General features: G+C 60.4%; 59 protein-coding genes and 1 pseudogene (1 of these 60 cut by a window edge). 42 read left to right on the top strand and 18 right to left on the bottom strand.

From position 1 onward, the window contains the following. The 26 genes from G3N95_RS35165 to G3N95_RS35035 form a co-directional block, all read left to right on the top strand. On the top strand, positions 1-450 hold the 3' portion of the coding sequence (locus G3N95_RS35165) for a hypothetical protein (RefSeq protein WP_205974686.1). The gene continues 396 nt to the left of window position 1, outside the view; 450 of the gene's 846 nt are visible here — the last part of the coding sequence; the start codon falls outside the window, past its left edge; the stop codon is at positions 448-450. Next, complete coding sequence (locus G3N95_RS35160) at positions 401-1,135, top strand: hypothetical protein (protein ID WP_205974685.1); 735 nt, start codon at positions 401-403, stop codon at positions 1,133-1,135. Before G3N95_RS35165 ends, G3N95_RS35160 begins: the two co-directional genes overlap by 50 nt. Beyond that, positions 1,132-1,686 carry a DUF1064 domain-containing protein gene (locus tag G3N95_RS35155; protein WP_241019128.1) on the top strand — a complete coding sequence of 185 codons (555 nt, stop codon included), beginning with the start codon at positions 1,132-1,134 and terminating at the stop codon, positions 1,684-1,686. Before G3N95_RS35160 ends, G3N95_RS35155 begins: the two co-directional genes overlap by 4 nt. A 388-nt stretch (positions 1,687-2,074) precedes the next feature. Further along, the gene (locus G3N95_RS35150) at positions 2,075-2,320 is read left to right on the top strand and encodes a phage portal protein (RefSeq protein WP_205974684.1); all 246 of its coding nucleotides are present in this window, start codon (positions 2,075-2,077) and stop codon (positions 2,318-2,320) included. 104 nt (positions 2,321-2,424) lie between these two features. Beyond that, positions 2,425-2,811 (top strand): hypothetical protein, encoded by a 387-nt coding sequence (locus G3N95_RS35145; RefSeq protein ID WP_205974683.1) that lies wholly within the window; start codon positions 2,425-2,427, stop codon positions 2,809-2,811. Between the two features lie 40 nt (positions 2,812-2,851). Next, a complete protein-coding gene (locus G3N95_RS35140; RefSeq protein WP_205974682.1) occupies positions 2,852-3,070 on the top strand; it encodes a BrnT family toxin in 219 nt (72 codons plus the stop codon). Next, complete coding sequence (locus G3N95_RS35135) at positions 3,045-3,305, top strand: BrnA antitoxin family protein (protein ID WP_205974681.1); 261 nt, start codon at positions 3,045-3,047, stop codon at positions 3,303-3,305. Before G3N95_RS35140 ends, G3N95_RS35135 begins: the two co-directional genes overlap by 26 nt. 936 nt (positions 3,306-4,241) lie before the next feature. Beyond that, a complete protein-coding gene (locus G3N95_RS35130) occupies positions 4,242-4,448 on the top strand; it encodes a hypothetical protein (protein ID WP_205974680.1) in 207 nt (68 codons plus the stop codon). A 3-nt stretch (positions 4,449-4,451) separates the two neighbouring features. Further along, entirely contained in the window at positions 4,452-6,167 is a 1,716-nt protein-coding gene (locus G3N95_RS35125) for a terminase large subunit (protein WP_205974679.1), read from the top strand. 207 nt (positions 6,168-6,374) lie between these two features. Then, positions 6,375-7,460 (top strand): phage portal protein, encoded by a 1,086-nt coding sequence (locus G3N95_RS35120; RefSeq protein WP_241019127.1) that lies wholly within the window; start codon positions 6,375-6,377, stop codon positions 7,458-7,460. After that, the gene (locus tag G3N95_RS35115; RefSeq protein ID WP_205974677.1) at positions 7,438-8,256 is read left to right on the top strand and encodes a head maturation protease, ClpP-related; all 819 of its coding nucleotides are present in this window, start codon (positions 7,438-7,440) and stop codon (positions 8,254-8,256) included. Before G3N95_RS35120 ends, G3N95_RS35115 begins: the two co-directional genes overlap by 23 nt. Before the next feature lies 1 nt (position 8,257). After that, a complete protein-coding gene (locus tag G3N95_RS35110) occupies positions 8,258-9,538 on the top strand; it encodes a phage major capsid protein (protein WP_205974676.1) in 1,281 nt (426 codons plus the stop codon). Continuing rightward, entirely contained in the window at positions 9,538-9,882 is a 345-nt protein-coding gene (locus G3N95_RS35105) for a head-tail connector protein (RefSeq protein ID WP_205974675.1), read from the top strand. Before G3N95_RS35110 ends, G3N95_RS35105 begins: the two co-directional genes overlap by 1 nt. Continuing rightward, positions 9,882-10,211 carry a phage head closure protein gene (locus tag G3N95_RS35100; protein ID WP_205974674.1) on the top strand — a complete coding sequence of 110 codons (330 nt, stop codon included), beginning with the start codon at positions 9,882-9,884 and terminating at the stop codon, positions 10,209-10,211. The genes G3N95_RS35105 and G3N95_RS35100 overlap by 1 nt, the downstream gene beginning before the upstream one ends. A 393-nt stretch (positions 10,212-10,604) precedes the next feature. Further along, a complete protein-coding gene (locus tag G3N95_RS35090) occupies positions 10,605-11,075 on the top strand; it encodes a hypothetical protein (protein ID WP_205974672.1) in 471 nt (156 codons plus the stop codon). A 79-nt stretch (positions 11,076-11,154) separates the two neighbouring features. Continuing rightward, entirely contained in the window at positions 11,155-11,481 is a 327-nt protein-coding gene (locus G3N95_RS35085; protein WP_205974671.1) for a hypothetical protein, read from the top strand. Between the two features lie 303 nt (positions 11,482-11,784). Beyond that, positions 11,785-12,219 (top strand): HK97-gp10 family putative phage morphogenesis protein, encoded by a 435-nt coding sequence (locus G3N95_RS35080; RefSeq protein WP_205974670.1) that lies wholly within the window; start codon positions 11,785-11,787, stop codon positions 12,217-12,219. Further along, entirely contained in the window at positions 12,212-14,884 is a 2,673-nt protein-coding gene (locus G3N95_RS35075; protein WP_205974669.1) for a phage tail tape measure protein, read from the top strand. The genes G3N95_RS35080 and G3N95_RS35075 overlap by 8 nt, the downstream gene beginning before the upstream one ends. 10 nt (positions 14,885-14,894) lie before the next feature. Continuing rightward, positions 14,895-15,239, top strand: coding sequence for a phage tail protein (locus tag G3N95_RS35070; protein WP_205974668.1), 345 nt, complete (start codon positions 14,895-14,897; stop codon positions 15,237-15,239). Then, positions 15,236-15,949, top strand: coding sequence for a phage minor tail protein L (locus G3N95_RS35065; protein WP_205974667.1), 714 nt, complete (start codon positions 15,236-15,238; stop codon positions 15,947-15,949). The genes G3N95_RS35070 and G3N95_RS35065 overlap by 4 nt, the downstream gene beginning before the upstream one ends. Beyond that, positions 15,946-16,674 (top strand): C40 family peptidase, encoded by a 729-nt coding sequence (locus G3N95_RS35060; protein ID WP_205974666.1) that lies wholly within the window; start codon positions 15,946-15,948, stop codon positions 16,672-16,674. Before G3N95_RS35065 ends, G3N95_RS35060 begins: the two co-directional genes overlap by 4 nt. Before the next feature lies 1 nt (position 16,675). After that, positions 16,676-19,675 carry a phage tail protein gene (locus G3N95_RS35055; protein ID WP_205974665.1) on the top strand — a complete coding sequence of 1,000 codons (3,000 nt, stop codon included), beginning with the start codon at positions 16,676-16,678 and terminating at the stop codon, positions 19,673-19,675. 232 nt (positions 19,676-19,907) lie between these two features. Further along, positions 19,908-20,405, top strand: a complete 498-nt coding sequence (locus G3N95_RS35050; protein WP_205974664.1) for a lysozyme — start codon at positions 19,908-19,910, stop codon at positions 20,403-20,405. 128 nt (positions 20,406-20,533) lie between these two features. Further along, positions 20,534-20,944: a lysis system i-spanin subunit Rz gene (locus G3N95_RS35045; protein ID WP_205974663.1), complete on the top strand. Its 411-nt coding sequence runs from the start codon at positions 20,534-20,536 to the stop codon at positions 20,942-20,944. A 100-nt stretch (positions 20,945-21,044) separates the two neighbouring features. Continuing rightward, positions 21,045-21,836, top strand: coding sequence for a DNA adenine methylase (locus G3N95_RS35040; protein ID WP_205974662.1), 792 nt, complete (start codon positions 21,045-21,047; stop codon positions 21,834-21,836). 1,392 nt (positions 21,837-23,228) lie between these two features. Next, complete coding sequence (locus G3N95_RS35035) at positions 23,229-23,846, top strand: hypothetical protein (RefSeq protein WP_205974661.1); 618 nt, start codon at positions 23,229-23,231, stop codon at positions 23,844-23,846. A gap of 990 nt (positions 23,847-24,836) precedes the next feature. On the opposite strand, the gene G3N95_RS35030 is transcribed toward G3N95_RS35035, so the two are convergent. Both G3N95_RS35030 and G3N95_RS35025 read right to left on the bottom strand, forming a co-directional pair. Continuing rightward, positions 24,837-25,397: a lipocalin family protein gene (locus G3N95_RS35030; protein WP_205974660.1), complete on the bottom strand. Its 561-nt coding sequence runs from the start codon at positions 25,395-25,397 to the stop codon at positions 24,837-24,839. Positions 25,398-25,683: 286 nt separating this feature from the next. Then, positions 25,684-26,391, bottom strand: coding sequence for an MgtC/SapB family protein (locus tag G3N95_RS35025; RefSeq protein ID WP_205974659.1), 708 nt, complete (start codon positions 26,389-26,391; stop codon positions 25,684-25,686). 913 nt (positions 26,392-27,304) lie between these two features. On the opposite strand from G3N95_RS35025, the pseudogene G3N95_RS35020 reads away from it, so the two are divergent. Continuing rightward, a pseudogene (locus G3N95_RS35020) lies at positions 27,305-27,622 on the top strand (winged helix-turn-helix domain-containing protein); the annotation flags it as partial. A 95-nt stretch (positions 27,623-27,717) separates the two neighbouring features. Here G3N95_RS35020 and G3N95_RS35015 read toward each other — a convergent pair. Beyond that, on the bottom strand, positions 27,718-28,623 hold the full coding sequence (locus G3N95_RS35015) for a dihydrodipicolinate synthase family protein (protein ID WP_205974658.1): 906 nt from the start codon (positions 28,621-28,623) through the stop codon (positions 27,718-27,720). A gap of 348 nt (positions 28,624-28,971) precedes the next feature. Between G3N95_RS35015 and G3N95_RS35010 the strand changes: the two genes are divergently transcribed. From G3N95_RS35010 to G3N95_RS34985, 6 genes are all read left to right on the top strand, one after another. Continuing rightward, positions 28,972-29,937 (top strand): 4-hydroxyproline epimerase, encoded by a 966-nt coding sequence (locus tag G3N95_RS35010; RefSeq protein ID WP_205974657.1) that lies wholly within the window; start codon positions 28,972-28,974, stop codon positions 29,935-29,937. An 8-nt stretch (positions 29,938-29,945) separates the two neighbouring features. Further along, complete coding sequence (locus G3N95_RS35005) at positions 29,946-31,073, top strand: FAD-binding oxidoreductase (RefSeq protein ID WP_205974704.1); 1,128 nt, start codon at positions 29,946-29,948, stop codon at positions 31,071-31,073. Then, positions 31,066-31,338 carry a (2Fe-2S)-binding protein gene (locus tag G3N95_RS35000; protein WP_205974656.1) on the top strand — a complete coding sequence of 91 codons (273 nt, stop codon included), beginning with the start codon at positions 31,066-31,068 and terminating at the stop codon, positions 31,336-31,338. The genes G3N95_RS35005 and G3N95_RS35000 overlap by 8 nt, the downstream gene beginning before the upstream one ends. Beyond that, on the top strand, positions 31,335-32,618 hold the full coding sequence (locus tag G3N95_RS34995; RefSeq protein ID WP_205974655.1) for an FAD-dependent oxidoreductase: 1,284 nt from the start codon (positions 31,335-31,337) through the stop codon (positions 32,616-32,618). The genes G3N95_RS35000 and G3N95_RS34995 overlap by 4 nt, the downstream gene beginning before the upstream one ends. 136 nt (positions 32,619-32,754) lie before the next feature. Then, on the top strand, positions 32,755-33,531 hold the full coding sequence (locus G3N95_RS34990) for an AraC family transcriptional regulator (RefSeq protein ID WP_205974654.1): 777 nt from the start codon (positions 32,755-32,757) through the stop codon (positions 33,529-33,531). 22 nt (positions 33,532-33,553) lie between these two features. Further along, positions 33,554-33,889 (top strand): hypothetical protein, encoded by a 336-nt coding sequence (locus tag G3N95_RS34985; RefSeq protein WP_205974653.1) that lies wholly within the window; start codon positions 33,554-33,556, stop codon positions 33,887-33,889. A gap of 29 nt (positions 33,890-33,918) precedes the next feature. On the opposite strand, the gene G3N95_RS34980 is transcribed toward G3N95_RS34985, so the two are convergent. Beyond that, positions 33,919-34,230 carry a hypothetical protein gene (locus tag G3N95_RS34980; RefSeq protein ID WP_241019126.1) on the bottom strand — a complete coding sequence of 104 codons (312 nt, stop codon included), beginning with the start codon at positions 34,228-34,230 and terminating at the stop codon, positions 33,919-33,921. A 189-nt stretch (positions 34,231-34,419) separates the two neighbouring features. Further along, entirely contained in the window at positions 34,420-34,761 is a 342-nt protein-coding gene (locus G3N95_RS34975; RefSeq protein ID WP_205974652.1) for a hypothetical protein, read from the bottom strand. 417 nt (positions 34,762-35,178) lie between these two features. On the opposite strand from G3N95_RS34975, the gene aroQ reads away from it, so the two are divergent. After that, positions 35,179-35,634, top strand: a complete 456-nt coding sequence (gene aroQ, locus G3N95_RS34970) for a type II 3-dehydroquinate dehydratase (RefSeq protein WP_205974651.1) — start codon at positions 35,179-35,181, stop codon at positions 35,632-35,634. An 820-nt stretch (positions 35,635-36,454) separates the two neighbouring features. Here the strand turns inward: aroQ and G3N95_RS34965 are convergent. The 4 genes from G3N95_RS34965 to G3N95_RS34950 all read right to left on the bottom strand — a co-directional run bounded on the left by G3N95_RS34965 (position 36,455) and on the right by G3N95_RS34950 (position 39,253). Continuing rightward, positions 36,455-37,900, bottom strand: coding sequence for an MFS transporter (locus G3N95_RS34965; RefSeq protein ID WP_205974702.1), 1,446 nt, complete (start codon positions 37,898-37,900; stop codon positions 36,455-36,457). Between the two features lie 157 nt (positions 37,901-38,057). Next, on the bottom strand, positions 38,058-38,426 hold the full coding sequence (locus G3N95_RS34960) for a DUF190 domain-containing protein (RefSeq protein ID WP_205974650.1): 369 nt from the start codon (positions 38,424-38,426) through the stop codon (positions 38,058-38,060). Positions 38,427-38,434: 8 nt separating this feature from the next. Continuing rightward, positions 38,435-38,833, bottom strand: coding sequence for a hypothetical protein (locus G3N95_RS34955; RefSeq protein WP_205974649.1), 399 nt, complete (start codon positions 38,831-38,833; stop codon positions 38,435-38,437). 93 nt (positions 38,834-38,926) lie between these two features. Next, a complete protein-coding gene (locus G3N95_RS34950) occupies positions 38,927-39,253 on the bottom strand; it encodes a DUF190 domain-containing protein (protein WP_205974648.1) in 327 nt (108 codons plus the stop codon). 207 nt (positions 39,254-39,460) lie between these two features. On the opposite strand from G3N95_RS34950, the gene G3N95_RS34945 reads away from it, so the two are divergent. After that, a complete protein-coding gene (locus tag G3N95_RS34945) occupies positions 39,461-40,243 on the top strand; it encodes a class I SAM-dependent methyltransferase (RefSeq protein ID WP_205974647.1) in 783 nt (260 codons plus the stop codon). A gap of 31 nt (positions 40,244-40,274) precedes the next feature. Here the strand turns inward: G3N95_RS34945 and G3N95_RS34940 are convergent, their stop codons facing one another. The 4 genes from G3N95_RS34940 to G3N95_RS34925 form a co-directional block, all read right to left on the bottom strand. Continuing rightward, positions 40,275-40,856 carry a TetR/AcrR family transcriptional regulator gene (locus G3N95_RS34940; RefSeq protein WP_205974646.1) on the bottom strand — a complete coding sequence of 194 codons (582 nt, stop codon included), beginning with the start codon at positions 40,854-40,856 and terminating at the stop codon, positions 40,275-40,277. A gap of 74 nt (positions 40,857-40,930) precedes the next feature. Beyond that, positions 40,931-42,616: an ATP-dependent DNA ligase gene (locus tag G3N95_RS34935; RefSeq protein ID WP_205974645.1), complete on the bottom strand. Its 1,686-nt coding sequence runs from the start codon at positions 42,614-42,616 to the stop codon at positions 40,931-40,933. Continuing rightward, positions 42,613-43,647 (bottom strand): ligase-associated DNA damage response exonuclease, encoded by a 1,035-nt coding sequence (locus tag G3N95_RS34930; RefSeq protein ID WP_205974644.1) that lies wholly within the window; start codon positions 43,645-43,647, stop codon positions 42,613-42,615. Before G3N95_RS34930 ends, G3N95_RS34935 begins: the two co-directional genes overlap by 4 nt. A gap of 201 nt (positions 43,648-43,848) precedes the next feature. Next, positions 43,849-44,253 (bottom strand): hypothetical protein, encoded by a 405-nt coding sequence (locus G3N95_RS34925; protein WP_205974643.1) that lies wholly within the window; start codon positions 44,251-44,253, stop codon positions 43,849-43,851. A 152-nt stretch (positions 44,254-44,405) separates the two neighbouring features. On the opposite strand from G3N95_RS34925, the gene katE reads away from it, so the two are divergent. Next, on the top strand, positions 44,406-46,568 hold the full coding sequence (gene katE / locus G3N95_RS34920; RefSeq protein ID WP_205974701.1) for a catalase HPII: 2,163 nt from the start codon (positions 44,406-44,408) through the stop codon (positions 46,566-46,568). Between the two features lie 82 nt (positions 46,569-46,650). On the opposite strand, the gene G3N95_RS34915 is transcribed toward katE, so the two are convergent. After that, positions 46,651-47,007 (bottom strand): DUF3564 family protein, encoded by a 357-nt coding sequence (locus G3N95_RS34915; RefSeq protein WP_205974642.1) that lies wholly within the window; start codon positions 47,005-47,007, stop codon positions 46,651-46,653. A gap of 363 nt (positions 47,008-47,370) precedes the next feature. On the opposite strand from G3N95_RS34915, the gene G3N95_RS34910 reads away from it, so the two are divergent. The 3 genes from G3N95_RS34910 to G3N95_RS34900 all read left to right on the top strand — a co-directional run bounded on the left by G3N95_RS34910 (position 47,371) and on the right by G3N95_RS34900 (position 50,418). After that, positions 47,371-48,318, top strand: coding sequence for an ABC transporter ATP-binding protein (locus G3N95_RS34910; RefSeq protein WP_205974641.1), 948 nt, complete (start codon positions 47,371-47,373; stop codon positions 48,316-48,318). Further along, positions 48,315-49,076 carry an ABC transporter permease gene (locus G3N95_RS34905; RefSeq protein ID WP_012403965.1) on the top strand — a complete coding sequence of 254 codons (762 nt, stop codon included), beginning with the start codon at positions 48,315-48,317 and terminating at the stop codon, positions 49,074-49,076. The genes G3N95_RS34910 and G3N95_RS34905 overlap by 4 nt, the downstream gene beginning before the upstream one ends. Before the next feature lie 112 nt (positions 49,077-49,188). Then, positions 49,189-50,418, top strand: coding sequence for a sensor histidine kinase (locus G3N95_RS34900; RefSeq protein ID WP_205974640.1), 1,230 nt, complete (start codon positions 49,189-49,191; stop codon positions 50,416-50,418). Positions 50,419-50,481: 63 nt separating this feature from the next. On the opposite strand, the gene G3N95_RS34895 is transcribed toward G3N95_RS34900, so the two are convergent. Together G3N95_RS34895 and G3N95_RS34890 are read right to left on the bottom strand one after the other, a co-directional pair. Further along, positions 50,482-50,607 carry a hypothetical protein gene (locus G3N95_RS34895; protein WP_012403967.1) on the bottom strand — a complete coding sequence of 42 codons (126 nt, stop codon included), beginning with the start codon at positions 50,605-50,607 and terminating at the stop codon, positions 50,482-50,484. A 22-nt stretch (positions 50,608-50,629) separates the two neighbouring features. After that, a complete protein-coding gene (locus tag G3N95_RS34890) occupies positions 50,630-52,033 on the bottom strand; it encodes an OFA family MFS transporter (RefSeq protein WP_205974639.1) in 1,404 nt (467 codons plus the stop codon). Between the two features lie 603 nt (positions 52,034-52,636). Between G3N95_RS34890 and G3N95_RS34885 the strand changes: the two genes are divergently transcribed. Beyond that, the gene (locus G3N95_RS34885; protein WP_205974638.1) at positions 52,637-52,852 is read left to right on the top strand and encodes a hypothetical protein; all 216 of its coding nucleotides are present in this window, start codon (positions 52,637-52,639) and stop codon (positions 52,850-52,852) included. Positions 52,853-52,876: 24 nt separating this feature from the next. Next, the gene (locus G3N95_RS34880) at positions 52,877-53,563 is read left to right on the top strand and encodes a GntR family transcriptional regulator (protein ID WP_205974637.1); all 687 of its coding nucleotides are present in this window, start codon (positions 52,877-52,879) and stop codon (positions 53,561-53,563) included. A gap of 74 nt (positions 53,564-53,637) precedes the next feature. Here G3N95_RS34880 and sucD read toward each other — a convergent pair whose 3' ends face one another. Both sucD and sucC read right to left on the bottom strand, forming a co-directional pair. Continuing rightward, positions 53,638-54,510 (bottom strand): succinate--CoA ligase subunit alpha, encoded by an 873-nt coding sequence (gene sucD, locus G3N95_RS34875; protein WP_205974636.1) that lies wholly within the window; start codon positions 54,508-54,510, stop codon positions 53,638-53,640. A gap of 1 nt (position 54,511) precedes the next feature. Further along, positions 54,512-55,735, bottom strand: coding sequence for an ADP-forming succinate--CoA ligase subunit beta (sucC, locus tag G3N95_RS34870; protein ID WP_205974635.1), 1,224 nt, complete (start codon positions 55,733-55,735; stop codon positions 54,512-54,514). Between the two features lie 306 nt (positions 55,736-56,041). Here sucC and G3N95_RS34865 point away from each other — a divergent pair. After that, a partial coding sequence (locus tag G3N95_RS34865; protein ID WP_205806409.1) for a CoA transferase occupies positions 56,042-56,167 on the top strand: 126 nt, incomplete at its 3' end.

Here is a 56,167-nt window from a genome sequence, read left to right as displayed (position 1 = left end):
AGAGAAGAGAAGAGAAGAGAAGAATCTAAAACCGAGGGTTCTAACCGTACGTATCGGGAGTTTGAAGAATCTGCGCGAGCGAGCGCGCCGCTGCGGGCGGCCGATTTGTCGGCGGCGATGCGCTCGCAGGGCATCGAAGCCAGTCCTGCCGATCCACGGCTCCAGGCGCTAGCAGCGCAGGGCGTAGAGCGAGAGACCGTCGAAGCGGCGGCTAGTACGGCCAGGCGGGCACGGCCCAATGAACGAATTGCGCCGGGCTACGTGATCTCGATCATCGAACGCTGGGCGGCGGAAGCGAAGCGAATTGCGGTCGCCGGGGGGTGCTCGCCCACTCGCGCCGCAGCGCGTGACGTGCAGCGCTCTGCCGCGGCCGCATCCATCGGACTTGGAGTGCCTACCCATGAACGCGAACCTCGAATCATCGATTCACATTTCGAACGCGTCGGTTGATCCCATCAACTGGCTGTTCGGCCAGCTCCACGGCATGTTCGGAAACAAGTTTCTGGACGGTTGGCGTAGCGGTCATGTGATAGATGGCAAGGATACGGGCATCGAAAACATGAAAGCCATCTGGGCAGATCGCATTCGCGCGAACGGCTTGCGGCTATCCGATGTCCGCAAAGGTATAGAAGGCGCGGAGCGACTGAGATGGCCGCCAACGTGGGGCGAATTTATCGAGCTCTGTAAGCCGTCGATCTGCGTTGATGCCGCGTTGTACGAAGCGATTCAGCAGATGCAGGCTCGGCAGAAGGGAAAAGACCGTTGGTCCAACCCCGCCATCTATTGGGCCGCAGTCGCAGTCGGTGAGTACGACGTCATGAGACTGACGTTCTCGCAACTCAAACCGCGCTTTGAAATCGCACTGAGGAAGGTGCTTGCGTCTGAGGTCTTGCCGGTGCCGGAGCGTTTTCCGACGCTGGTCGCCCCGGGCGCGAGCGAGTCGTCGCGGGAATTTGCCCGCAGGCGACTGGACGAGCTTCTGGCGATGCCACTAATCGATGCGCGGTCGAAAGGCGCAAGTATTGACTGGGCACGACGCATCATCGAGCGCGAGATGGAAACTGGAACAGTGCCCCGACATAAGCTAGATATCGCGAAAGAGGCAATTCTGAAGGCAACTGGACAACCGGCATGAACAAGAGAGGAAACCGCATGATGCGCCTGGCGGCCGGGACGGAAAAAATCGGAAACGCGAGCGTTCGAAGTTCCGTGCAGACGAGACCCGTGTCACGCCAAGCAAGACATGACCTGGCGCGCAGCGATCGGAATGTGCCTTCAGGTCGGATGGCAGAAGATCAGTCTGCCTGGTGGGCGAGCATGCGTACACGCCAGTTGATCGGCGGCGCGTCGACCAAGCGTTCGAAATACCGGAATACCAGGTGCGAGTGGGGTGGCATCAAATTCGATAGCTTGAAGGAACGCGCTCGCTGGATTGAGCTGGTCGACAAGCTGGCGCGCGGTGAAATTTCCGATCTTCAGCGACAGGTGCCGTTCGTGTTAGCCGAGGCTGCACTGGTAGATGGCAAGAGGAAGCGGGCGCGCGCATATATCGCAGATTTTGTGTACATATCGTCGTCCGGGCGGCGCGTTGTCGAGGACGTCAAGGGCTTTCGTACAACTGTCTACGAACTCAAGAAGCACCTGATGAAAACAGTTCATAACGTCGAAATCGTGGAGGTAACGTAATGAGTGGATATCTGTTGAATATCCGCAGCTCGGCTCGCTGTCAGAAAAACCTGCATCCTCCTGCTAGCCGCGTTCGGAAACCGACGAACCGAGATATTGAGGTGCGCCGGACGGAGCGCGAACGGTTCGAAATGTCGTTCGGATCAAAGCTCAACCGGGCTGTGGTACCTGCCGATGTGATCGAACTCTGCTTCGACGCATGGAAGTGTGGTCGACGAACTGCACTTACAGACGGTCTGGACTTACTACCGAAGCCGTTGGAAGAGGACGAATGACATGCAAACCTCGCGGGTCCCTATGGATTGCCGCGTGGGGAGCTAGCACGGGATGCGCGGTGCGAGAGCGCCGGTAAGCGATCGGGTCGGATGGTGTGAAGAGGAAAACTGGGATGACAGCGCAAGCCTATATTCAATACGATGACGTACCGGAGACGTTGCTCGACGACGCACGATGGCGCGTGGACGATACGGGCGTGCAATTTGTCGGTTTCGATGGATGCCCGCTAATCGGACAGGTTGTCGAAACCCCTGAGGGCGTGCAGATCGAATTTGCGTGGCCGCACAGTACCGAACTGCGTCATGCGCTAGGCGACTGGTTCACGCATCATGGAATCCATTTCACAGTGGTCGCGTGACCACCATGCGCTAATGCGGCCGCTGGCGCTCAAAACTGCTCCACGTCGCAGGTTCCTAGCGTGTATTAGCACGGCATGCAACGTGGAGATCAAGGGGTTAAGTGATGGACGAGATCGACGATGTGCTGACGCAATGGTACGAATGGAGTCAAACCTACAAGCCTGCGCTCGGCTTTGGTGGTGCCTCGGCATCATGTAGAGGTTTCAGAATCAGCAATCAATGGATGGACCACGACGATCTGTCACATCTCGTTGATTCGCAACTTCGAGAGACCGTTGGCAGAGCGGTCGATCCCATCGTGATGCGCTTGGCCATACATCATCGTATTGCCGTCATGGTAGTCGTCAGGAGTTTCGCTGCAGGGGATGCCGTCGACCAGAATCCGTATAAGCCGACCGGCCAGGATGAGGACTATGCGGAAGCGAAGGCTGTGATGCGGCCGGCTCTCATTGCAAGAGGCCTGCTTCGCGATTGCGTTCAATCGATATGACACGCCCGCCAGCAGGCGATCAGCGCACCACGGCGTCGACATGGAGGTCGCGCGTGAGATCGAATGGGCTCAGGTGATGGCCTACGTGGACGATCGCATGGACTACGGCGAAGTACGCGAGATTGGCTATGTCGTTGTCAGCGAGCGCCTTTATTGTGTGGCCTTTACGCAGCGCGGAGACACAATGCGCACCATTATCCTGCGCAAGGCAAGCAAGGGTGAGGTAAAAGATTATGTCGAGCAGACCGAAGGTCATTAAACCCTCAGATGGGGAGGATGCGGCGATCAATCGCGGAATCGCTGCTGACCCCGATACGTTCGAGGTGCCCAGCGAGGAATTCAATAAATTAAGGCGACTTGGTGCGCGAGGTCGTCCGAAGCTCGAATCGCCGAAGATACTAGTGTCGATTAGATATGACGCAGAGGTTATCGACGCCTTCGAGGCTACAGGAGACGGCTGGCAAACGAGGATCAATGAAGCATTAAAAGATTAGCTCAAAAATCATCAGCCTGCCTAAGTAAATAGTTGTAAAATCGCGGCGTATCTGATATCTTAACGTTTGTGGGGCGCACGTGCGTCCGCAAAAATTGAAGCCTGCCAGGTGAAGACCTCGCGGGCTTTTGTTTTTTGAGCTTGAGATTTCGGCGCGCTCGACGCCCCATGCATATGAGAGTCCTCAAATCTCCATTGGCCGTCTTGTCTAATCGCGTTGCGATCGCGGGTCTGTCTTGGCGTGAGGGTAAGAATAGTAGCGCTGCGCGTGGCTATGGCTACGACTGGCAACGGTTGCGCGCGGGCCATCTGGCGAAGCATCCTTATTGCGCTTACTGCTTGAGAGACCTCGACATGTGTGGCATGACGCCTGCCGAGGTCATCATTGCATGTGCGACTCGCGATATTCCCGAGCCGATCGGGTCAATCGGCGATCACATCGTTCCGCATGAGGGAGATGAATCGCTGCGGCTAGATCCAAATAACGTGCAGACATTATGCAAGCGCCATCACGATGGCGAAAAGCAAAGGCGGGAGCGGGCGGCGCGTTAAACGCGCATGGGAGGGGGCATTAAAAGGCTGGAGCCGTTGCGGTTCTAGACCGGCTGCTCCCGCACGCGGAGAATTTTTTCCCTTTTTTAATTTTCACGAATCGGATGGAGATTTGGGGCGCGAGATGAAGGCCGATAACAGCAAAGATAGTCGGTCGGCGGCAGCTAACGGTGCTCGACCGAAGAAGTCGTGCATGTCAACCGGAAAGCGACCTACATCCCGGGCTACAGCAGGGAGCAAGCCGCGCGGCGCTGCTCGGCTCGGAGACCCTGCAGAGGCGAGGCCATCAGACACCGGGGCACCGGTCGCTGCGGAGTCGCCCAAGGAGGCTCACATCGCGTCGGCGTTGTCCGACACAGTTCGGAGCACAGCGCGTGATGCTGACATGCTTCGCTTTCTGCAAGAGATCGCATTAGGAAAACTGACTGCAACGCCACTTCAGGTGCGCGCGGCGATTGCGGCTGTGCAGTACACGCACGCCAAGATGGGTGAAGGAGGGAAGAAAGCGGCGAAAGTCGCGGCGGCGAAGAAAGCGGCAGGCAAATTTGCCTCTCTACCACCGCCCAAGCTCGTAGTGAACAACGGGAAATGATAGTTGGAATGGTCCACGGCTTGTCCTGATTGGCCTGAGCGGTTGAAGACGGGTAGGACCATTATTCCGCCGCCAATCTTCCCTGAGCAGGCTGAGCAGGCCCTGCGGGTGTTCAAGCAACTCAGAATCGTGGACGCGCCTGGCAGCCCAACGTTCGGTGAGGCTTGTGCCCAGTGGGTGTTCGATCTGGTCGGGTCGATTTTCGGCGCCTACGACGCGGACAGCGGTCGTCGCCTGATCACCGAATGGTTCATCTGTATTCCCAAGAAGAACAGCAAATCGACGCTGGCAGCTGGAATCATGATGACGGCGATGATCCTCAACTGGAGAAAGTCAGCCGAATACACCATTCTGGCGCCGACAATAGAAGTTGCGAATAACAGTTTTGCTCCGAGTCGCGATATGGTGAAGCATGAGGAGGAGCTTGACGATCTGTTTCTCGTTCAGACGCACATCAAGACGATCACGCATCGTACGACCGGCGCCGCGCTAAAGATAGTGGCGGCGGATTCGAATACAGTGGGCGGTAAGAAAAGCGTCGGGACGTTAGTTGACGAAGTGTGGCTCTTTGGAAAGCAAGCAGACGCGGAGAATATGCTGCGCGAAGCGATCGGCGGACTTGCTTCCCGACCCGAAGGCTTTGTCATTTACTTGACCACACAGTCCGACGATCCGCCCGCAGGTGTGTTTTTGCAGAAGCTGCGTTACGCACGAGACGTGCGGGACGGTAGGATCGTCGACCCGTGCTTCGTGCCCGTGATCTTTGAGCATCCGCCAGATCTGGTGAGGCGGAAAGAACACCTGAAGATCGAGAACTTACGGATGGTCAACCCGAATCTCGGGTATTCGGTGGATGAGGCATTCCTTTGTCGGGAGTTTCGCAAGGCACAGCAGGCAGGCGAGGAGTCCTTTCGCGGATTTTTGGCGAAGCACGGAAATGTCGAAATTGGTCTTGCATTGCGCAGCGACCGCTGGGCAGGTGCGGAATTCTGGGAGGAAGCCGCGCTGATGATGCACCTTACGCTAGAAGATTTGATTGAGCGTTGCGAGGTGATCGATCTGGGAATCGATGGGGGTGGCCTCGATGATCTGCTGGGGCTCGCAGTTATCGGGCGTGAACGCGGTACGCGCAACTGGTTGGCATGGACCCATGCCTGGGCACATCGATCGGTTTTTGAGCGTCGCAAGGAAATCGCTGAGACGCTGCGAGACTTTCAGAATGAGGGCGACTTGACGATCGTCAATCAGATTGGCGATGACGTGGCCGATGTGGCTGAGATCGCGGCCGCGGTTCATAGAACGGGGATGCTCGACATGATCGGTGCAGATCCTGCCGGCATCGGGTGTGTGCTCGACGCTCTTGCCGAGGCTGGCATTCCCGAAGATAAAGTTATCGGCATCTCGCAGGGGTGGAAACTGTCGGGTGCCATCAAGACGACGGAGCGTCGTCTGGCGGCGACGTGCGGGCGACTGGTCGATGGGACGGATTCGGCTTCGGACGGCATGCTGATTCACGGGGGACAACGGTTGATGGCGTGGTGTGTAGGTAACGCGCGCGTCGTCCCCGTGGGCAACGCTGTCAACATCACGAAACAGGCGAGCGGAAAAGCAAAGATTGATCCTTTGATGGCGATTTTCGACGCGGTGTCGCTTATGGCGCTCAATCCTTCGGCGCCCCGCCGTTCAGTGTATGAAACCCGCGGCTTACTGTTTGTCTAGGGAGCGCGTTTGAGATTCCTCGGTACGTTGTTGCGTGGTCGCGCGGTGCAAGCGCCATCAGCCCGAGCTGAACCTACGATGCGATACATACAGGCTTCCACCGGGGGCGAGGCGTTCAGCGGGATGAGCGACCCCCGATTACTTGAGTTCATTAGGTCGGGGCAGTTGGGCATAAGCGACTTTGGCCACGCGCGAAGCTTGCGCAATATGGCAGTGCTGCGCTGCGTGACGCTCATATCTGAGGCGATCGGTACGTTGCCGTTGAATCTCGTCGGCAGCGATGAGCGCAAGCAGGTGCAGACCGACAATCCCGCGCACCGGCTTTTAAAGTACAAGCCTAACAACTGGCAAACGCCTTATGAGTTCAAGAGCCTGCTGCAGCTCCATGCTTTGCTTGACGGGCAGGGATTCGCGCGCGTTATCTGGTCGGGAAACCGTCCCGTGCGGCTTGTACCGATGCGACGCGGCTCTGTGATGGTTCGTCAGACTGATACGTGGGAGATGGAGTATGACTACACGACGCTGGCGGGCGCAATGGTCACGCTCTCCGCGCGAGATGTTCTTCATCTGCGCGACATCTCGCTAGACGGAGTCAATGGCGTCTCACGGATTGCATTGGCCGCCGGTGCATTGGACCTCGCGTCGGCCGCCGAGCGCGCCGCGTATCGTACCTTCCGTACAGGTTTGATGGCAGGAGGCGCATTGAAGTTCAAGGATGCGATTTCCGAAGAAACCTACCGGCGTGTCAGGGAGCAGCTTGATGAGTTTGGCGGAGCGGAAAACGCCGGACGCTGGCTGATTGCAGAGGAGGGGGCCGAACCTGTCAAATTCGCAAGTACAGCAACCGATGCGCAGCAGATCGAGAATCGAAACCATCAAATCGAAGAAGTTGCCCGTCAGTTTGGGGTTCCACGGCCCCTACTCATGATGGATGACACCAGTTGGGGTAGCGGGATTGAACAACTGGCCATCTTTTTTGTGCAATACGCCCTGTCTCATTGGTTCACGGCGTGGGAGCAAGCGGCGGCGCGTGTGCTCTTGCCGGAAAGTTCCCTGGGCCGGATGCAATTCAAGTTCAACGAGGGGGCTTTGCTGCGCGGCACGCTGAACGATCAGGCGAATTTCTTTGCGAGGGCGCTTGGGGCAGGCGGGCACTCGCCGTGGATGTCGCAGAACGAGGTGCGTGCGCTTACCGATCTGCCGAAATCGGATGACCCGCTCACTGACCAGTTGCGTAATCCGATGACCCAGAAACGCGAAGGAGAGCGCTTTGAGCCTCTGCAACCTGCCTGAAATGCCGGTCAACCAACACCTCGCCAAGGCGCAGTTCAATTTGCGCCCTGACGCACTTGCACGCTGGCAACCCGAAGTATACGGACAGACAGGTGATGACACCGCAACTATCTCGATCTATGACCCGATCGGTGAGGGTTTGGACGGCTCAGGTGTGACCGCCGGTCGGATCAGTGCGGCGTTGCGCAGTATCGGAACTCGCGATGTGATCGTGAACGTCAATTCGCCCGGTGGTGACTTCTTTGAGGGCGTCGCAATCTACAACCTGCTTCGCGAGCACAAAGCTCGGGTCACGGTCAGGGTTATGGGGCTCGCTGCATCGGCCGCATCACTTATCGTCATGTCTGGCGATGACATCCTGATGGGCGACGGGGCATTTCTGATGATTCACAACGCCTGGGCGGTAGCAGTTGGCAATCGACATGATCTAGCTGATGCCTCTGCCAGTCTGGCGCCCATTGATGCTGCCATGGCGAAGCTGTACGCGCAACGCTCCGGCATGGACAAAGACGATGCCGCCCGGCTGATGGATCAGGAGACGTGGTTTAGCGGCTCGCAGGCGCTCGAGCGAGGGCTGGCAACCGGCCTACTCGATGACGGGGGACCAAATGCTAGTGCGGGCAGCGATGGATCTCGGAGAAAGTGCATCGCGCTTGTCGAATCGTCGCTGGCGCAAGCGGGTTATTCATTGAAGCAGCGTCACGCCACGATTCGTGGCCTGTTTCATGACCAGGCCAGCGCTGACAAGGAGATTGCCGTTTCTCTCCAACACCTCATCAAGTTAATTCAAGGATGACATGAATACTTCTGTGCTTATTGCTGCAATCACTGCGGCACTGACACCAAAAAGCGGCTTCGTGCCGCGCGGCATTGTCTCCGTATGTGCTGACCTATCAACGCCCGACGTAAAGGCTCTGGTCGACAATCTCCAGCAGGCTTTCGCCTCCTTCAAGGAGGAGCACACGAGGCAGCTTGAGGCGGTGAAGGCTGGTGTTCCGGCCAGTGACATCTCGGCGAAGGTCGAAAAGATCGACGAGCATGTGGCTGAACTGCAGAAGGCAGTCGATGATGCCAATGTGAAGATGGCCGCTATGCAGATGGGAGCCGGAGCCAATGCTGTGCGCGATGCTCAGTACACAGAGGCGTTTAATGTGCATGTAAAGCGTGGCGAGGTTAGTGCTTCGCTTAACAAAGGGGCGGCTCCCGAGGGGGGCTATCTCACGCCGATCGAGTGGGACCGCACGATCACGGACAAGCTCGTGCTCATCTCGCCGATGCGTCAAATTTGCCGTGTCCAGCAGGTCTCGAACGCGGGATTTTCCAAGCTGTTCAATATGCGCGGGACAGCCAGTGGATGGGTTGGTGAAACCGAGAGTCGCAAGGACACTAACACCGCGCAATTCCAGTCATTGGCTTTTAACTCGGGCGAGATCTATGCGAATCCTGCCGCCACTCAGCAAATTCTGGACGACAGTCTGATCGATCTTCAGACCTGGCTGGCAGACGAGGTGTACACCGAACTGGCGAAACAGGAGGGACGTGCGTTTATCGCCGGAGACGGTGCGAACAAGCCAACCGGCATCCTTCAGTATGTCGAAGGGCGGCCCGACCAAGCGAAGCACCCGTTTGGTCCTATCCGTGCAGTGGCGTCGGGTGCGGCCGGTGCGATCACTTCCGACAGCATTATTGACCTCATCTACGATCTGCCATCTGCGTTTACAGGCAACGCGCGATTCACTATGAATCGAAATACCCAGCGGGCAGTGCGCAAGCTCAAGGATGGGCATGGCAATTATTTGTGGCAGCCATCATACGTTGCCGGCCAACCCGCAACGATCGCGGGATATCCGTTGACCGAGATGCCGGATATGCCCGACATCAAAGATGGTGAGACGCCGATTCTGTTTGGCGATTTCGTTCAGTCGTACCTGATTATCGACCGCGTCGGCATCCGGCTGCTGCGCGATCCTTACACGAACAAGCCATACGTCATGTTCTACACCACGAAGCGCGTTGGTGGCGGTTTGCTCAACCCCGAGCCCATGCGTGCGATGAAGGTCGGTAAAGAAAAGACTTAATGGCAGAACTTGTCGACGCCCAGCTTGTTTCAGGCTATCTGCGCATCGACGCCGGAGCGGAAGACGCTGTCGTGCAAATGCTCTTAGATAGTGCAGTCCAGCACACGACGGACTATTTGAATCGTCGCGTTTTCGCAAACGAGACGGATCTGGCGGCGGCCGTTAAAAGCGGTACGGCAGGCGAACACCCCATGATTGTCAACGCGGCAATTCGAGCTGCGATCCTCAAATTGACGGCCGAACTCTTCGCTAACCGGGAGAACTCGGCATTGGGCGTTGTATCGGAAATACCTTTCAGCGTTCGTAACCTGCTGCGTCCGCACAGGATTACTGCTGGGCTGTAATGCGAGCGGGAGATCTCAACCGACGCGTGCGTATCGAAGCACGCGCCGGACGCCGTGATGCCCGGACAGGACAGCCATCCGATGTATGGAAGGAACTGGTCACTGTCTGGGGAAACGTCAGAATGATAAAAGGGAAAGAATCGCTCCTTGCCGCCGCGGAAATAAGCAGGGCAGCAGCGAGCATTCGTATCCGCTACAGGACGGATGTGGAAGCGGGTATGAGAGCCGTTGTCGACGGCGTTACGTTTCGCGTCGAGGCGGTGCTCCCTAACGTGAGCACGCGCGATTACACCGATCTGGTTTGCGGGACGATCGCCAGTGCTTCCTGAGGAGGTAGTGTACGCAGCCCTTCAGCAGACGGGATGCGTTCACATATTCCCTGACGTAGCGCCGGAAGGGACGACTCCCCCTTGGCTTGCCTATCAGATGGTTGGGGGGCAGACGACGGCATATGTCAGCAACCGACCGGGGCTGAAAAATGCGCGTATCCAAATTAGTGTGTGGGCCGTCAGTCGGTTTGAAGCTGGCACGCTTATGCATCGGGCGATTGCTGTTCTATGTGACCCGCCGACGGGGATCACGTTGATTGGTGCACCCATTTCCACGTATGAACACAAAACTGCACTTTATGGAGCCACGGCCGACTTCTCGGTCTGGTATTCGTCAGGCTGAACGATGCACGGACATGATCAATCCGATGCAAGGCTTTACAGGGAGGTTCAATGAAGTCGACAGCTATTTCCGCGCAAGGCACAAAATTATATGTATCGGACGAGAAATTCGTCATCGACGGAAGCCTTGCTAAAGCGATCGCGGGAAAGGCCGAGGTCAATAATCTGAGGAGCTTCAAAGGTTTTGATGGACAGGCGACCGAAGTCGATATTACAAATTTGTCCAGTGAGGCAAAAGAGTATCGATTAGGCCTGCCGGACAATGGAAACCTTGTAATCGACCTTGATCGGGATTTTGACGATGAGGGACAGGGGGAGTTGCATGTTGCCAGAGAAGAGTCAGAGATGCGGCACTTCCTCTTGGTCTTTCCAAATAAAGTGGTGGCGGCGAAATTTGATGGATTTGTGAAGAACAGTCCACTCGAAGGCGGGGTCGACCAGGTAATCAAATCGACCGGCGTAACGATCCGCATCACAGGGCCTGTCGAATTTTTGGAGTTCGAGGAAAGTGAAAATACTTAACAGAGAAACGAAGAGAGTCATTTTAGCAGCGCGACACCTGAAAACTGAGGCGGTCGCGGTGCCCGAATGGGGAGTGGACATGCACGTGTGGGTCTCCGAGATGTCGGGTCTCGCGCGCGACGCGTTCTACGCGAAGAATGCTACCGAAAGTCCTCCGATCAGTGTTTCTCAGTCGGATCTCCTGCTTGCCACCGTCGTCGACGAGGGGGGGGACCTGATTCTCGACGAGACCGACGTTGAAGCACTGCGCGCGCAGAGCAGCGCGGTTCTTGATCGTCTTGTCGCGGTTGCAGTGCGACTAAACGGCATGCACGCCGAGTCGCTGGAGGACGCCGAAAAAAACTCAGAAACCGCCCGGAGCGGCGGTTCTGGCTCCAACTGTCCTGCGACCTCGGCATTCCGGTGAGAGAGCTCCAGAAGCGAATCACGAGTGCGGAGTTCGTTGAATATTGGGCGTCGTACCGACTCGACGGTCGCGGCCCACACTACGACGATCTTCGGGCGGGTGTCATCGCTTCGATGATTGCGAATGTGCATCGCGACACGGCCCGTCGCCCTGAGCCATTCGATATGCTTGACTTTATCCCTTGGAGCGATCGGCATGGCGATATGCCGACAACCGACGCGGCCCGAGAAGATTCTCCTGTCTTGCTCGGGGATGCCGACGCGCAGACGAAGCTGCTAATTTCCAACCTATTTCCGACGGCCCATGGTTAAGGCGTTTCAGGTGGAAAACCCGACATCGTTGACCGATGCAATCCGCGCACTGGAGGATGTCGCGACTGAATCCGTATTGCGTCGCGCGACCGTGGCAGGCGCACGTGTGATTCTGCAAGAAGCAAAACTTCGCGTGCCTGTGGGCGGCCATAGTTGGGAGCGGGATGGGCACAAGCATTATCCTGGATTTCTTAGAGACAACCTGCTTATTGCCTATGACCACGAGAATTCCGTTAAGGCGCGACTGGCGACCTACCTTGTGACATGGAGCAGGGATGCATACTACGGACGGTTCCTTGAGCACGGCACATCGCAGGCAGCCGCCCGACCGTTTCTCCGGCCAGCGTACGACGCGACCCTCAGTTCTGCTGCCGCTACGGTAAAGCGTACGATCGAAGACCAGATCCGGGAGGTAACGGGTGGCTAACGAAACGGTCGTCAGGATCTCAGCTGACGCCACGGGGTACACATCAGCGCTGGAGAGGGCGAAGCGCAGCGCCAATGACTTCATCTCCTCTCAGGAAGCAGCGTCTGCCCGTACCGTCGCGGCTCAGAAGGCTATCGAGGAAGCGACTTCGAACGCGAGCCGTGCCAGCGTAAGACAAATTAATGCCTTCATGCAGTCGCTGGCGAAAAAGGCGGAGACGGCTGGGAAGACGCGTGCCGAGCTGTTGGCTATGCAGGCGGCGACGCTTGGCGTTTCAGCGTCAGCGCAGCAATACGTCAAGCAAATCGCAGATGCGGGTAGGCACACGGAGGAGTTCAATCTTAAAACGGCCGGCGCGCGACGCGAACTCCTCGTTTTGGCCCACGAGGCGTCTCAAGGCAATTGGAAAAACTTCGGTGGCTCACTTTTGGTACTGGGCGAAAGGACCGACGCACTCGGACTGGCGTTTAGTGGCGCCGGGCTCGCAGCGTCGGCGTTACTTGCTGGAGTTGCCGCGATAGCCGCGGCAGCGAGCAAGGGGGCGGAAGACGTTAAGCAGTTTAATGCTGCCTTGGACGCGACTGGCAATTATGCCGGTCTGACCCGCCAGTCATTTGAGCTAATGGCCGAGAGCCTCGCCTCGTCGACGCACGCACAGCTGGGCCGAGTGAATGATGTCCTACTGGAACTGGCAAAAAGTGGTCGTTACAGCTCTGAAGAAATGAAGGGCCTGGGCAATGTCATTGCTAGAACGGCGGAGGTGTCCGGTCGGACACTTCAAGAGATCAGTAAGGATTATTTGACGCTAGCGAAGAATCCTTCAAGGTGGGCAGCAGAGCATAACGAATCCATGCATTTCATGGATGTCGCGACTTACGAACACATTCATGTGCTTCAACAGGCAGGACGGGAGCATGAAGCATTGCAAGCCGTAATCGACGCTGCTGCGAAACAGGTTGAGCGCAGCTCAGAACGGCATGTGACGACCGCATCAAAGGCTTGGAGGCAGCTCTCGGCAGAGGTAGAAAAATTCTGGGCAAAACTTAAACAAGGTCTCAGTGAGGGGCCGTCTTTGCAAGATCGCGTCGATACGCTTGTTGCTGAGAAGCACGATCTCCGAGGACTTTCATTTACCTCGGGACGTATGGCTGAGATAGATCGGCAGATTGACAGACTGCGTCGACAGCAGGAAGCCGAAGAGCAAGCTGCCAAAAGGGAGGCGGATATAGCGAGGAAGCAACAAGAGGGACTCGAAGCGCGCCTGCGGGTCGACAAGCTGCGAGAGAATGTTAAAACGAACAGTGAGAGGCGATCCGAAGCGCTTACCCAGCTCAATAAAGACCGGGCTGCGATCTTGGCGGGCGGCGGACATCTGTCTGATCAGGAATTCAACCGACTGGCCTCGAATATCAACGAAAGGTATCAAGATAGACGCCACGTCGAAAGCGTGAAGCTGAGTGTGGCCGAACGCTATCTTGCACGCTTTCGCGAACAGCATGCGGAGATGTTGGCGCAACTTGCGTCTGGCGAAAAATCGACAGGCGCTGAGCGCGCACTTGCAAAATTTAACGAGCAGATTGCCGATTTAAAGCGACGCTCGGGCAAGCGCGACGAGGCCGGAATGCTGGCGCGCGAGCGCGAGATTCGCACGCAGCTGCAATTGAACGTGGGCTTGGAAAAGGAAATTCGATTTCGGGAAAAGCTAAGGATGCTTGATAGCTACTCTGCGGCGCTACGAGAGCGCGTCGAGGAGTACCAGACGCGAACGAGGGCAGCATACGACGATAGGATCTCGTACGGCGAAGATGAGCAGGCTTCAAAGCGGCTTGCCGAGGTCCGTGCGATCAAGGCAGAGTACCAGCGGTGGCAGGATGAACTGCGAAAAGGCTCGTCCAAGGACGTTCTGGATAGTCAGGAATACCAGAAGGCAGCTGCGCAGATCAATGCGGCCCTCGAAAAGTCGCTCGCCGACCATGAGGCATATTACTCGGCCTTGAAAGCGAAGCAAGCTGATTGGAAGAATGGAGTCAAATCGGCGATCGCAGGCTATCTCGAAAGCGTTAAAGATATGGCGGGGCAGACCAGACAAGCTGTGACACAGGTTTTCCATGGCATGGAGAGTGCGCTCGAAAAATTCGTGACGAACGGCAAGGTCGATTTCAGGGAGTTCGCCGCAAGCGTGCTCGCCGATCTTGCTCGAATTGCATTCCACTTTGCGTCGGCACAGATATTGAAATCAATTCTGACGGCCCCCGGCATGCCTTCGCTGTTTAGCAGCGGAAGTCTGCTACCGCATTTCGCATCCGGAGGAGCAATCTATGGTTCGGGTTCGGCGACAAGCGACAGCATTCCTGCCATGCTGTCCAACGGCGAGTTCGTAGTGAATGCCGCGTCGACGAGGAAACATCGGGAGTTACTCGAAGCGATCAATTCCGACCGTCTGACTGCATTTTCTGATGGAGGGATGGCTGGCGGCGCTGCACATGCAGGCGGCGCAATTTCCAGCAATGTGCATCTGGAGGTGCACCAGAACGGAAGTGGCCTGGATAAGCGCGATCTGCACGATCTTCAGACCTTCGTTAAGGCATTTGTTGATCAACGACTCACGCAGCGCATGCGTGGTCAAGGCGGGGGCGGCTACAACCAGTCGCTCGGTTTGATCTGATGAGCAGTCCATGACAAAAATTTTTAGCTGGCAGCCCTGCGTTGAGGCACAAGGGCAGACACGCTACGCTGTACGTAAGGCTCGCTTTGGCGATGGGTATAGCCAGGTGGTTCCCCAGGGGCTGAACAACATAGCGCAAACGTGGCAGCTAAGCTTTCGCGGTACGGGGCGCGAGATCATGGCAATCCAAACATTCCTTGACGCCACCCGCGGGAGTGAGCCGTTTTACTGGCGCGCGCCTCTGCGCTCGTCGAGTCTGTTTCGGGTCGATTCGCAGCGCGGCGTGAGCGTGCGCGCACACGGGGGCGAGCTGTACACCCTGGAGGTGACGTTTGAAGAGGTCTTCGCACCATGAGTGCATCAAATCCGCTTGACGCCGAGGTTCAGCGCCTCGAACCCGATGCGTTGGTCGAGCTATTCGAACTCGATCTGGGCCCGCTCGGGGGGGACGTGCTGTACTACCATGCGCATCAGCACGCCGGGGTTATTCGATGGCAGGCTCAGACCTACAACGCGTGGCCCATCCGCGTGACGGGCTTTGCGCGTACGGGCGATGCCTCGCAGCCGGCGCCGACGATCACGGTCTCCAACGTGACGGGCCTGGTTTCACGTCTTTGTCGTCAGCATGCTGATTTGCTTGGCGCGCAGGTGCGGCGTAGACGCACACTCGCGCGTTATCTGGATGGTGCGCCGCAAGCTGATCCATCTGCCCAGATGCCAGTCGAGCTTTGGTGTATTGAGCAGAAGACGTGCGAGAGCGCGCAGGTGGTGGAGTTTGCGTTGAGCTCGGCGCTGGATCTGGCGGGCCATCAACTGCCCGCCCGGCAAATCCTTGCCGCCGTATGCCAGTGGAAGTACAAGGCGCCGGAGTGCGGGTACAAGGGTACCCTCTACTACACGCGCGACAATCAACAGACAGACGACTCTGCACAGGACCAGTGCGCTCATCGGCTCTCGAGTTGCCGGCTGCGGCACCCGGCATCCAAGCCCGGCCAACCGCCTGAGTTGCCCTTCGGTGGATTTCCGGGTGCGAGTGGCTCGTCAGTGGTGTTGACGCACCTATGATTGATCCGAATGCGCGATGCGCGATTGAAGCGCATGCACGGCGTGCCTATCCGCACGAGTGCTGCGGAGTCGTCGTGAACCACGTGTACTTTGCGTGTCGCAACGTGGCCGCAGATCCAACGCGTGATTTCGTCGTCGACGCGGCTGACTACGCAGCCGCCGAAGATCGCGGCACGATCGAGGCGATTGTTCATTCTCACCCAGATCGAAGCGCGCGGCCCACCATGGCCGATTTGGCCGCCTGCCAGGCGAGCGATGTGCGGCGCTGGATCATCGTGAGTGTGGTCGCAGAGCACGGCGTGCCGAGCGTCCAGGAGTGGCGCGAATTCGAGACCGCCGATGATTGCGCGCCACTTATCGGCTGCGAGTTCGCGTACGGCTCAAACGACTGTTATGGAATCGTTCGCCGCTATTACAAAGCGGCGCTGCAGATCGAGCTGCCGGACTATTTGCGGCCGGATAGGTGGTGGAAAGACGGCCTTTCAAACCTGTACGTCGATCACTATCGCGAGGCGGGCTTCTGTGACATGAGCGCGTCACAGCCCAGGCAAGTGGGCGATGTGCTGCTCATGCGCATTGCAAGCAAGGTACCAAATCACGCAGCCATCTACATTGGCAACGACGAAATATTGCATCACCTCTGGGGGCAACTCTCCCGGCGTGAAGCGCTGCCGCGTTATCGGAACCATATCACTCATGTGCTTAGACACCGCACCCTTCTCTGACATGGAGCGCACGAACGAAGTTCGGCTGTATGGCGTACTGGGCATGAAATTTGGACGGCGGCATGCGTTCGTGATCGACACGGCCCGTCAGGCGCTCAACGCCCTCGTTGCGCTCCAGCCCGGCTTCGCACAGGAGCTTTCGTCTAGTCATGAGCGGGCGCTTCGCTATGCGGTGTTCGTGGGTGAGACGAATCTGACGCTCACCGATCTCGATCGTCCAACGGGCGGGCAGCCGGTGCGGGTCGTGCCTGTGATTGCCGGCAGCAAGTCCGATGGCCTGTGGCAGACCATCGGCGGCGTGGCGCTCTTCTCGGCCGGGGCAGTCTCGATGTTTTGGTCGAACCCATACGCGTATTACATGATGGGCCTGGGCGCCTCCCTGGCCTTAGGCGGTGTCGCCCAAATGATTTCGCCGCATCTGCCTGGGAAGAATCATCCCGTTTTGCAAGCACAAAACGTGGTGAGCGAAGGCGGCCCTGTGCCGCTATTGTATGGCCGCATGCGTGTGGGTTCGATGGTGGTTAGTGCGGGCAGCTGGGCCACGGATTTGAAACCCCGTGTGTCCCGCGAGGCAACTGAAGCTCCGGGCGCGCCTTGGGACGAAAAGCCTGCAGCGGACTCGCTCATAAGCCGGACTGAAATTGAAATCGTCGACCTCATCTCCGAGGGGCCCATCGAGGGTCTTGCGAATGTCAGGCATCCGTTGCGCAGCGTATATTTTGATGGCGTGTCTTTGGAAAATACCAAAGGCGTAATGAACTTTGATGTGATCCATCAAGACCTCTGCAAAGGTGAGGCCGATCAGCGACCGCTCGAGTGGCTTGATGCAATTTCATGCGAAACGGCTGTCGGCGTGCAATTGCACAAGGACACGCCGTGGATCCTGGACATCGCCGAACCCGATGTCGACGAGGTGGCGATCACTTTAGACGTGCGTGGCTTGTACCGCAAGGACCGCAAGAGTGGGGAGCAGCCGTCAAAAATTGAATGTCAGCTGACGGTGGCATCCGCCGGCGGTACCGGCAAGTTGGTTTCGCTAACGTCCACGTTTGAGGGCGTGTGCCGCCAGCAGTATGAGCGCACCATCCGGGTCGATTTGACGGGCATTCGCGCTAGACGCTACCGGATCCATTTGACATGTCTGACCGACTACAGAACGAAAGACAATAAACCGGATCCCGAACGGTTTGGCACGGTCCATGTGAAATGTTACGCCAAGCGTCGCAACGTGCGGCTTCGCTATCCCATGAGCGCGATTGCGGCCTTTCGGATGAGCTCAGAGCGCATGCGGCGCGTGCCCGTGCGCACCTACGACATGAAGGGCCTATTGGTGCGCGTGCCATCCAACTACGATCCTGAGCGGCGCACATACGCGGGCGAGTGGGACGGAACTTTCAAGCGGGCGTGGAGTAATAATCCAGCCTGGGTGTTCTACGACATGCTGCTCAACAAGCGCTACGGTGCGGGCAATTGGATTGAAGCGACCACCGTCGATCGCTACTTGCTTTATGAGATTGGACGGTACTGCGACGAGTTGGTCCCAGACGGCCGTGGAGGTGAGGAGCTCCGTTTCACGTGTAACTGTTATATCACTTCGCGCACCCATGCTTTCGCGTTGCTGCAACAATTGGCGAGCGTGTTTCGCGGCATGGCGTACTGGTCGGGCGGTACAGTCATGAGCGTGGCCGATAAGCCTCAGGATCCTGCGCATGTGTATGTTCCCGCGAACGTGATCGACGGCGAGTTCCAATACATGGGTAGTTCGCTTAAGACCCGCTATACGATCGCGATGGTGAGCTGGCATGACCCGGATAACGCGTACCGGGAGTCTGTGGAAAGTGTGGAAGACGCCGAGGGCGTCACACGATACGGCGCAAACAAAGTCGAGGTGTCGGCCTTTGGTTGCACAAGCCGGGGGCAAGCTCAGCGAGTGGGCTATTGGTACCTGCTGACTTCGCGCCTCGAGACGGACACGGTGGTGTTCAGCGTAGGACTCGATGGTGCATGCGCACAACCCGGACAGGTGATTGCGATATGCGATCCGGCAAGGTCGATGCCCTCAACGGGGGGGCGAATCAAGCGCGCGCAGGCCAACGATCGTATTGTGCTCGATCGCGCCATCGAGGCGAACGCGCTTGGGACATTCAAGGTGGTGATGCCTGATGGCAAGGTCGAGGGCCGTGGCATCAAGCATGCTGAGACGAACATCATCGAGCTCGATCGCCCCCTATCTGCGCTGCCTGTTGAGGGCGCTGTTTGGTTGCATGAGTCGGCCAGTTCCGAAAGACGGCTGTTTCGCGTGGCCAGCGTGAGCGAAAGCGAAGATGGCATGCTCTTGAGGATCACGGCCACGCAGCACGACCCAGAAAAGTTTGCGCGAGTGGACGCCGCGGCCATGATCGATATCAAGCCGGAGGCTCGGCAGCCGGCCGCTCCCGTACGAAATCTCATAACGCATTCGCGCCTCGATCCACGGTGGAAGCAGCCATACTTTGATATCAGCTGGGACGCGGTGCGCGATGCGAGCGAATATACGGTGTGGTGCAAGCCCTTGAGCGCCTCGCCAGTCATGTCCAAAACGGTGCACGAGCCGCACCTACGCCTATCCGGACTTTCGCCGGGCCATTACATCATAAGCGTCGTGGTGACCTTGCTCGATGGCCGTCGCTCGCCGAGCACGGCGATCCAGACCGTGCTTCACGGCGCCGCGTATCCGGCCGGTCTACGTGTGAGCGCGGAGGCAAAGAACTTCATCATATTGCAGTGCGATACAGCTGGCGATGTAGGCGCCATTACCGAAGTGGAATATGCCGTCGGCGAAACAGGGGATTTCGGCCATGCGAGCCGCTCTCGTTTTCGTGGTCCGGCACCGTTCCGGCTCAAAGGCAAAAGCGGCTTCGCGTGGGTGCGCCTGCGCTACATGGTTGGCGTCCAAACGCAATGGAGCGAATGGTATCCGCCCGAGACAGCACAGGGTGTCCCGCTGCAGGTCAGCGGATAACAACAGGAGAATAGGACGAGGTATGGAGAGCGGATTAAAGGAGAGCCTCGCTGCCAGTGCAGTGAAGGGCGCCCCGGTCGCAGGCGGCAACTTCTGGATATGGTTAAGCAGTCGCGACATTAACTGGTGGGTGGCCGTGGCAACGCTTGTGTACATAGGAGCGAGCTTTATCTTTGCGTTAAGAAAGGACCGGCGCGAGCGATCCGGAAGATTTCGGCGACTTTAATACACGATGGCTGTGCAGAAGAAGACGCTCGCGGGCGTCGTGGGGGCCGCAACTGCGGCCCTTCTCTATTGCGTTATACCGAAGTTCGAGGGAATGGTGCGCCGTGGCTACATTGATTCGGCCGGTATCCCAACGAAGTGCGCAGGTGATACGCATGATGTCGTCGTAGGCAGACGGTACAGCGATGACGAATGTAGGGACTCGCTCGAGTCACAGTTGACCGCGCATGCTGAGCCCGTATTGAAAATTACCCCCGGACTGCGTGGACACCCTTACCAACTCGCGGCAGCGATAAGTTTTGCGTACAACATCGGCGTGGCGAACTACGCTGCGAGCACGACCGCACGGCGATTCAATGAGGGTGATTGGAGAGGCGCGTGTCGTGCAATCAATGAGTCCGACAATGGAACTCCCCAATGGGTGACGTCTAAGGGCGAGGTGCTTCCGGGGCTGGTTCGCAGGCGCGCCGAAGAGCGAGCCCTTTGCGAAAGGGGAATCAACTGATGCGTTGCTTTACATGCGCCGCAGCGGCCGTCTTGGGATTAGTTGTTGGCGCGGGAGTCGAGCGCTTATTGGAGGCGCCTCAACTGGCGTCGGAGAAGCTTGCTCATGCAAAGGACAATGAGCAGTACATGCGAACGCTGAAAACAATAGCGGATCATGATTTGGAGGCGCAACGGAAAGCAATGTCCGAGAAGGCGCTCACGCAAAGGAAACTCGAAGCCATGGACGCCGCTTTGACCAAGGAGAGACTGGCCCGTGAGAACATCGATCGTCATTATCGCAATCTTATTTCTGCAGGGAACGAGCGGTTGTACGTCCGGTTGCGAAAAGACAAACCCTCTCCCGATGATGGAGCTTCCGGCACCTCCGGCATGGGCCATGATGCCCCCACCTTCGCAGACATCGACCCAGCGACTGCTCAACGCATTTTCGAGGTGGCGGGAGTCGACGAGGCCGAGATTGAGAAACTAAGAGCGTTGCAGGGATATATATGCACCATCCGTCCACACACGTTGAACTGTGATGCTATCTTGAAATAGGCTTCGTGAAGCAGGGCGAGTGCGGCAGTCTGATCATGATGTATGATCCTCGCGCTCATGGCCAAGTCAGCACCGAATCTCCGACGACACCTTCTCCTATATGGCAAATCCTATCGTCCCATGGTTGGGCGGCAAGCGTCGTCTCGCAGATCATCTGATCCCGCGATTTCCAAAGCATGAGTGCTACGTTGAGGTGTTTGCAGGGGGAGCAGCGCTTTACTTTTTAAGGCCTCCTGCGCCGGTCGAGGTTATCAACGACATCAATGGAGAATTGATCAACCTGTATCGGGTCGTGCAACACCATCTCGAAGAGTTCGTCCGCCAGTTTAAATGGGCGCTGTCCAGCCGGCAAGTGTTCCGATGGCTTCAGGAGACCTCGCCTGTGACGCTCACTGACATTCAGCGAGCCGCCAGGTTCTACTACCTGCAGCAAAGCTGTTTCGGCGGAAAAGTGGAGGGACAGACATTCGGCACAGCAACCACTTGCCCTCCCGGCCTCAACCTGTTGAGGCTGGAGGAAAATCTTTCGGCTGCGCACTTGCGGCTTGCGAGCACCTACATCGAAAACCTCGACTGGAAGGCGTGCCTCGACAAATATGACCGTCCCCATACGCTGTTTTATATGGATCCGCCATACTGGCAGACAGAAGGTTACGGTACCCCGTTTATGATGTCACAGTACGAGGATATGGCAGCGCGATTGCGATCAATCGAGGGAAAAGCGATTGTGAGCCTGAATGACCATCCTGACATGCGACGCGTGTTTGATGGCTTCCACATTGAAACTGCCGACATTACATACACTGTCGGCGGTGGTGGCCGCGGCGGTGTGCGAAAAGAACTGGTGGTGTTTAGCTGGGACGATGCGGCTTCTCCAGTCGGGCTTTTCTAGTGATTTGGTTGCTACCGGCGGTTCTTTTCCGGTACCGCGCAACGCGGTAGAAAAGGGTGGTAACAGAGTCGGCTTTCTACGAAGAAATGTAGAGAATTTGATTATTCTCGACCACGGTTCGATTGACCACGATCCAGCCGGAATTCGAGGCACCAGAAAGCATCAGTTGATAAAAAGGTAATCGGTCCAGTGTGTTTCACAGTAGTGGACGAGATGTTCCAGCATGGTGAGAGATCCGCTTAGAAGAGAAGAGTAGCCTCCTATCGGAAAGAACCAGAAGATATTCTGAATTTCTGTATAGCGAGATACCGGCGTTGCGATAAGGCGGCGAAGAAGACGGGAGAGTTGCACTTTCCGCATTTTGTGGGCTGTCGTGGCACGTTGCAAGAAAGTCCAAGCCTAATCGCGAAGTGACAAGCGGAGCAATTAGACATGTCTCATTCTGAAATGAACGTGGTTTAGGACAGTCCGTATGCACGTGACTGACGGGTCTAGCTCTGAAGATGGGTATAGGGGCATTTGCATGCGCGATCTAAGCATTGGGCCGCTGGTCACGCTCACCGAATGATTTGCATTTCGGGATGGGCGGCGCGCGAGACGCCCGTGTCTTAGCCCATTGCATATTGCTGTTCAACTTCAGGGCGGCGAGCATATACTATGCTTTTGGCGAATGCCATGCGGAGTGCACGTACCGTACTGGGGCCGCTTCTCCTTTTGGCTTTTTCGATCACAATTGTGAAATCCGTTAGCAATCTGCCTCGGACGCGCCTGCTGTGCTACCTCGTTGTCGCACAACTCTACGCGCGCGCCGACACGGGGGCATGGTTGCGGACTGACCACCTTGTCGAATCGGCGCAGGGATGGTGTGCATACAATCGGGTTAGTCTCTCCTGGCTAGACAGATGCAACGCTGGAGTCACCGCCATAGAGGTCGCCTCAAAGCTGAACCGTTATTGCGCGCTGCAGAGCGTTACCCGATTGGCTACGCTATTTTCCTCAAACTGGCAGCTCGATTACACATCGCCGATTGTTGAAGCAATCCAACGACTGTGTGAGGCGAGGATGCTCTTGCATCAGGTTCGTTGAAAGCTCAGGCCCGCGGCATGCGACACTGTAGGTCTCTCAGGTTCTGGCACGGCCCTCGGAATGGCCAGAACCGTTTTGACCGGACGCATTTGTGTCCGGTCCTTTTTTTTCCGAAGTCGCCGCAGGCGTCAAACGCTCTTTTCTGACGATGTGTCCCGTCGTCTTCGAGCGTGGGGAGCGTGCCGAATGCAGTCGGACTGATCAGCAGTCGGAGCCATACTGCTGGGCGGAGCTCGGCCGGGGAAATGCATCAATCGCGAGTAGGTATGAGAGTTGCGCAACGCTGACAGAACTGTAGGAGCCGACATGCCGCAAACACACCCGCGCCAAGCAAGTAATTCAGCAATCGCATTTATCAATGCTCAGCTATTAAGCCTATCCGTATACGCCAGTCTGCTTTCCGACTGGATTGTTAATGGTGAAAAAGCTCCGGACCTGAGTGCGGCCGAGCCCCTGCTGGCGGTGAAGAGTGCCGCCGGTAGAGACCCTGAACGTAGTGCAGAGGGCGCACCGACCAAACACATGGCGTCGGCGGATGTGCCTGAGTGGCCTGTGTTCAGCAACGCCGCGCAGCGCCTCGCCTTTGCGACGCGCATTCCGAGTACAAACGCAATCGTGGCGGTGGCAGATCTCTTCGAAGTGCATCGGATGTCGGACTCACGCGCCCCCGAGGTGCAGTTCTTGATGCGTCTGCGCGATGCGGCGCTCAACGACAATACGTTCCGGCTCAACCCGGATGAATACCGCCCGCGTGCCGCATATGGCAACATCGTTATCGATGAGAAGCTCGATGGCACATTGCTGTTCGGCGACGGGAAGAGGACTGGCCTCATGGAGCTTGGCGATATCGTCGGCTTGCTGCGATATCTGGCAGATATGCTGCGCAGCGTGCAGGCAGTCGTCAGTTCGGGAGACGCGGGCTGAGCGATAGCGACAGAAACCAATTCCGCTCGGCGCGTAGCCTCACCAGCGAGTAATAGCCGTCAGATCACAGGCCCGCAGCTTGCTGTTGATCGCGGGAGGACATGCCGGATCGCGGAGTCTCGCTCCGCGAGTGCAGACGAATCCAGCTTGGGAGATTTCCTTGCGGTCCAAGGGCGGGTTCTCCAGTCAGTTCGCCCTTGTTCTGGACCGTTGGGTGCACATTCGCTTGCGATCCATTGCGATCTGAAAAAGACCCGCCAGCCGTGAGGATTCGAAGTGTCCAGCCTACGCGGCCGGCGGGGACCTCAATGTCAGCCACAACACCAGGAGCCGGGAGGTGGGACTTGAACGGCCCTGGCGAATCAACGATATGGCAGGCGGCAGCACGACGTTTGATCCGTGTCAACGGTCGTACTTCTCGTTACACGATCTCTCGCGTCGTCGTGCGTTCAGTCGGTCATGCCAGCACGTCACGCCTCGAAGACGGCTGCGATTTACAATAGCTTTATGAGAGCCCATTGAGGCAGGTCAAGACGGCGGAGTCAGATTTAGCCAGCATACGATCAGGGGGTGTTGCGGAGGCTATCGTGTTACCGAAAGCTCTCGGAAAAGTTGAGACGAATTCACTCCCTCCAGAGGACCGCGCTGAATCTGAGACTCGGGCGAGGGTCGCTGCGTCATATAAAAATCTGCTTCGCCAGCGTGCGCTCGTCCTTGAGCTTGCCGTCAAGGGTTCGGACACCTCGCAAGCGCAACGCCTCCGAGATGAGTTGGAGTATTCCTTCTATGCATTGAGCGAAGTCTGGGAGACGCGATTGGCCTACTGGAATGCATACTTCGCCTTCTTGCGGTCCACTAATCGGGACCCGTAAAGCGGGGTTCCTGCCTGATCTGTTTGCTGAGCTCAATCCCGTTGGTCTCCGCCCGCCGAGACCTCCCAGTCGCTCGTCTTATGCGCTATGAAGCAAGCGATACGAAGCGACTTTGACGTCAATACTGCCCACTCTGGTTCGTCACCCTGACGAGCGACCAATCGTAACCAAGTTCCTTCACGCGGGCCTCCAGACTGGCAAGCACGCTGGCGGCGGGGTGCGGCGTGCGCGTCAGCACCCACAGGTAGCGACCTGACGGCTCGCCGACAATTGACCAGTCATAGTCGTCGCCATGGTCTAGGACCCAGTAATTCCCGTAGAACGGCCCGAAGAACGAGACTTTCAGTTTCGCATTAGTTCTCGGATCTGTGATTTTCGCTTTGCCGATCGATTCCCTGAAATTACCGGCGCCGCCCGGTTTGCACCCGCGATTGACGACCTTGACCGTACCGTCGTCGTTGAGCGAGTACGTAGCTGTGACGTTGTCCATGTCCTTTTCAAACGAAGCCTCGTAGCGAAATTGTTCGTACCACCGGCCCATGTATTTGTCGAGGTTCACCGCTCGGGCGGGCTGAGGCACGGCACGGTTGCCGACCGGGCCGGGTCGAGGAATGTATACACAGGCGCCTAGAAGCAGTGCAGTTCCGGCCAGCGTAGCGGTAATAATCTTCTTTTCCATGGCTGGATTGTCCTTTCCCAAAACCAATGAATTTATCAATGTCTCGGATGATGAATCATGCCGAGTGAACGATTCGACGCTTACAGGAGGCTAATGCAAGTTCGATTCCTGCGGGTCCTTCCCAGCGTTCGGCTCAGGACGACCCAAATCGGTCCGTTGGTCCTCTCAATAGCAGAGGTCGGCGACAGCATCTCTCTACCTTTATCAGATGAGCCCCGCAACTGGACTTGATGCACTCTTGTTGCTGGCGCCTCTATTCTTCTCATACCGCCCTTCTGTTATGCCCTCACTCGGGTGCGGTTTCTGTCTCCTTTCCGGTCCAACTAATGCTGGACACGCCCTTTTCCATGCTGATCCGGCTTGCCATCAGTTCCAGTTTCGCCTGGTCTTTCGGGTGCATGCGCACAGTCGCGATGACCTCGATACGCGGCGGGTCGCCTTGGACATCCTGGCTGGTCAAGCTCTGGAAAGACAGCGGCTGAGAATACATCGAGTTCGACAACAGCGTACGGATATGGATTTCGTCCTGTTCGCGGCATATAACCGTCAACAAGTATTCGCGCACCAAGTCCGCACCTGACACTGGGGTCGAGTTGATGGCCCGGCTGACTTCGCGCAGCAGAGTATTGGTTATCAGCACGAGTCCGGTTCCCGCGATTGCCGGACCGAAGTGTCCCGAGCCGCACAGGACGCCGACGGCGGCGGCGCACCACAGGGTCGCCGCTGTATTAATGCCTTGGATCGAGCCTTTGTCGCGCATGATGACGCCGCCCCCCAAGAAGCCGACGCCGGATACGACGTAGGCTGCGATCTGCGTGACGCCAGCAGTCCCGTTGCCCGTTAGCACGCCGAGCGTGACGAACAGGCACGCGCCACTCGCGACCAGCGTGATGGTGCGCAACCCGGCGGTGCGCTGGCGCATCTGCCGCTCGATACCGATGGCGACACCGCAGGCGAAGGCGGCGAGCAGCCGCCAGATGAAGTCGGCAGTCATGTGTGTTAGGAATGTTGGAAGTCTCGCCTCCGTGAGCGGGGAGGGCCTTCGGCGGGAAACGTGAGTTGAGGCTCCGAGAGTTGGTCGAGAGCTCGCATGCGCCAGGTGTTACGCAACTGACGGATTTGCGACGGCGCAGCGGCGGCCATTACCGCTGCCGGGGCAGTTGTGCCTAAAGAATGGCGAAGTTCATTCTGACTCTCCGTGCGTCTGGCTCGACGCAATGCGTGGGAAGCCGGCGTACACGGCGGCCGGGCGCGTCATCGGCGGCGACAGCGTTCGACTCGCTTTGCGCACGTCATGGGTGCGGTGATGGCCCTACGGTGTACCTTTTACACTCGGCATTTCGGCTCCCTGTGCGACGGTCAGGCGCGAATCGCAAGCAGCCGCGAATGAGCAATCGCGGTGCAGTGCCATGTGGACGCGCGAATTCGCAGCCCGAAATGGCGCAAATCAGGGTGCACGAGAGGTGTTGCGAGGGCGGGCACCGCCTGCTTGGGGGCAGGACGGCGGCGCGGGGAAGGGCGCGAGACGTTCTGCCGGTCAGGCAGTCAAGCTGTTCGAAGGACGATCACTGTAGGTGTCCATGGTCCAGCCCAGTTGTGAAGACGACAGATTCTATTCGCGCCGCGAAACCTGAGTCAATACGATTCGCTAAGCACAACCAATATCAAGTCAACGCTGTCGAGGATTGTTCAGCTACACCTATGGCGACCGTCGTAGGCCAAAGTCACGAAGTGTCCGTGAGCCCTGCATGCGACGCCGTGTCGCTCTGGCGTGTTCAAAACCCCCCTGCAAGTGGTTGATTTCATTAGGGCAGCATTGGGCATTTTTGTACCCCCGCATGACGGGTAATATGGGCCGTAAGTGATTGATTTGACGATGATGTGCGTTGCAGACTTGTGTCTAACACTTCGACACCCGTCGCCAACTCGTCACGCTGCGCGGCGCGCCCGTTCAGCTGTCGGGCACGCAGTACCGGCTGGCGTCGCTGTTCTTTTCGAATATCGGCCGCGTGCTGTCGCGCGATCACATTTTCGCGATGGTCTGGGGCCGCGAGTTTCGCGAAGTGACGCGCACGATCGACAGCCATGTGTCGCGCCTGCGTCTGCTGCTGCAAATCGAGCCGCACAACGATTTCCGTCTGCAGCCCGTGTACAAGAGCGGTTACCGGCTGCTGCATCTGCGTTCGAATGAGAACGTTGTCGTGCCGCACGCCGAGGCGGCCTGATCGCAGCGGTATCCAGGCTCATGCAACGTGAGCGGTGTTTCGCGGCGGCCGAGGCCGCCGCTTTCTTTTCCTGCTGTCAGATAACTTCTGGCTGATCAGAGCTTCGGCAGTGCCGGCCGCGTCTCGATCGACCGGCGGATCAGCGCTTCGACGGCCTCGCGTTCGTCGCCCGCGAGCGGCAAACGCGGCGGACGCACGGGCTCCGTGCCCAGCCCGACAATCGCTTCCGCCAGCTTGATGTTCTGCACGAGTTTCGCCGACACATCGAGCGCGAGCAGCGGCGCAAACCAGCGATAGATCGCGCGCGCCTCTTCGAGCCGTCCCGCCTTGAGCAGCTTGTAGATCGCGACCGTTTCGTGCGGGAACGCGCAGACCAATCCCGCGACCCAGCCGTGCGCACCCATCAGGACCGCTTCCATCGCCAGATTGTCGACGCCGCACAGAATCGCGTACCGGTCGCCCACTTCGTTGATCAGATCCGTCACGCGACGCACATCGCCGCACGACTCCTTGATCGCGACGATCTTCTTCTCGTCGGCGATTTCGGCGAACATCTCGGGCGTCATGTCGACGCCATACGCGAGCGGATTGTTGTAGATCATCAACGGCAGCGGGCTCGCGTCGGCGACCATGCGGAAATGGTTCAGCGTCTCGCGGCGGTCCGACAGATAGCGCAGGCCCGGCAGCACCATATAACCGGCTGCGCCGCGCTTCGCACCCGCTTCGGCCTGACGGCAGCCGTCGAGCGTGCTGTTTTCGGCGATCGTCAGCAGCACGGGCACGCGGCCGCGCGCTGCCTCGACGGCCACGTCGAGCACTTCGAGCTTTTCATCGAGCGACAGCGTGGACGCCTCGCCAAGCGAGCCGCACACGATGATGCCATCGACGCCCGCTTCGATCTGCGCGTCGATATTTTTGGCGGTCGCCGCGCGATCTATGCTGAAATCCGCGTTGAACTTGGTGGTGACTGCGGGCAATACGCCTTCCCAGATATGCGCCACGACTGCTCTCCTGAACGTGTTGAGTGGGATGCAGTGTAAGCAGGGAATATTCGGGTGTCTTGCGCGAATCGCGCGTTTCGCGTGACGATTTCGGCATAGTGTCTGTGCAAGGGGAATCCCTGATTCACGATGCTTTCGGTGTTCACGAGTTGATTCATGCAGCGTGAAGTGCATGAAGTTCACGGCTCCGATGCCGCGCTCGCGCCTGATGCGGCCGGACATTGTGAATTAGGCAGCCGGCCTGAAGCCAGCGTGGAAACATAGCGCGCCCGCATCGACGCGACTATGCCGAAATCGTCACAATCCACGCGCAGCCACTTCAAGACTGTGTGACGCCGCGTTCCTACCATGAGCAGCATGAAAACCTTGAACGTGATCGATTCGCACACGGGCGGTGAACCTACCCGCCTCGTCGTGTCCGGTGGCCCCGAACTGGGCGGCGGTACGCTCTCGCAGCGGCTCGACGTGTTTCGCACGCGCTTCGACGACTGGCGCGCGGGCATCGTCACCGAGCCGCGCGGGTCCGATGTGGTCGTCGGTGCGCTGCTGTGCGAGCCGGATCGCAAGGAATGCGCGGCGGGCGTGATTTTCTTCAACAACGTCGGCTATCTGGGCATGTGCGGACACGGGACCATCGGTCTCGTCGTATCGCTCGCGCATATGGGACGGATCGGTCCGGGCCGCCATCTGATCGATACGCCAGTGGGTATCGTAGAGGCGACGCTCAACGACGACCTCAGCGTGTCGGTGCGCAACGTGCCCGCGTACCGGCATCGCAAGGACGTGACGGTCGACGTCCCGGGCTTCGGCGCGTTGAAGGGCGATATTTCGTGGGGCGGCAACTGGTTCTTCCTCGTGGCGGAGCACGGGCGCTCGCTGGAGGCATCGAACATCGCGGAACTCACGCAGTTCAGTTCGGCGATTCGCGATGCGCTGATCGCAGCGGGCATCACGGGTGCGCACGGCGCGCCGATCGACCACATCGAACTGTTCGGTCCGGGTTCGCGCGCGGGCCTCGACAGCCGCAGCTTCGTGCTGTGCCCAGGCAACGCGTACGACCGCTCGCCGTGCGGCACGGGCACGAGCGCGAAGGTCGCGTGCCTCGCCGCCGACGGCAAGCTTGCAGCCGGCAAGGTGTGGCGTCAAGAGAGCATCATCGGCAGCGTGTTCGAGGCGAGCTATGCCGAGGGCGGCACGCAGGACGGCGTTGCGACCGTGATTCCGACCATTACCGGGCACGCGCACATCATGGCCGAAAGCCGCCTGTGCTTCGACGAGCGCGACCCGTTCGCGTGGGGCATCAGAACGGTATGACGGCGGGTATGACGGCCGATGTCGTGATCGTCGGCGCGGGCATCGTCGGCGCGGCGTGCGCGGCGGAACTGGCGGCGCGCGGGCTGAGCGTGACGGTGCTGGAGGCGCGCGGGATCGGCGGCGGCGCGACGGCCGCGGGCATGGGGCATATCGTCGTGATGAACGACTCTCCCGCGGAATTCGCGTTGAGCCGCTATTCGCGCGATCTGTGGCTCGAACTGGCGCCGCAGCTTGGAACGCGCGATGCCTTTTCGCGTTGCGGCACACTCTGGGTCGCCGCCGACGCCGAAGAACTCGACGCCGCGCGCTCGATGCAGGCGGCGTTCGTCGCGCAAGGCGTAGCGGCGGAACTGCTGGACGAGCGCGCGCTGTATGAAGGCGAGCCGTCCCTTGCGCCGGGCATGGCGGGTGGTTTGCTCATCGAACACGACAGCATCGTGTACGCGCCGTCCGTTGCGCAATGGCTGCTCACGCAGTCTCCGGGCGCCGCTCGCATCGATGTGCGGCCCGATACCTACGTGGCGAGTGTCGATGCACACCGGGTCACGCTGTCGAATGGCGAGCGGATCGGCGGCGCGCATGTCGTCGTCGCGAACGGATTGCAGGCGCGCGAACTGGTGCAAGGCCTGCCCTTGCAACCGAAAAAAGGCCACCTGCTGATCACCGATCGCTATCCGGGTTTTGTTCGTCATCAACTCCTCGAACTCGGCTACATCAAGAGCGCGCATCACGCGACGGGCACATCCGTCGCGTTCAATGCGCAACCTCGGCCGACGGGGCAACTGCTGATCGGTTCGTCGCGCCAGTTCGACACGACCGATTCCTCCGTTGACATGCCCGTGCTCGCCCGCATGCTGCAACGCGCGGCGCGCTACCTGCCCGAGTTGCCGGCGCTCAATGGCATTCGCGCATGGACGGGCTTTCGCGCGGCATCGCCCGATGGCATGCCGCTGATCGGCCCCGCAGGCGACGCGGCACCTGGCGTGTGGCTCGCCGTCGGTCATGAAGGGCTTGGCGTGACGACGTCGCTCGGCACCGCGCAGTTGTTGGCCGCGCAGATCACGCGGACGGCGGCCGCCATCGCTATCGATCCTTTTCTCCCCGCACGCTTCGAATTCGGAGCCTGTCATGCCTGACGCGCTTCCGTTACGACTTCGCCTGACGATCGACGGTCAAGCCGTCGAAGTCGAACCGGGCGCGACCATCGCCGCCGCGCTCGCGATATGCGGTGCGATGTCATCCGGCACGCGCACTTCCGTGAGCGGCGAGCCGCGCGCGCCGCTGTGCGGCATGGGCGTGTGCCAGGAATGCCGCGTCACCGTCGACGGACGCGCGCATGTGCTCGCGTGTCAGACCTTGTGTCGCGACGGCCAGCACGTGCAAACGACGAGGTTGCGATGAACGATCAGCATTTCGACGTCGTGGTCGTGGGCGCGGGACCGGCGGGACTCGCTGCCGCATACGAAGCCGCGCAGGCGGGCGCGCGGGTCGCCGTGCTCGACGACAATCCGCGCGCGGGCGGCCAGGTGTGGCGCAACGGCCCGGCGCATCCGCCATCGGAGGATCTGTCTTCGCTGCTGCATCGCATCGCCGGCCGCGGCAACGTGACGCTCACGTGCGGCGCGCGTATCGTCGCGCCGCTCGATGGAGGACGGTTGCTCATCGAATCGACGGAGTATGGCGGCGCGTGCATCGGCTACGACCGCCTGATTCTCGCGACGGGCGCGCGCGAACGGCTATTGCCGTTCTCGGGATGGACGCTGCCCGGCGTGACGGGCGCGGGCGGTCTGCAGGCGCTGATCAAGGGCGGCGTGCCCGTGCGCGGCGAACGCATCGTGATCGCGGGCAGCGGTCCGTTGCTGTTCGCTTCGCTCGCGACCGCGCGGGCCGCAGGCGCGCAGGTGGTCGCCGTCGTCGAGCAGGCGAAGTTCGGCGCGGTGATGCGCTTCGGCATCTCGCTCGCGGCCACGCCTGCGAAGCTCCTGCAAGCCGCGCAATTGACGCGCGGCTTGACGGGGTTCCGCTACCTGACATCGAGTGTCGTGCGCGCGGCGCAGGGCAGCGGGCGCGTCGAACGGGCGATCGTCGAACGCGACGGCGGTCGCATCGAGACCATCGATTGCGACCGCATCGCGTGCGGCTACGGCCTCGTGCCGAATACGACGCTCGCTCGTGCACTGGGTTGCGCGACGCGCGAGGACGGCGCGATCGCCGTCGACGACGCGCAACGCACCTCCGTCGCCAACGTATTCGCGGCAGGCGAATGCACGGGCGTCGGCGGCATGGAACGCGCGCGGGTGGAAGGGCGGATCGCGGGCCTTCGCGCGATCGGCGGCCAACCCGGCGAGACGCTGCTGCGTCAACGTGCGCGCTGGCAACGTTTCGCGGCGCGCGTCGATGCGGCATTCGCGTTGCGCGGCGCCGCACTGCAACTGCCCGCCGACGACACGCTGCTGTGTCGTTGCGAAGACGTGTCGATCGGCGAGGTCCGCGCGCAGCGAAACTGGCGCGATGCGAAACTGCACACGCGCTGCGGAATGGGCGCGTGTCAGGGGCGTATCTGCGGCGGCGCGGCGCAGGCGCTGTTCGGCTGGGACGTGGCGCAGGTTCGTCCGCCGATTCATCCTGTACAGATCGGCACGCTGATACTCGCCGCGGATTCGGACGAAGACTCACGTTGACCGATTGCACGCACCTCCGAACACATCCGCTCGCGATTTTTTAACCCGCGCCGCGCCGCCCTATAATCGATCAGCCGCGCGAATGTCCGCGGCGGCCACCTCCACGTCCTCGCAGTCCATGCATGGAACCCGCACGATGAACACGTTCGCTTCTGCGCTCGACACGCTCGATCCGGGTGAGGCCTCGCTGGCCGGCATGCTGTCGCATTTCGCGCTGCTCGAACCGGTGTTCGACGCGATGCCCGACATCGTGTTCTTCGTGAAGGACGCGCAGGCGCGCTATGCACTCGTCAATCGCACGCTCGTGTCGCGCTGCGGGTTCAAGGAGAAGGAAAAGCTGCTCGGCAAGACGGCCGAGGACGTGTTTCCGAGTCGCTTCGGCCGCATCTACACGGCGCAGGACAAGGCGGTGATCCACGTCGGCAACCAGATGGTCGATCAGCTGGAATTGCATCTGTATCCGGGCCGGCAGCCCGGCTGGTGTCTGACCTGCAAGCAGCCGTTGCGCGATGCGACGGGGCGCGTCGTCGGGCTGGCGGGCATTTCGCGCGATCTGCGCGCCGACGAAAGCAGCCACCCGGCGTACAGCCGGCTCGCGACGGTCGTCCAGTATCTGCAAGAGAACTACGTGCAGCCGCTCAATCTCAAGCAGCTTGCCGCGATGGCCGATATGTCGGTGGCGCAGCTTGAACGCTACTTCCACAAGGTGTTTCATCTGACGCCGCGCCAGGTGTTGCTGAAGACGCGGCTCGATGCGGCCACGGCATTGCTCGTGTCGCACGACAAGGTCACCGACGTGGCCGCGCTGTGCGGCTACACGGATCACAGCGCGTTCACGCGGCAGTTCAAGGCGACCGTCGGCGTGACGCCGACTGAATACCGGATGCTGTTGCACGGCACGTCGCGCAGCTAATGGGCCGTTTCGCCGGATAACGATGCCTGCTCGCCGCGGAAAACTTCGCTACTACGTGTACGTGGTCGCACTCGACGATACCGTCTGGAACGTGGCGCGGTTTCGCCACGCGAATCCCGAGTATCGGTTCGAACGTCCGTGCGTGTATGTGGGGATGACCGGCCTGGATCCGGATTTGCGCTTCGACCGGCACAAGGCGGGCATCCAGTCGAATCGCTATGTGCGCGACTTTGGTTTGCGGCTGATGCCGGAACTGTACGAGGTGTTCAATCCGATGCCTTACGAGGGCGCGCGCGACATGGAAGTCGAGCTGGCGATCGGCTTGCGCGAAGCAGGGTACGCCGTATGGCAGGCGTGAGTCCGCAACGCATCGCCGCGAACGATGGCTTACTTGACGCCGAGTCCGCGCAGAATCGCGTTGCCTTCGGGCGTCAGACGAATGTGTGATTCGCCGGCATCCGTGGCGACGGTTTCGACGAGACCGGCTTCCTGCAGCGTTGGAATTTCCGGTTTGGCGAACGCGGCCATCGGCGCGTGCAGCAGGAGCAGCAGCGTCGCGATTTCATGCGGGCTCAGGAGCCGGCGCAACAGGTTCGTCTTCTTCGGCGCGGCCTTGGTGGCGGCGGCCTGCGCAGATGCGGCGGGCGAACCGGCTGCGATGCGCTTCATGAGGTCGTTTCGGTCTTTGTGGTAGTCCATCCTTGGCACCTTGGGCAGAACGCAGGTCAGTGTCAAAGACGAATCGTGACGAGCAAGACTTAAACGATTCTTAAACCTTCCGCGCAGCCGCCTTCGGCAGGCGTAAAACTTGTTACATGCAGTTACGCCGCCGAGCGGTTCAGACGGGATCGAGCTGGCTCAGGGCGTCCCAGGCCGCTTCCGGCCGCCTTATCCGGGCGCGCATTCCTTGCTGGCGCCCTCGATCCACAGGTTCGACGTATTGCGTTTGCCGGCGTAGTAGCGGAACGTGGTGCCGCCGTTGTCGGCGCGGATCTTGACGATATTGGAGTCGCCGAAGTCGAGCATCTGGCCTTGGGGAATCGGCGTGGCCTTGACGGGCGTGTCGTGTTTGGCCGCGGCCTGCGTCATGCACTGGATGACGTCGCTGACGGGGCGACTCGTCATGTTGTCCTTCATCGGATCGCCGGCATCGGGGTTGTGCGACGCCTGATATTGCGCGCAGGCGCCGAGCAAAAGCGGAACGGACAGGGTAACGGCTAGCTTCCTCATAAGTCTCCTTCTCGTTGGCGGCTGCGCGCGGGCGTCGAATGACGGGGGCCCTGGCGCGCTGCAAAGCCGCAAAAGATTCCGGAAATTATATCGGCGCAAGCGTTATGCCCGGTTTTTCGCGTGCAGATGGGGTGTTGGCGGCCTGCGTGGCCCCGCGGGTGTGCATGGTTTCGTGGGCGTGTCGACAATTCAGTTTGTACTATTTGGTTACGTTTTGATCCTAGGCTGGGTAGAGAAATTCTGGCAGATACGCTTGAGCATGACTTGAAAATAAAACTAACTAGATCGTACAAATTAAGTGAAAACCCCAAAAGACGGGTGCTGTGATGGCGTGCAGACTTCGGATGACGTCGCGCGAGGTGCGTGGGGAAGCCTTTGCCTTCGTGCGACACGGGTCACTATGTGGAGTGTTTGGTCATGAGTTTTGCTTCGGTGCTGGTCCTTAACGGGCCCAATCTGAACCTGCTTGGCACGCGAGAGCCGACCATCTACGGTGCGGAAACGCTCGACGATGTTGCGCGCCGCTGCCGCGAGGCGGGCGAGCGGCTCGATCTCGTGATCGACTTTCGGCAGTCGAACGCCGAGCATGAGCTGATCGACTGGATTCACGAAGCGCGCACGACGCAGCAGGGGATCGTGTTCAATCCTGCGGCTTATACGCATACGTCGGTGGCGATTGCGGATGCGTTGTCGGCTATCGAGAAGCCAATCATTGAAGTGCATATCTCGAACATTCATAAGCGTGAGGCGTTTCGGCATCACTCGTATGTGTCCGCTGTCGCGGAAGGGGTTATCTGTGGATGCGGGACGCAAGGGTATGTTCTTGCGATTGAGCGGATGGCTGAGGTTTTGAAGGCTTCGCTGGGCCGTTGAGGTGCTGTTGGCGCTGCCTGTTTTTTTTGTCTGCGACGCAGTGGCCATTCTGGTTTTTTTTGCTGGCGGGCGGCTTTTTTTTCGCTGGCATCCGCGATTTGCTTCTGGTTTGCTGGTGTTGCCCCTGTGCGGGGCGGCACCTACTTTTCTTTGCAGCGGCAAAGAAAAGTAGGCAAAAGAAAGCCGCTCACACCGCTAGCTTTTGTACTTGCCTGCGGGTCCCCAACGGGTCCCGCACTCCACACGGCAACACCTTGTTTTGCACCCGTTGCCAGCGCCTTGAGCAGGCGCATCACCTACTTCCATCACCCGCAGGCAGCCCGCGGCAGCGACTCGTCTGCGCCGCCCAGGTGGCAAACTGTGTGTAGCTTGTCGCACCTTACGCGTTCGCGATCCTACGACACCGATCCGGGTTTTCAGTCCGGAGTGGTGCATTTCGATCGCGACAGCCTACACACAGTTTGCCACCTGGGCGGCCGTGGATATCTGGTAACGTGGCCCGTGACGCGGGAGTGTGAAGCGGGTGATGCGTGAGTTAGCACGCTGGCAACGCGCGAAAACAAGTGCGTTGCCGCCTGGAGCGTAAGAACTGCCGGGGGCCCGCAGGCAACAAGTAGCACTGGCGGTGTTAGCCCGCTTTCTTTGCTTACTTTCTTTGCGGCGGCAAAGAAAGTAAGTGCCGCCCCGCACAGGGGCAACACCAGCAAACCAGAAGCAAACCGCGGATGCCAGCGAGAAAGAAAGGCATAACGCAGACTCCAGCGCCAGGCGTAAAAATCGCAAACGCCCGCGCCGCACAGGCGCATAAAAAAACCAGCTACTACGACGCCTTAGTCGTGACTTCCCGCTTCCCCCTGACAATCTCATCCCCGGCGTTAGCCGCCAACCGCCTGGTAACAGGAATAGAAGCAACCGAACACAACCCGACAACCACGAAGGCGGGCCAGAAATCCGACCACTGCAAAGCCGCATGCCCATGCAACGCCCGCGTGATGGAAAGCACGATCCCCGCAACCGTCACCCCGAGCCCCAGCGAAATCTGTTGCACGACACTGCCGAGACTCGTCGCACGCCCCACGTCGCGGCTTTCGATCTCCGCATAAGTCATCGAGTTGAGACTCGTGAATTGCAAAGCCGGAAAGAAGCCGCCCAGCAACACGATGACCCAGATCAGCCACGTCGGCGTGCCCGGAAAGAACCCGCCGCACGCGGCAATCGCAATGCCCGAATACGCCGCGTTGTACATCAGCACCGTGCGAAAGCCCCAGCGCCGCAACACGGTCGCGGCCATCGTGCGCATGAACATGCCGCCAAACGCCGACGCGCACGTGATCAGCCCCGACTCGAACGCGCTCATGCCAAGCCCTTCCTGCAGCACCAGCGGCAGCAGAAACGGCACGGCGCCCAGCCCGATGCGAAACAGCGAGCCACCCAGCACGCTCGCCTGAAACGTCGGCACGCGGAAGAACCGCAAGTCGAGCAAAGGACGCTCGACGCGCCGCGCATACAGCACATAAACGCCGAGCATCACCGCGCCAACCAGCGTCATCACCGTCGCTGTCGTGACCGTCACGAGTTCGCCGTCGGTGAGCGACAGCCCCAGCAGAAACAGCGAGGCACCACCCGCCGACAAAACGAAGCCCGTCCAGTCGAGCGGACCGGGATGCGGCTCGCGCGTGTTCTTGATGTACTTGTTCGTGAGCCAGATGCCGAGAATGCCGACGGGAATGTTGATGAAGAAAATCAGCCGCCAGTGCAGATACGTCGTGATGAAGCCGCCGAGCAGCGGCCCAGCCGCGGGCCCGAGCATCGCCGGCACGCTCAGGTAGTTCATCGCGCGCACGTACTCCGAGCGCTCCACCACGCGGAAAATGATGATGCGTCCAACGGGCACCATCATCGCGCCGCCCACGCCCTGAATGAAGCGCGCGACGGTGAAGGTGGCGAGCGACGTCGACGCCGCGCACAGCAGCGAGCCAACCACGAAAATGCCGATCGCCGTGCGGAACACCGAACGCGCGCCGAAACGGTCGGCCAGCCATCCGCAAACGGGAATGAACACGCCGAGCCCCAGCACGTAACTGGTGACGGCGATTTTCAGCGTGACGGGATCCCGGCCGAAGGCGCGCGCCATCTCGGGCAGCGCAGTGACGATGACATTCGCATCGACGCTCTCCATGAACATCGCGCAGGCGACGATGACAGGAGCGATAAAAGCCTTGATGGCAAGCAGCACGGGCGGCGAGCGATGTAAGTGAGCGTTGATTATTGCATAGCCCGTACGCGAAATGCCATGACGTTGTGATTACAACGGCACTTGGAACACGGCACGCCAGCTGCCATCGGCTCACGCGCGAGCCTGTCCGCACGAGTCCGATCGCGCGCAGCAGCGCCGCGAATCGCGCAGGCCCCGGCGTGCAGCGTCAGCTCGAGTGGCGCCTGAAAAGACCGTGATGCTTCGGCGGACCGGCGGCTGCATCGTCGCCGATCCAGCCGAATTCCACGGGCACGCGCGTGAAGAACACATGAACGTTCGCCGCGCGCACGATGTCGAGCAGACGGTCCGCTTCGTCATCTGTCGTGGCGAGGATGATCTGTTGCGGCTGGTCGCTGAGCGAGAGCGCATGCGCTGCATGGTGTGCGCCCGCATGGCCGACGCCCTGCGCGCAGTTGACGACAGTCGCGCCCCGTATGCCGAGCGCGCGTGCCTCGTGCAGCAGCCATTCGCACACGGTCTGATGACCGTGCTTGCGGCTGCGCTCGGTGAAGAAGGTCAATTGACAGCCGTTCATCGCATCGCTCATCGGCGCTGCGCGTGCGAAGCCGCAGCAGACGGAACCTTGCCGCCCACATGGCTCACATGATGCCGCGCATAGTCGACCGCTTCGATCAGCACGGAAGCGATTTCGCCGACCCGCTCGCGCGGTATGCGAATCTCGACCCACTCGCGCATCGCGGAGCGGCCATACGGCTGAAAGGCGAACGCACGGCCGGCGTCCACCAGCATCGCTGCGCGTTCCGCAGGCAGCTTGATGCCGATTCCGCTGCCGTACACGCAAAACGCGAGCTGCGAATCGACGAAGGCAGCCGGGCAGCCGAACATCGTGCCTGCGCGCACGGATGGATCCTTGTCGTGAATGCAAGCGAACACGGCATCGAACAGTCCGACATCATGCAAGAGTCGTGGCTCTGTTTTCATCGCGTTTCTCCTGTCGCCCGGATTCGCGTTGCACTGCAACGGGTGCGCGTGTCGATAAGCGTGTGTGTCAGATCTCAAGCAGATTACGCGCTTTCATGGAACGCCGCTGCCCAGCACCTCGTATTCGACTGCGCAGCGGGTATAGAAGAGCGGCACGTTGCCTTGCCGCAGACGGTCGAGCAGCGCATCCACGCGGGCGTCTTCTCCTGCGAGCGTGATGGCGACGGGCTGATCGGCGAGTTCGACGAAGCGCGCCGCGTGATATTTGCCGTGCACGTCGATGCATTCGCTGACCTCGACCACCGTTGCACCCTGAATGCCCGCCTGGCGCGCTTCGTCGAGGATCCAGCCGACTGTTGTCTGATGATGCTTGCGCGGGCCGGTGGTGGCCGCGAACACGGTGAGCTGGCTGCCTTGCATCGCCGATCTCCATGCGCTTCAAATGCGCTGAAGCGTGAGAACCATTATCGCGCTGCGATCGCGCGCGTGACAGTCACGCAAGAGCGATGCCCATTCCTCGCATGAACGTGATGCGGCAGTGCGTCACGGATTATCGAGCGCTGGTCAATTGCTCGCGTGTAAATGGATCGTTCACAATGATCATCTTCTATACGCCGGATCACCGCCATGAATCAAGACACACCCCATGTTCACCACGCCGCGTCCGAAGGCTATACGAAGGGCGCCGACACCTATGTGAAAGGGCGGCCCGACTATCCGCCGGAACTGGCAGACTGGCTGGAAAACGATCTGGCGCTCGGGGCCGCCAAAGTCGCCGTCGATCTCGGCGCAGGCACGGGCAAGTTCACGCCGCGCCTCGTCGAAACGGGCGCGCAAGTGATCGCGATCGAACCCGTTGCGCAGATGCGCGAGAAGCTCAAAGCGGCGCTGCCGCAGGTCGACGTGCGCGAAGGCACGGCGCAGCAATTGCCCTTGGGCGATGCATCCGTCGATGCCGTGCTCTGCGCACAGTCGTTTCACTGGTTCGCATCGCGCGAAGCGCTCGCTGAAATCCGGCGCGTGCTGAAACCGGGAGGACATCTCGGGCTCGTCTGGAACGTGCGCGATGCGCGCGTGCCGTGGGTGGCGCAACTCGATGCCATCGTCAATGCGCGTGAAGGCGACGCGCCGCGCTATCACACGGGCGAGTGGCGCCATGCTTTTCCCGCCGAAGGTTTCAGTGCGCTGGAAGAGCGACACATGCCGCATGGACATACGGGTGCCGTCGAAGATGTGATCGTGACGCGCGTCCATTCGACGAGCTTCATTCTCGCGTTGCCGCCCGAAGCATGGGCTGAAGTCGAGCGCGACGTGCGTGCGCTGATTGCATCGGAGCCGGCGCTTGCATCGCGCGATGTCGTGACCGTGCCGTATGTCACGTACGCCTACCGCGCGACGCGAATCGATTGACGCATCGAGAACGGTTGCAAGGCTGAGTTGATCAGTGCTTGCGCACCAGCGCATCGACGAGCGCAAATGCGGTCTGCTTCAGCTTCTTTGGATCGCCGTACACGCGCTCCATCACCGCGATGCCGCGCGTGGTCGTGACGATCAGATTCGCGGCCTGCTGCGGCGGCAGCGTCAGTTGTGCGCGCGCTTCCTTGGTGTCGAGCACGGCGAGCACGGCCCCTTCGAGCGCATCGAGCATGGCCTGCAACGCTTCGCGCGGACGCGGCGAGTCCGGATCGATCTCGACGGCCGTTTTCGTCGACAGGCAGCCGCGCGTGGGCGTGCCCTGCGTGATCGAACGGATCGCGAACGTGAAGAACGAGGTCAGTGCATCGTGCAGATCGGGCTTGTCGAGCGCTTTGCGTGCGTCCGCGATGAAGCGCTGCGCATAGCGGTCGAACACGCGCATGAAGATCTCTTCCTTGTCGCCATATGCGTTGTACAGCGAGCCGCGCTGGACGCCCGTCGCCTCCGCGAGATCCAGCATCGACGTCGCGCGAAAGCCCTTGCGCCAGAATACGTCCAGCGCTTGCGCGAAGGCGTCGTCTTCATTGAACTGACGAACTCCAGCCATGTTTTTGCCTCGGTCGGGAAATGCTCAAAGCGATATTTTGACACCGTTGGCTAGAATGCACAAAGAAGGTGACATCAGCGTGCGCGTTCGTCGATGAAGCCCTTGAGTGTCGCCAGCGTGTCGGCGTCGTCGATATGCTTGTCTGTGCGCCAGCGCAGCATGCGCGGAAAGCGCACGGCCACGCCGGATTTGTGGCGAGGGCTCGACTGAATCCCTTCGAAGCCGATCTCGAACACGAGCGTCGGCGTGACGCTGCGTACAGGGCCGAACTTTTCGACGGTCGTCTTGCGCACGATCGCGTCGACCTCGCGCATCTCGTCATCTGTCAGGCCCGAATAGGCCTTCGCGAAGGGCACGAGCGTGCGTACGCCGTCCGCTTCGTCCCACACGGCGAACGTGAAATCGGTGTAGAGGCTCGCGCGCCGGCCGTGGCCGCGTTGCGCGTAGATCAGCACGGCATCGATCGCAAACGGATCGATCTTCCATTTCCACCACGTGCCCGCCGCTTTTGTGCGTCCGACGCCATACATCGACGCGCGTTCCTTGAGCATCAGGCCTTCGACGCCGCGTGCGCGGCTTTCACCGCGCAGCGCGGCGAGTGCATCCCAGTCGTGTGCGTCGACGAGCGGCGACACGCGCAGCAGATCTTTCGCGAGCGTACCGGCGAGCGTCGCGCCAAGCATGTCGAGCCTCGCACGCCGTTCTTGCAGCGGCTGCATGCGCAGATCGTCGCCGCGTGCTTCGAGCAGATCGTACGCGAGAAACGTGGCGGGCGATTCGGCGAGCACGCGCTTTGTCAGCGACTTGCGCGTGATGCGCGGTTGCAACCGTGCGAACGGCAGTGGCGCGAGCGCGTCGGGTTCCCACGCGAGAATTTCGCCGTCGAGCACATGACCGTCCGGCAGCGCTTCGCCCAACGCGACGACTTCGGGAAAGCGGTCCGTGATCAGATCTTCGCCGCGCGACCACACCCACACGCGGCCATCGCGCTTCACCACTTGCGCGCGTATGCCGTCCCACTTCCATTCGGCGAGCCACGACGACGGCTCGCCGAGTGTCGCCGGATCGGCTTGCAGCGGATGCGCGAGAAAGAACGGATAGGGCAGGCCGCGCTCGCTCTCGTGACGAGCGAGCGCGGCTTCAGCATCGCCGTTTGCATCGTCGGAAGGCGCGGGTGCGATGAGGCGCAGATAACGCGCGGCGTCGGGCGGCTGGCTCGAATCCGTCCAGCCGACCATGCGCTGCGCGATCAGCTTGTGGTCGACGCCCGCGACATCGGCGAGCGCGCGCACCACGAGCTGCCGTGCGACACCCACGCGAAAGCCGCCGCCGATCAGCTTCGTGAACAGAAAGCGGCCGCTCCAGTCGAGTTCGTCCCAGTACGCGACGAGACGCTCGCGCAGTGTGTCCGGCGATGCGCCGCGAAGCGTCAGGATGCGTTCTTCGATCCATTGCGTGAGCCCCAGCTCCGACGTGCGCGCGGCGGGCGGCAGCACATGCGCGATGGTCTCCGCGAGATCGCCGACGGCCTGATACGACTCTTCGAACAGCCACTCGGGCAGACCCGCGCGGGTACGCGCGATCTCGGTAAGCAGGCGTGTGGGCACCGACTGGCGCGGCTTGCCGCCGGCCAGAAAATACGACGCCCACGCCGCGTCTTCGGGTGGCGCGGCATGGAAGTAGGCGATCAGCGCGTCGAGCTTGTCGCGCGTCGACGTGGTCGCGTCGAGTGCCGTGTAGAGCGTGGCAAAGCGCTTCATGATGTTTCGGGCGCCGCCGCATCGGCTTCGATCGCGTCGTCGCCATACTCGGTGGCGAAAGCACCTGCTTCGAGTCCCTGTTCGCGCAGCCAGCGCACCATCGGCTCGACCTGGCCGTGCGTGACGATCACACGCTGCGCGCCCGTCGCGGCGATGGCCGTTTGCAATCCGGGCCAGTCCGCATGATCGGACAACACGAAGCCGCGATCGACGCCGCGTCGCCGGCGCGTGCCGCGCAAGCGCATCCAGCCCGAGGCGAACGCGTCGCTGAAGTCGCCGAAGCGCCGCAGCCACGCGCTGCCTTGCGCCGAGGGCGGCGCGATCACGAGTGCTTGCCGGAAGGCCTCCTTGTTCTTTGCGGGAATGTCGCTCACCAGTTGCACGGGCGGCAGCGCGACACCCGCCGCACGATACGCGCGATTCAGCGGTTCGACGGCGCCGTGACAGAAGATCGGCCCGATGCCCGCATCGACGCCCGCGAGTATGTGCTGCGCCTTGCCGAACGAATAGCAGAACAGCACGGAAGCGCGGCCCGTTGCCGCGTTATGGCGCCACCAGCTGTCGATGTCGTCGAACACGGTTTGCGGCGCATCCCAGCGGTAGATGGGCAGGCCGAAGGTCGATTCGGTGATGAAGGTGTGACAGCGCACGGGCTCGAACGGCGCGCAGGTGGGATCGGGGTCGAGCTTGTAGTCGCCGGATGCGACCCATACTTCGCCGCGATATTCGACGCGTACTTGCGCCGAACCGAGCACATGTCCCGCCGGATGCAGCGACACGTCGACGCCGTTGATCGCGATGCGCTCGCCGTATTCCAGTGTTTGCAGATTGATGCCCGGCAGCCGCGATTGCAGCACGAGCGCGCCGGGCTCGGCGGCCAGGTAGCGGCGATGCCCGAAGCGCGCGTGATCGGCATGAGCGTGTGTGATCACGGCGCGCTCGACGGGTTGCCACGGATCGATATGGAAGTCGCCTTGCGGGCAGTACAAACCTTCGGGACGCGCGACGATCAGGTCCGTCTGTTGGCTCACGTTTGTCTCCGGGCTGTCTGCGCGGGAATCAGGCGGTGTCGGTAAGGTGTTGGCCTGTGCATCGATGGACTTGCGCAACGGGCTGGAAGTTCGCGTTGACGCATTATTGACCAGGAATGCAAAACGCCCCGGCGTCCGATGAACGCCGGGGCGCCTGCATGAGAACGCACTCTTACGAAGTTACGAGCCCGTCACGCAGCGTCACTGGCCGCCCTGGTTGGTGCCAGGCTGCATCGTGCCGTTCTGCTGCATCGTGCCGCGTTGCTGCGTCGTACCGTTGTTACCGTTGTACGAGCGGCTCATGCTGTTCGGCGTCGCGCCCGTGCCCGTGCCCGCGCCGCCGCCCGTTCCCGTCGTGCCAGGCGTGCCGTAGCCGCTGTCGTTCGTGCTGCCGCGCGGCATGCGGTTCATGTTGGCGCCCGGCGTCGCTACGCCGCCTGCGCCGCCCGTGTTGCCGCCGCCCGCACCGACGCCGTTGCCGGACGAACTGCCGCCTGCGCCGTTACCGCCCGCGCCTCCGCCTGCACCTGCACCCTGAGCGTAGACACCACCGGACAGAGCCATCACGAGGGCAGTGGCGAGTACCTTTTTCGTCGTGCTTTTCATGGTCGAACCTCCAGGAGATGGTTGAATCTTCACCAGTCGGCGAGTCGATGCTTTCGACCCACCCGTGTCTTTCTTTGCGCAAACCCTGTGCCGCTCCCCAGGACACTTGCCTGGCTGAGCGCCAGGAACACTGCTTGCACCGTCCATCGACGATGCAGGCCGCGTACGCTCGATACGTCGCGCGCCATTCCTCAAACAAAGGAGCCCTACCGATGGCAAGCAAGCAGCGCAATCCGTCGTCTTCCGCGCCGGCGGAAGATCTCAAATCGAAGGATCTCGAAGGTTCGCGCGCGCGGCCGAAAAACGAAGCACTGCGCACGAATCAGGGCGTGAAAATCGCCGACAACCAGAACACGTTGCGCGCGGGGCCGCGCGGTCCGTCGTTGCTCGAAGATTTCATCATGCGTGAAAAAATCACGCACTTCGATCATGAGCGCATTCCCGAGCGCATCGTCCATGCGCGTGGCTCGGCGGCGCATGGCGTGTTTCAGGTGTACGAGTCGATGGCCGAATGCACGAAAGCGGCCTTTTTGCAGGACCCTTCGGTGCAGACGCCCGTGTATGTGCGTTTTTCCACCGTGCAAGGTCCGCGCGGTTCGGCCGATACCGTCCGCGACGTGCGTGGCTTCGCAACGAAGTTCTACACGTCCGAAGGCAATTACGATCTGGTCGGTAACAACATGCCCGTGTTCTTCATTCAGGATGCGATCAAGTTTCCCGACTTCGTGCATGCCGTGAAGCCCGAAGCGCCGAACGAAATGCCGACGGGCGGCTCCGCGCACGACACGTTCTGGGACTTCGTGTCGCTCGTGCCCGAGTCCGCGCACATGGTGCTGTGGACGATGTCGGATCGCGCGATTCCGCGCAGCCTGCGAACGATGGAAGGCTTCGGCATCCACACGTTCCGCTTCATCAACGCGAAAGGCGCCATGCGTCTCGTGAAGCTTCACTGGCGGCCCGTGCTCGGCTCGTATTCGGTGTTGTGGGACGAAGCGCAGAAACTCGCGGGCAAGGATCCCGATTTCCATCGCCGAGACCTGTGGGAAGCGATCGAACGCGGTGACTACCCTGAGTTCGAACTCGGCGTGCAGATCATTGAAGAGAAGGATCAGGATTCGTTCGGCTTCGATCTGCTCGATCCGACCAAGCTCGTACCCGAGGAAATCGTGCCCGTGAAGATCATCGGCAAGATGACGTTGAACCGCAATCCCGACAACTTCTTCGCCGAAACGGAGCAGGTGGCTTTCCACCCCGGACACGTGGTACCGGGCATCGACTTCACGAACGATCCGCTGCTGCAAGGTCGTCTGTTCTCGTACACCGATACGCAGATCAGCCGGCTCGGCGGGCCGAACTTCCATGAGATTCCGATCAATCGTCCCATCAGCCCGAACGTGAACAATCAGCGCGACGGCATGCACAGACAGACCATCAACGTCGGCCAGGCTTCATATGAGCCGAACTCGCTGAACGACGCGTGGCCCAGGGAGACGGATCCTGCTGCAACGGATGGCGGCTTCGAAAGCTATGCGGAGCCGATGGAAGGTACGAAGATCCGCGTGCGCAGCGAGTCGTTTGCCGATCACTTCTCGCAGGCTGCGCTCTTTTATCAGAGCATGAGCGATGTCGAGAAGGAGCATATCGCGCTCGCGTATCAGTTCGAACTCGGCAAGGTGACGAAGCCCGAGATTCGCGCGCGCGTCGTCAACGAGATTCTCGCGAACTTCGATTCGGACCTCGCTGCGACCGTCGCCGAAGGCCTCGGCTTGCCGAAGCCCGGCAAGGGCGCGCGAGCGGTGGGCAAGCAGAAGCCGTCGCCGGCGTTGAGTCTCCTGAACCGGGGCGTCAAGGGCATCAAGACGCGCAAGGTCGCGGTGCTCGCCGCGCCGGGCAGCGATGGCGCGACGATCAAAAGCGTGCAGGCCGCGCTGAAGGCGGAAGGCGCGACGCCGTTGGTGATCGCGCCGACACTCGCGCCCATCGACGGCATGAATCCCGATGCGACCATCTCCGGCATGCCGTCGATCATGTTCGACGGCGTCGTGGTGGTGGGCGGCGAGCAGGGGGCGAAGACGCTCGCGCAATCGGGCGATGCGCGCCATTTCGTGCTCGAAGCGTTCCGGCATCTGAAGGCGATTGCAGCGATCGGCGCGGGTAAGGAACTGTTGAGCGCGACGCATCTGCCGGAGAAGGCCGATGGCGTATCCATCGGCGATGACGGCAAGGTGGACGCCGTGCTGAAGGCGTTCATCGATGCAGCCGGCCAGCATCGCGTGTGGTCGCGCCGGCAGGCGGCGGAGTCGGTGCCTGCTTAAAACGTCGTACGGATGTAAGAAGAGGCGCCGTTGCTGTCATGCACACCAACGGCGCCGTTCTATGTTCGAAGCGCGAAAGCGGCTATCGTCGCGCCGGAGTGGGCGAATGCGAGCCGTCGCGTTCGACGGCCTGGAGCCGCCAGTAGCCTGCGACACCGTCGGGCCGCGAATGCGAGATCCACGTCGCCTGGCCCTGCGCGGACGTCATGTTGCCATGCCGGTCGATGCGCACGCCGTACAGCGTGACGAGCGGCTGTTCGCTGCCGCATGCACAAAGCGACATGATGTGGCCGTCCTCGCGCATGTCGCCCGACGACGGCAACTCGACGCCGCGACGATCCTGCGACGTCCATGCGCGGCTGATCGTGTCGAGCCACAACACCGCGTAGTCGTGATTGACGGTCGGGTCGGATGTATTGATCAGGATCGACAGACGCATGAAGCCTCCATGTCCGCTTGATCGGCCGCGCGGACGTCGCGGCAAGGTGCTGGGGCGGCGCATTGCTCAGGTGCTGCCCGCATGTGCATCGGCGGCAGGGCAATGGCTTGCGCCGGATCAAGCAACGCCTGTTCCAACGTGTGGGCATCGTCGCGTTCGCGATGCCGCAAGGCCAGGCGGCGTGCGCCGCGAGTTGCGCCGCCCATTGCTCTGTACAAAGTGCAAACCGCCGTTGGCGTTTTTACGCGGCATCGTCGCCCAGCTTGAGTGCTTTTGATGATTCCGCGCGCATAACCGGTGCCGAAACGGAGGAACGGGCAGACTAGCGGCGCGGGCGGGCGCTATCTGCTATCGTTCGCGTCTATGCGACCCATTATCTCGGTTTCGAATCTGTCGAAGACCTACGCAACGGGCTTTCAGGCCCTCAAGCGTATCGACCTCTCCATTCGCCAAGGCGAAATCTTTGCATTGCTCGGGCCGAACGGCGCGGGCAAGACCACGCTCATCAGCATCATCTGCGGCATCGTCAACGCGACGGAAGGCAGCGTATCGGTCGACGGTCACGATATCCGCAACGACTATCGCGCCGCGCGCACGCTCATCGGGCTCGTGCCGCAGGAATTGACCACCGACGCGTTCGAGACCGTCTGGGCCACCGTATCCTTCAGCCGCGGTCTGTTCGGCAAGCCGAAGAATCCGGCGTACATCGAAAAGGTATTGCGCGATCTGTCGCTATGGGAGAAGCGCAATAGCCGCATCATCCAGCTGTCGGGCGGCATGAAGCGGCGCGTGCTGATCGCGAAGGCGCTGTCGCACGAACCGCGCGTGCTGTTTCTCGACGAGCCGACGGCAGGCGTCGACGTCGAACTGCGCCGCGACATGTGGAAGCTGGTGCGCTCGCTGTCCGCGAACGGCGTGACGATCATCCTCACCACGCATTACATCGAGGAAGCCGAGGAGATGGCGGACCGCATCGGCGTGATCAACGGCGGCGAACTGAAGCTCGTCGAAGAAAAAGCGGAACTGATGCGCAAGCTCGGCAAGAAGCAGTTGACGCTGCAACTCGAAACGCCGCTAGCGAGTATCCCCGCGACGCTCGCGCACTACGGGCTGGAACTCGGGAACGAGAACGCCGAACTGGTCTATACGTATGACGCCGAACGAGAGAAGAGCAGCAGCATCGTTGCGCTGCTCAACGATCTCAGCGAAGCGGGCATCCGCTTCAAGGATCTGCATACGACCCAAAGCTCGCTCGAAGACATCTTCGTGAGTCTCGTGCACCGAAAACAACAAGAGGAAAGCGTGCGATGAACCTTCATGCAATCCGCGCCATCTATCGTTTCGAAATGGCGCGCACGGGGCGCACGCTGATGCAGAGCATCATCGCGCCCGTCATTTCGACGTCGCTGTATTTCATCGTGTTCGGCTCGGCGATCGGCTCGCGCATTCGCGAAGTGGAAGGCATCAGCTACGGCTCGTTTATCGTGCCGGGGCTCATCATGCTGTCGTTGCTGTCGCAAAGCATTTCGAATGCATCGTTCGGCATCTATTTTCCACGCTTCACAGGCACGATCTACGAGCTGCTCTCCGCGCCCGTGTCGTATCTGGAGATCGTGATCAGCTATGTCGGTGCGGCGGCGACCAAGTCGATCGTTCTCGGTCTCATCATTCTCGCCACGGCGGGGCTTTTCGTGCCGCTACAGGTGCAGCATCCGTTCTGGATGGTGGCGTTTCTCGTGCTGACGGCCGTCACGTTCAGTCTGCTGGGCTTTATCATCGGCATATGGGCCGACAACTTCGAGAAGCTGCAGCTGGTGCCGCTGCTCATCATCACGCCGCTGACGTTTCTCGGCGGCAGCTTCTATTCCGTGGCGATGCTGCCGCCCGCATGGAAGGTCGTCACGCTGTTCAATCCCATCGTCTATCTGGTCAGCGGTTTTCGCTGGAGCTTCTTCGGGCTGGCGGACGTCAGCGTCGGCATCAGTCTAGGCATGACGGCGCTCTTTCTTTGCATCTTCCTTGCAGTGATCGCGTGGATCTTCAAAACGGGTTACCGCCTCAAGTCGTAGTAGGATGAACGTCGTCGGCGAACAGCCGGCATGGGCGAAGGTTGCGGCCTTACGCGGCGCCGCAGCCGTTCCACATCGCATCACGACGTTTTTAGCGGGGCGCGAGCGACACATGGCCACGACGCAATCACGACCACTCGGCGCATTCGCCGGGTACATCCGCAAGAACGAGGTTGAACTCACTGAACGCTGGCTTAAGTCGGTGTTCAACGACGTCGAGTTGACGGAACCCGACCGGCTGACCAACGAGCAATTGTCGGATCACGTTCCCGACATACTCGAATCCATCTGCAGCGCACTCGAGCAACAGGATCTCGAAGAAGTCGAACCCGAGATCGAACGCAAGGCGCGGCTGCACGGCAAAATGCGCTGGAAACAGGGCTATCGCATCGACGAACTCGTGCGTGAACTCGATCTGTTCCGCCAGGTGCTGATGGGCGCCGTCGTCCAGTACGCGGAAGCGCATCCCTCCTTCACGCGGCGTTACGAAGAACGCGCGCGCTATTTCATCGACGAGTCCGTCAGCTTCGTCACGCTCACGTCCGTGCGCGAAGTGGTGACGGAGCGTGACCGCAAGATCGACGAGTACACGGGGCGGCTCGAACGCGCGAATCACGAGTTGTTGCTCAAGCAGAATCTGGTCGGCGAACTGTACGAGTCGCGCATGCAGATCACGCGCAGCGTCGTGCATGACTTGCGAAATTTTCTCAATGTGTTTTCGATGGCGCTGCAACTCGTGGCGCGCGCACCGTCGAAAACGGAAGCCGCACTGGCGCTGGCCAACCGGCAGGCCGCCGACATGAAAGTGCTCGTCGACGAACTGGTCGAATATTCGGTCGTGCTCGGCGACACGAATCAGGCCGCGATCGAAACCGTGGATCTCCACGCGCTGTTCGAGGAACTGGTCGCGTCGTGCGGTCCGGCGATCCGCGAGAAAGGGCTCAAGCTGAATGCCTCGTTCGACGGACAACTTGCGTCGGTGCAGTCGAATCGTCTGAAGCTCAAGCAGATCGCGATCAATCTGCTGACGAATGCCGCGAAGTATACGAAGGCGGGCGAAGTGACGCTGGAGATACGCGCGCGTGGTAGCGACGCGTGGTGTCTGCGGGTCTCGGATACGGGCGTGGGCATCGGCGCAGCGGATCGGGATCGCGTGTTCAGGGAGTTCGAACGCGCGAACGACGACGACGTGCCCGGTGCGGGGCTCGGCCTCGCGATCGTCAAGGAGTTGTGCCGCATGCTGGGCGGCGATCTGCGCTTCGATTCGCAGCCGGGCGTCGGCACGACGTTCGAGATCACCTTCCCGCTGCACCCGCATCCGGGCGAAGCGCCGGCGTTCTAGCGCGAAAGCAAAAAGGCCGGGCATCGCTGCCCGGCCTTTTGTTTTACTGCGTTGCGGATCGGCTTAGCCGAACAGCTTCATCGCCTGCAGCAGCGTGTTGACCACGCCCCACGTCAGCGGAATCAGCACATACAGCCAGAACACGGCCATGAGGCCCTTGTTCGTCGGATGAGCGTTTTGCGTCGACATTGTCGTTCTCCTGTGTCGGACCTTATTTGGCGGATGCGAGTTGCGCGTCCGTCATGTGATGCTTTTCGTGCACGTGCTTCACGAGCAGGTTGCAGATGAAGCCGATCACGAGCAGCACGGTCATGATGTGGACCGTCATCGTGTAGGCGTCTGCCTTCGCAACACCATGCGCAACCTGGTAGGCGCGGATGTAGTTGACGAGCACAGGACCTGCGACGCCTGCTGCCGCCCACGCCGTCAGCAGACGGCCGTGAATGCCGCCGACGAACGCGGTGCCGAACATGTCGGCCAGGTAGGCCGGCACGGTCGAGAAGCCGCCGCCGTACATCGACAGGATCACGCAGTAGCACAGCACGAACATCGCGATGTTGCCCGTCGACGCGAAGCTCGGCACGAGCCAGTACAGCACGGCGCCCAGCGCGAAGAAGATGAAGTACGTGTTCTTGCGGCCGACGTAATCCGACGCCGATGCCCACACGAAGCGGCCGCCCATGTTGAAGAGCGACAGCAGACCGACGAAGCCCGCGGCTGCCGCAGCCGTCACCGTGTCCTTGAAGCTTTCCTGGATCATCACCGACGCCTGGCCGAGAATGCCGATGCCCGCCGTCACGTTGAGGAACAGCACCAGCCAGATCAGATAGAACTGGGGCGTCTTCAGCGCCTGGTCGATGTGCACGTGGTTGCGCGTGATCATCTTCTGCGTCGTGGTCGCGGGCGGCGTCCAGCCGGCCGGCTTCCAGTCTGCGGGCGGAACGCGGATCGCGAGCGCGCCGATCGACATCGAGATGAAGTACGCAATGCCGAGCACGATGAACGTTTCAGCCACGCCGATGCTCGTCGCGCTCTTGAAGTGGTTCATCAGCGCGACGGACAGCGGTGCGGCAATCATCGCGCCGCCGCCGAAGCCCATGATCGCCATGCCCGTTGCCATGCCGCGGCGATCGGGGAACCAGCGGATCAGCGTCGAAACGGGCGACACGTAGCCAAGACCCAGGCCGATCCCGCCGAGCACGCCATAGCCGAGATACAGCAGCACGATCTGGTGCATCCACACGCCGAGCGCCGAAACGAGGAAGCCGCCGCCGAAGCAGCAGGCAGCCGTGAACATGGTGCGGCGCGGGCCGACTTTTTCGAGCCACTTGCCGGCAAACGCCGCCGATAGACCCAGGCAGACGATGGCCAGCGAGAAGATCCAGCCGAGCGTGGTCAGCGACCAGTCGTCCGGTGCCGATTGCGTGATGCCGATGACTTTGGTGAGCGGCCCGTTGAACACGGAGAACGCATAGGCCTGGCCGATACACAGATGCACGGCGAGGGCGGCAGGCGGCACCATCCAGCGGGAAAAGCCAGGTTGGGCGATCGTTGCCTGTTTCGAAAAGAATGATGGCGAGCGGGCGTCGCCGCCGGGCTCAGTAATGCTGCTCATGGTCGGTCTCCGATCGGGCTGAACGTCTGGTTATCGGTTGCAATTGCCGAAACTTGAGCTAGCGCAAATTTCATTTCATATGCTGGGCTGCAACATATTAAAACTGTGCTAACGAGCGTTCAGATTCGGCAATGGCGAGACGATAGGTGCACGCGACCTGCTTTGCAATATGAGAATGAAGTGCATATGAAACACGTCTGGAGCGTTGTGCGGAGCGGGATGCAGCGAATTCAAGCGACATGAGGCCGCAGGTGACGGCGTGACGCAGCATGCGCGGGCATTGAGTTTTTTGGCGAATCGATTCAGGCGTGCCGGTTGCTGCGTAAGCACATGGAAAGGCTGATCGGCGGATTTTAGAGGTTCGGGTTCACCCGAATTCGAACGCCGACGAATTCTTCTGACGAGTACAGTTCTCGGCACCGGAAAAAAGTACAGTTTCCTTTGGGACGGCCAACTGTCGCGGTTCTGCGCCCCGCGTGATACGTTGGAATTGTTGTCGCCGCTGAACAACAGTATTTGATATATCACATACAAGATACTTGATTTTTGTCGCGACGCAGCATATGATTGAGTCATCCAATCACTCAATGACCGGAGCATCAAATGGATTTCGTGTCGCTCGCATTCTTCGCCGTCGCTGTCGTGGGCCTGGGTTCGGCCGCAACCGTGTTGCTGACGCGCTGGATTCCGCAGCATGTCGCCGAGCTGGCATCGAAGCACGGCCGTTTTGTCGGTCTCGAAGCCGCCACGGTGCGTGAAGCAACGCCTTACCGCGCACGTGTCGAAGCCGCAATGGGCGCGGTCGGCTCGTCGAACTAAGACTACGCTGTGGCTACACCCGCAATGAACCTGCCTCTGGCGCTGCAGCCCATCGGCAACAGCGCCAGCCTCCGCGATCAGGCCTACGCGATGTTGCGCCAGGCCATCGCGGATGCCGACATTTACGCGTCGAGCGAAGAGATCCGTCTCGACGAGCGCGCGCTGAGCGAATCGCTGGGCGTGAGTCGCACGCCCGTGCGCGAGGCGATGACGCTGCTGGAGCAGGAAGGTTTTCTGCGCATGGTGCCGCGGCGTGGCATCTATATTGTGCGCAAGAGCAAGCGCGAGATCGTCGAGATGATCCAGATGTGGGCCGCGCTCGAAAGCATGGCCGCGCGTCTCGCTACATTGCATGCCACCGACGAGGAGATCGCGAGGCTGCGCCACATGTTCGATCAGTTCCGCGATTCGACGCCGGCCGAGCATATCGCCGAGTATTCGAATGCGAACATCGCGTTCCATCAGGCAATCGTGGAACTGTCGAAGTCGCAGATCATTCTCGATACGATCAAGAACATCTTCATCCATGTGCGCGCGATCCGGCGCATGACGATTTCGCAGAGCGACCGCGCGTCGCGCTCGATCGTCGATCACCTGCGCATCATCGAAGCACTGGAAAAGCGCGATACGGAACTCGCCGAGCGCCTCGTGCGCGAGCACTCGTTGGGATTGGCCGCTTTCGTCGAAGCGAACTGCGACTTTCTCGACTGAGCGCCGTTGCGGGAAGATTGAGAACACAAGGCCGGCGGACCGGAAAGTCCGCCGGCCTTTTTCATTTCACCTCGTCACTGGAAGGCTTTCAGCATCGTCTCGCCGAGTGCCGCCGGCGACTGCGCGACGTGAATGCCCGCCGAACGCATCGCGTCGATCTTCGCGCCCGCAGTGCCCTTGCCGCCGGAGATGATCGCGCCCGCGTGACCCATCCGCCGTCCGGGCGGCGCGCTCGTCCCGGCGATAAAACCGACCACCGGCTTGTTCGTGCGCGAGTCCTTGAGGAACTGCGCCGCGTCCTCTTCCGCCGAGCCGCCGATTTCGCCGATCATGATGATGCCTTCCGTCTCGTCGTCGGCGAGGAACATCTCCAGGCAGTCGATGAAGTTGGTGCCGTTGACGGGGTCGCCGCCGATGCCGATGCACGTTGTCTGTCCGAGGCCTGCCGCCGTGGTCTGCGCGACGGCTTCATACGTCAGCGTGCCCGAGCGCGATACCACGCCGATCTTGCCCGGCCGGTGAATGTGTCCGGGCATGATGCCGATCTTGCATTGGCCCGGCGTGATCACGCCCGGGCAATTCGGCCCGATCAGACGCGTGGCCGATCCGGCCAGCGCGCGCTTCACGCGCACCATGTCGATCACGGGAATGCCTTCCGTGATACAGACGACGAGGGGCAGTTCGGCATCGACAGCTTCGAGAATCGCGTCGGCGGCCATGGGCGGCGGCACGTAGATCACGGATGCATTCGCGCCCGTTGTCTCGACGGCATCGGCGACGGTGTCGAACACGGGCAGGCCGAGGTGCGACGTGCCGCCCTTGCCGGGCGTGACGCCGCCGACCATCTGCGTGCCGTACGCGACAGCCTGCTCCGAGTGAAACGTGCCTTGCGAGCCGGTGAAGCCCTGGCAAATCACCTTCGTATTACGATCGATCAGTACGGCCATGTCAGTTTGCCTCCGTCGCGGCTGCCGCGTGGTTCTTGTCCTTGACTGCGGCGACCACCTTGCTCGCTGCGTCGGCGAGATGATCGGCTGAGAGAATCGGCAGGCCCGAGTCGCGCAGAATCTGCTTGCCGAGTTCGACGTTCGTGCCTTCCAGCCGCACCACGAGCGGCACGCGCAAATCGACTTCGCGCGCGGCGCTCACCACGCCTTCCGCGATCACGTCGCAGCGCATGATGCCGCCGAAGATGTTGACCAGAATCCCTTCCACCTTCGGGTCGCGCAGAATCAGACGGAACGCCGTCGCGACGCGCTCTTTGGTCGCGCCGCCGCCGACGTCGAGAAAGTTGGCCGGCTCGCCGCCATAGAGCTTGATGATGTCCATCGTGGCCATTGCGAGGCCCGCGCCGTTCACCATGCAGCCGATGTTGCCGTCGAGCGTGACGTAGTTGAGCCCATGCTTGGCGGCTTCGAGTTCTGCGGCATCTTCTTCCGCTTCGTCGCGCAGCGCTTCGATGGAAGGGTGGCGGAACAGGGCGTTGTCGTCGAAATTGATCTTCGCGTCGAGCGCGATCACGTCGCCTTGCTGCGTAACGACGAGCGGATTGATCTCGACGATCGACGCATCCAGTTCGACGAATGCGCGATACGCGTTGGCGATGAACTGCGTCGCCGATTTGACCTGCTTGCCCGTCAGCCCGAGACCGAAGGCGAGCTGGCGCGCGTGGAACGGCTGCAGGCCCGTTGCCGGATCGATCGCGACCTTGAGGATTTTCTCGGGCGTGTGCGCGGCCACTTCCTCGATTTCCATGCCGCCTTCCGTCGACGCCATCACCGTGATGCGCGACGTGCTGCGATCGATCAGCATGCCGAGATACAGCTCGCGCTCGATCGCACAGCCTTCCTCGACATACACGCGCTTCACTTCGCGGCCCGCCGGCCCTGTCTGCTTAGTGACGAGCACGTGCGACAGCATTTGCTGGGCACTCGAACCTACATCGCTGACCGACTTCACGACGCGCACGCCGCCTTTACCGTTCGGATCGTCGGCGAAACGGCCTGCGCCGCGTCCGCCCGCATGAATCTGCGATTTCACGACCCACACCGCGCCACCGAGCGCGAGCGCCGCGTCCTCGGCTTCGCGCGGCGTGAACGCGACGCGCCCGTTCGGCACGGCGACGCCGTAGCTTTTCAGCAGTTCCTTCGCCTGATATTCGTGGATATTCACCTGTCTCCTCGCTAGTTGAATTCGACGCCTGACGGCGCAAAAGGGTGGGCGGTCGGCTCAGTGTAAATATATGGTATGTGATATATCAACGATGCTCAAGCGGAGAAACTGATCGGGGTTTTCCCTTTGTGAAACGTGTCCTTAATTCGTAATTCGGGCTCGATGCCTTGTCAGTAAAGGCTTCACGCGTTTATGCGGGATTGTGCTTACTAAAGTGAAAGCGCTTGCAGCGATTAGATATATCACATACCGTATTGAACACGGACGAACGAAATAAGAGCGTCAAGTGCTCGGAGGGGACACAACATGGGCAAGGCACTCGACGGTGTGCGCATTCTCGATTTCACGCATGTGCAATCAGGCCCGACCTGCACGCAGTTGCTCGCGTGGTTCGGCGCGGATGTGATCAAGGTGGAGCGCGCCGGCGCCGGC

Source organism: Paraburkholderia sp. Tr-20389 (genome assembly GCF_017104565.1).
Taxonomy (GTDB): domain Bacteria; phylum Pseudomonadota; class Gammaproteobacteria; order Burkholderiales; family Burkholderiaceae; genus Paraburkholderia.
The sequence above is the reverse complement of the archived record's forward strand: the minus strand, read 5'-3'. Positions and strand labels throughout refer to the sequence as shown.

Excerpts from the sequence above, each read along its gene's own strand:
- G3N95_RS35030 (WP_205974660.1), bottom strand. The coding sequence starts at position 25,397 with ATGGAAAAGAAGATTATTACCGCTACGCTGGCCGGAACTGCACTGCTT.
- sucD (WP_205974636.1), bottom strand. The coding sequence starts at position 54,510 with ATGGCCGTACTGATCGATCGTAATACGAAGGTGATTTGCCAGGGCTTC.
- G3N95_RS35055 (WP_205974665.1), top strand. The coding sequence starts at position 16,676 with ATGGAGCGCACGAACGAAGTTCGGCTGTATGGCGTACTGGGCATGAAA.
- G3N95_RS35160 (WP_205974685.1), top strand. The coding sequence starts at position 401 with ATGAACGCGAACCTCGAATCATCGATTCACATTTCGAACGCGTCGGTT.
- G3N95_RS35105 (WP_205974675.1), top strand. The coding sequence starts at position 9,538 with ATGGCAGAACTTGTCGACGCCCAGCTTGTTTCAGGCTATCTGCGCATC.
- aroQ (WP_205974651.1), top strand. The coding sequence starts at position 35,179 with ATGAGTTTTGCTTCGGTGCTGGTCCTTAACGGGCCCAATCTGAACCTG.
- G3N95_RS35000 (WP_205974656.1), top strand. The coding sequence starts at position 31,066 with ATGCCTGACGCGCTTCCGTTACGACTTCGCCTGACGATCGACGGTCAA.
- G3N95_RS34980 (WP_241019126.1), bottom strand. The coding sequence starts at position 34,230 with ATGGACTACCACAAAGACCGAAACGACCTCATGAAGCGCATCGCAGCC.
- G3N95_RS34900 (WP_205974640.1), top strand. The coding sequence starts at position 49,189 with ATGGCCACGACGCAATCACGACCACTCGGCGCATTCGCCGGGTACATC.
- G3N95_RS34880 (WP_205974637.1), top strand. The coding sequence starts at position 52,877 with ATGAACCTGCCTCTGGCGCTGCAGCCCATCGGCAACAGCGCCAGCCTC.
- G3N95_RS34910 (WP_205974641.1), top strand. The coding sequence starts at position 47,371 with ATGCGACCCATTATCTCGGTTTCGAATCTGTCGAAGACCTACGCAACG.
- G3N95_RS35130 (WP_205974680.1), top strand. The coding sequence starts at position 4,242 with ATGCTTCGCTTTCTGCAAGAGATCGCATTAGGAAAACTGACTGCAACG.
- G3N95_RS35135 (WP_205974681.1), top strand. The coding sequence starts at position 3,045 with ATGTCGAGCAGACCGAAGGTCATTAAACCCTCAGATGGGGAGGATGCG.
- G3N95_RS34925 (WP_205974643.1), bottom strand. The coding sequence starts at position 44,253 with ATGAAAAGCACGACGAAAAAGGTACTCGCCACTGCCCTCGTGATGGCT.
- G3N95_RS35100 (WP_205974674.1), top strand. The coding sequence starts at position 9,882 with ATGCGAGCGGGAGATCTCAACCGACGCGTGCGTATCGAAGCACGCGCC.
- G3N95_RS34950 (WP_205974648.1), bottom strand. The coding sequence starts at position 39,253 with ATGCAAGGCAGCCAGCTCACCGTGTTCGCGGCCACCACCGGCCCGCGC.
- G3N95_RS34885 (WP_205974638.1), top strand. The coding sequence starts at position 52,637 with ATGGATTTCGTGTCGCTCGCATTCTTCGCCGTCGCTGTCGTGGGCCTG.
- G3N95_RS34935 (WP_205974645.1), bottom strand. The coding sequence starts at position 42,616 with ATGAAGCGCTTTGCCACGCTCTACACGGCACTCGACGCGACCACGTCG.
- G3N95_RS35060 (WP_205974666.1), top strand. The coding sequence starts at position 15,946 with ATGATTGATCCGAATGCGCGATGCGCGATTGAAGCGCATGCACGGCGT.
- G3N95_RS35070 (WP_205974668.1), top strand. The coding sequence starts at position 14,895 with ATGACAAAAATTTTTAGCTGGCAGCCCTGCGTTGAGGCACAAGGGCAG.
- G3N95_RS35045 (WP_205974663.1), top strand. The coding sequence starts at position 20,534 with ATGCGAACGCTGAAAACAATAGCGGATCATGATTTGGAGGCGCAACGG.
- G3N95_RS34960 (WP_205974650.1), bottom strand. The coding sequence starts at position 38,426 with ATGAACGGCTGTCAATTGACCTTCTTCACCGAGCGCAGCCGCAAGCAC.
- G3N95_RS34905 (WP_012403965.1), top strand. The coding sequence starts at position 48,315 with ATGAACCTTCATGCAATCCGCGCCATCTATCGTTTCGAAATGGCGCGC.
- G3N95_RS35120 (WP_241019127.1), top strand. The coding sequence starts at position 6,375 with ATGGCAGTGCTGCGCTGCGTGACGCTCATATCTGAGGCGATCGGTACG.
- G3N95_RS34955 (WP_205974649.1), bottom strand. The coding sequence starts at position 38,833 with ATGAAAACAGAGCCACGACTCTTGCATGATGTCGGACTGTTCGATGCC.
- G3N95_RS34990 (WP_205974654.1), top strand. The coding sequence starts at position 32,755 with ATGAACACGTTCGCTTCTGCGCTCGACACGCTCGATCCGGGTGAGGCC.
- G3N95_RS34945 (WP_205974647.1), top strand. The coding sequence starts at position 39,461 with ATGAATCAAGACACACCCCATGTTCACCACGCCGCGTCCGAAGGCTAT.
- G3N95_RS35090 (WP_205974672.1), top strand. The coding sequence starts at position 10,605 with ATGAAGTCGACAGCTATTTCCGCGCAAGGCACAAAATTATATGTATCG.
- G3N95_RS35005 (WP_205974704.1), top strand. The coding sequence starts at position 29,946 with ATGACGGCCGATGTCGTGATCGTCGGCGCGGGCATCGTCGGCGCGGCG.
- G3N95_RS35110 (WP_205974676.1), top strand. The coding sequence starts at position 8,258 with ATGAATACTTCTGTGCTTATTGCTGCAATCACTGCGGCACTGACACCA.
- G3N95_RS35010 (WP_205974657.1), top strand. The coding sequence starts at position 28,972 with ATGAGCAGCATGAAAACCTTGAACGTGATCGATTCGCACACGGGCGGT.
- G3N95_RS35065 (WP_205974667.1), top strand. The coding sequence starts at position 15,236 with ATGAGTGCATCAAATCCGCTTGACGCCGAGGTTCAGCGCCTCGAACCC.
- G3N95_RS35140 (WP_205974682.1), top strand. The coding sequence starts at position 2,852 with ATGGAGGTCGCGCGTGAGATCGAATGGGCTCAGGTGATGGCCTACGTG.
- katE (WP_205974701.1), top strand. The coding sequence starts at position 44,406 with ATGCAGGCCGCGTACGCTCGATACGTCGCGCGCCATTCCTCAAACAAA.
- G3N95_RS34940 (WP_205974646.1), bottom strand. The coding sequence starts at position 40,856 with ATGGCTGGAGTTCGTCAGTTCAATGAAGACGACGCCTTCGCGCAAGCG.
- G3N95_RS35080 (WP_205974670.1), top strand. The coding sequence starts at position 11,785 with ATGGTTAAGGCGTTTCAGGTGGAAAACCCGACATCGTTGACCGATGCA.
- G3N95_RS35035 (WP_205974661.1), top strand. The coding sequence starts at position 23,229 with ATGCCGCAAACACACCCGCGCCAAGCAAGTAATTCAGCAATCGCATTT.
- G3N95_RS34985 (WP_205974653.1), top strand. The coding sequence starts at position 33,554 with ATGCCTGCTCGCCGCGGAAAACTTCGCTACTACGTGTACGTGGTCGCA.
- G3N95_RS34975 (WP_205974652.1), bottom strand. The coding sequence starts at position 34,761 with ATGAGGAAGCTAGCCGTTACCCTGTCCGTTCCGCTTTTGCTCGGCGCC.
- G3N95_RS35150 (WP_205974684.1), top strand. The coding sequence starts at position 2,075 with ATGACAGCGCAAGCCTATATTCAATACGATGACGTACCGGAGACGTTG.
- G3N95_RS35145 (WP_205974683.1), top strand. The coding sequence starts at position 2,425 with ATGGACGAGATCGACGATGTGCTGACGCAATGGTACGAATGGAGTCAA.
- G3N95_RS35050 (WP_205974664.1), top strand. The coding sequence starts at position 19,908 with ATGGCTGTGCAGAAGAAGACGCTCGCGGGCGTCGTGGGGGCCGCAACT.
- G3N95_RS34895 (WP_012403967.1), bottom strand. The coding sequence starts at position 50,607 with ATGTCGACGCAAAACGCTCATCCGACGAACAAGGGCCTCATGGCCGTG.
- G3N95_RS35085 (WP_205974671.1), top strand. The coding sequence starts at position 11,155 with ATGCACGTGTGGGTCTCCGAGATGTCGGGTCTCGCGCGCGACGCGTTC.
- G3N95_RS35040 (WP_205974662.1), top strand. The coding sequence starts at position 21,045 with ATGGCAAATCCTATCGTCCCATGGTTGGGCGGCAAGCGTCGTCTCGCA.
- G3N95_RS35155 (WP_241019128.1), top strand. The coding sequence starts at position 1,132 with ATGAACAAGAGAGGAAACCGCATGATGCGCCTGGCGGCCGGGACGGAA.
- G3N95_RS34890 (WP_205974639.1), bottom strand. The coding sequence starts at position 52,033 with ATGAGCAGCATTACTGAGCCCGGCGGCGACGCCCGCTCGCCATCATTC.
- G3N95_RS34915 (WP_205974642.1), bottom strand. The coding sequence starts at position 47,007 with ATGCGTCTGTCGATCCTGATCAATACATCCGACCCGACCGTCAATCAC.
- G3N95_RS35025 (WP_205974659.1), bottom strand. The coding sequence starts at position 26,391 with ATGACTGCCGACTTCATCTGGCGGCTGCTCGCCGCCTTCGCCTGCGGT.
- G3N95_RS34995 (WP_205974655.1), top strand. The coding sequence starts at position 31,335 with ATGAACGATCAGCATTTCGACGTCGTGGTCGTGGGCGCGGGACCGGCG.